We start from the raw sequence: 57,671 nt of genomic DNA, 5'->3' as shown, positions 1-57,671 counted from the left end.
GGGCGCGGGTCCGGCGGGCGCGGGTTCGCCGGTGTGCTCGCCGGCGGCGGAAGGGCGCGGTGCGAGCGGGAGCCGTATCCCCGGGGCGCCGCGCGGCGCCCCGGGGCGGGGGACTAGAGCGCGGCCGCGCCGCCGACGGCCCTGGTGGTCGCGGTCCGGGGTGCCGTGGCCGCTCGGGTGTCGGCCGAGTGCGGTGTCCGCTGCGCGGACTTCGCGGCGGCCAGGGTGGGGGACAGCCGCGGGCCCAGGGCGCGGTTGGTGTCCGCGGTCTTGACGGCCGGCAGGTTGTTCCGGGTGTCCCAGACGACGCCGGCGTCGATGTGCTCCCTGGTGGGGAACAGGTTCGCCGCGGCCTGCAACCTCTCCAGCGCGGCCCGGCCGGCCGGGCGGGCGGCGTCCGTCGCGGGGAAGTCCTTGGCCGCGCCCATGGGCGCCTTCACGCGGTCGGCGGAGTCGTGGAGGAAGGCGCCGAACCGTTCCAGGGTGGCGTCGTCCGGGTTCTTGGGGTGACGTGGTCGCCGCCCTTCGCCTTGTACGCGCCCTTGGTGTAGGCCTGCACGTCCAGTTCCGCGGTGGTGAGCGCGCGGTTGATCTCGACCGCGCGTTCGCCGAGGCGTCCCGACCTGATGTAGAAGAGTTCGGTGGCGGAGTTACCCGGTGCTGTTGATCCTGCTGTTGTTGAGGCCGGGGTCCTGGCCTTCGTGGCGGCCGGGGGCCTGTGCCGCGTTCCTCCGCACCCAGAACGAGGTCTGCCGGTCGGCGGGGAGCGTGTCGATGAACTCCCGGAGCGAGCCGCTGACGTCCCGGGCCGATTGCGCCGCCTAAGCGTAGGCGACGCGAAGTTCGGACTTGGGCGGCGGAAGGTCCGATCCGTCGTTGAGGGCGACGCCCGCGCCGAGGGCGACCGCGGCCGCACCCGCGGCCAGAGCCCCTCGCTGGGCGCCGTGGCGGATGTTCTCGCTTCTCCGCCTGGCGGCTTCCGGGTCGCGTTTTTCCGTCATGGCACCGCTTTCCACTGCGGGGGGAGGGCGGGGGTGGGGGAGACCGGCTCACGATAGCCCGCCAAGATCGCGAGGTCCATATCCCCACGCACCGGGATGAACCACCGCCTCCGTGTCCGCCCGCCGCCGGCGGGCCCTGCGCTCTCGCGCGCCGGTCACCCCTCGCCGTGCTCCTGCCCCGCCGGCAGCCCCCGCCCCGGTGTCTCCGCCCTCTGCGCGTCCGCACGGGGCTCGTGCGCGTCGAGCGGCGGCAGCGGCTCGGCCACCAGGTCCAGGTCGGTTTCCCCCTCGGGGGCGTGGGCGGCCTCCGCGCCGGCCGCGCCGCCGGCCGAGCTCGCCGCGCCCACCCGCACCGGGGCGTAGTCGGTGCTCAGCGCGATCGGCGCCGCCCCCTCGGGGGTGAAGCCGAAGACCTCCCCGTAGAAGGCCAGTTCCGCCTCCAGTGCCCTGCGCCGGTTGTCGGCGGCGCGCAGGCCGTGGCCCTCGCCCTCGAACTCGATGAGCGCGTGCCGGATGCCCCGCTCGGACAGGCTCGCCGCCAGCGCGTGGGCCTGGTTGGCGGGCACCACCGGGTCGGCCGATCCCTGCAGGAGCAGCACCGGCCGGACCAGTTCGTCGGCGCGGTCGATGGGCGAGCGCTCGCGGTAGGTGGCCGCGTACCCCGGCAGCGGCCCGACCAGGCCGTCGAGGTAGCGCGACTCGAAGTCGTGGGTCTCCCCCGCCAGCCGCAGCAGGTCGGTCACGCCCCAGGCCGAGGTGCCGCAGGCGAAGGTGTCGCCGGTGAGCGCCAGCAGGGTGGTCAGGCCGCCGGCGCTGTTGCCGCGCACGGCCAGCCGCTCGGGGTCGGCGGCGCCCTGCTCCACCAGGGCCCGCGCGGCCGCGGTGACGTCCTCGACGTCCACCACGCCCCACTGGCCGTGCAGCCGTTCGCGGTAGGTGCGGCCGAATCCGACCGACCCGCCGTAGTTGACGTCGAGGATCCCGATCCCGCGGCTGGTGTAGAACGCCTTGGCGAGGTCGAGCAGCCCCAGGGCCTTGCCGACCGGGCCGCCGTGCGCCCACACCACGTACGGCGCGGGGCCCTCGCCCTCGACGCCGGGGTGGGTGGGCGGGTACACGGTGGCGTGCACGGCCGCGCCGTAGCGCCCGCTGACGGTGATGGCGCGCGGCTCGGGCAGGTAGCCGGGGTCGGGCAGGTTTTCGGCGGCTCGGCGCAGCACCTCGGTGCGCCCGGTGCGGGGGTCGAGCCGCACCAGGCTCAGCGGCGTGCGCGGCCCGCCGGCCAGTCCCACCACGGTGTCGCCGTCGCTCTCCAGCGTCAGCCAGCTGGTCAGGCCCTCGCGGCCGGTGTCCAGCGGGGTGAGTTCGGCGGTGGCGGGGTCGTAGACGCCGGGGGTGAGGTCGGCGTGGCCCGACAGGGCGACCAGGCGGCCGTCGGCGAGGCGGGTGTAGGGCCGGTCGCCCAGGCGGGTGAACCCGTGGGCGAACTCCTCCTCGGCCGGGTAGAGCGCGATGGCCGGCCCGGTGAGCCCGATCTCGTAGAGGTTCCACCAGCCCGGCCAGTCCGACACGAACGAGACGGTGCTGTCGTCGCGCCAGACGGGCGCCAGCACCGACTCGTTGATGCCGCCCTTGAGCGTGTAGACGTTGCTGACGGCGCCGTCGGCGAGCGTGCCGACCCGCAGTTCGGTGCCGTCCCAGGGCATGCGCGGGTGGTTCCACGACACCCACACCAGGTGCCGCCCGTCGGGGGAGGGCGTGGGCCAGGCGTAGAAGTCGGCGCCGGAGACGAGTTCGGTGACGGCGCCGGGGTCCTCGGCGGCGCGCCCCGACAGCGGCAGCGACACGATGGCGCGCCGGGGCCGGGCCGCCGCGCCTCCGGCGGCGGGCTCGGGGTGGCTTTCGCGCACGCAGATCACCCGCTTGCCGTCGGGGCTGAGCGCGAAGTCGGCGTAGCGCAGCGCGGCGGGGGCGTGCGGCTCGGGGCTGATGGGCCGGGGGGCGGCCGCCCCGGGCTCCAGGAGGTAGAGCCGCTGGTCGTCGAGGTTGCTGAAGACGACCCCGTAGCGGGTGATGGCCTTGTCGTCGCGCCGGGGCACGGGCAGGTAGGACCGCCCGCCGTACTCGTGGACGCGGGTGTGGGCGTCCCAGGGGGCGGCGAGGAGTTCGGCGACGGTGCCGTCGGCGCCCCGGTGCATGACGGTGGTGCGCCCGCCCTCCTCGGGTCGGGACTCCTCCCACCAGGTGTGCGCGCCGATGACGCTGGGGGAGCCCAGCAGCCGCTCACCTCGGGAGACGTCGCTGGCAGCGATCGGCGATGGCCAGGCGCCGTAGGGGGCCGTCACGCGGTCGGTCATGAGGAAACTTTGCACTCTGTGGGCTTATGGAACGACATGTCGACCTTAGTGGTATGTGCGGCTGCGCGCAGTAGCGCCGGAGCGCTCTTCCGGCCCCCCACGACCGCAATAGCGCCGAAAGTAGGCGTTGTGTGGCACATCGCGACCACGGCTTATTCGTTCCCTACTTGTAATGCGCGCGGAGCGCCGCAGTACCGACACGCTGTCTATAGTCCAGCCAATGTTCCGGGCCGGAATCCGCCTTAGGCACTTCAGTGGGCCTCGCCGGGCAACCCCCGGCGCGGCGCCCTTGCGGAAAGGACGCGCAATGAGGACCAGACCCACGAGCAGGCGACTTACCGCCGTTTCGGCGGCAGCGGCGGCGGGTGTGATCGCGCTCGGCGGCTGCGGTGTCGGCGACGCGGGCGCCGGAGGCGAGCTGAGCATGGCCACGGGCAGCACCGGGGGCACCTACTACCCGCTGGGCGGCGAAATCGCCGAGATCTGGTCGCAGAACATCGAGGGCGTCAACGTCAGCACCCAGGCCAGCGGCGCCTCGGTGGAGAACATGCGGCTTCTGGACCAGGGCGAGAACGAATTGGTGATGGCCATCAACGGCGTCGCCGCCAGCGCCGTCGAAGGCGGCGCGGAATTCGCCGACGACCCGCTGTCCAACCCCGACAACGTGCGTTTCCTCGGCAATGTCTACCCCGAGGTGCTGCAGATCGTCACCACCGCCGACTCCGGAATCGAGACCATCGAGGACCTGGAGGGCAAGCGCGTCGACATCGGCCCGCCCGGCAGCGGCACCGCCGTCGCCGCCGAGCAGATCCTCGACGCCTACGGCATGAGCCTGGACGACATCGAGGCGTTCGACAGCACCTTCGAGGAGGCCGCCACCAAGCTCGGCGACGGCCAGACCGACGCCGCCTTCGCCATCCTGGCGCTGCCGGCCGGCTCCATCGAGCAGGTTGCCACCCAGACCGACATCCGGCTGGTCGACATCACCGGCGACGGCCTGGACCAGCTCATGGAGGACAACCCCAGCTACAGCGCCATGACGATCGAGGCCGACACCTACAACGGCCAGACCGAGGCCGCCGAGACCGTCACCAACTGGGCCGCGCTCTACACCACCGCCGACCTCGACGAGGAGACGGCCTACAACCTGGTCAAGGAGCTGTACGAGGGTGCCGGCGACATCGGGCACGACGTCGGCAACCAGATCCAGCTCGACACCGCCGTGGAGAGCCAGGGCCCGGTCCAGCTCCACCCCGGCGCGGAGCGCTACTACGAGGAAGAGGGCGTCCTCGGCGAGTAAGGCGTACGGCGCGGCCGGCGCCCAGGCGGCGGCGCGCGGGCGGGGTCCCGGGCGCCGCCGCGTCCTGCGCGCGCTCGCGGGGGCCGCTGTCGCCGCCGCGGTGGCGGCGGCCCCCGGCGCCGCCGCGCCCGGCCGCCGGCTGCGCTTCGTGGTGACCGACATGGACGCGGGCCGGGTGGTCCACGCCCACCCCGTGGCGGTGGGCGAGCACGTGGTGCTGCGCCACACCCACTCGGTGAGCAAGCGGCCGGTGGAGGAGGTGTTCGCCGTCGCGCCGCCGGGCCGCCTGGCCATGGCCGAGATGCGCTTCGACACCTTCGGCGCGAACCTGCCCGCCGGCCCCGAGCGCATCGGCTCGGTCACCACGACCTTCCTGCGCACCGACGAGGGCTACCGGGTGCTGCACCACAACCGGCCGCTGGACCGGGTGCAGCAGATGGTGGGCGGCCCCCGGGTCGACCACGTCCTCACCTTCCCCGACGGGCGGCGGCTGCGGCTGCTGGACGTGGTGGAGCGCGGCACGCGGGTGGAGTGGAGCGTCCAGGGCGCCCCGGGTTCCTGGCCGTGAACAGCGGGCGCGGGCCGCGACGCGGTCCGCGGCGACAAGAAAGGGATGGGCGATGACGACGGATCCGCCGTCGACGGCGCCGCCGGAGAAGGGCGCCGACGACTTCAGCGACATCGAGCTGCAGAAGGAGGTCGCCGAACTCGAGGGCCACAACCTGGCCGAGGAGACCGCCGGCACCCGCCGCGACATCCGCGCCGTGTGGCGCTGGACGATCTTCGCCGTGGGCCTGGTGCTCTCCCTGTTCCACCTCTACACCGGCTACTTCGGCACCCTGCCCGGCCTCCAGCAGCGCTCCTTCCACCTGGCGCTGGGCCTGGGCCTGGTGTTCCTGCTCTACCCCTCGTCCCCCCAGGACACGCGGCGGCAGCGCTGGTACGGCTGGGGGCTGATCGCCGCGGGGATCGGGCTGATCGTCTACGTGCAGGTCGAAGGCATCGCCGACTGGTACGTGTGGGCGCCCGGCGCGGGGATCCTGGCCCTGGTGCAGGCCGCGCGGTACGTGCCCTGGCAGCCGATGGGCATGCCCGCCGCCGACGTGCTGCTGGCCCTGCTGGGGGCCGGCTCGGGCCTGTTCCTGTTCTTCGCCTACGAGGACATCGTCAGCTCGGTGGGCGTGATCAACCCCGTGTACGTGGCGGTGGGCACGGTGGGCCTGCTGCTGGTGCTGGTGGCGGCCCAGCGCACCCTGGGCGCGGCGCTGGTGATCCTGGCCGGGCTGATGCTGGCCTACGCGTTCTTCGGCCCGTTCCTGCCCGGGTTCCTGCACCACAGCGGCTACAGCATCGACCGGATCGTCTCCACGCTGTTCCTGGGCACCGAGGGCGTGTTCGGCACCCCCCTGGCGATCTCCTCGACGTTCATCTTCCTGTTCCTGATCTTCTCGGCGATGCTGGCCCGCACCGGCATGGAGCGGTTCTTCACCGACCTCGCGCTGGGCCTGACCGGCGGCACCACGGGCGGCACGGCCAAGGTCGCGGTGGTGACGAGCGCGTTCTCGGGCACCATCACCGGAAGCTCGGTGGCCAACACCGTCAGCAACGGCGCGTTCACCATCCCGATGATGAAGCGCTCGGGCTACCACGCCAACTACGCGGGCGCGGTGGAGGCGGCCTCCTCCACCGGCGGGCAGATCGCGCCTCCGGTGATGGGCGCGGCGGCGTTCATCATGATCGAGTTCACCGGCGTGCCCTACCTGCAGATCATGCAGGCGGCGATCGTTCCGGCGGCGCTGTTCTTCATCGCCCAGTTCGTGGTGGTGCACTACGACGCCAAGAAACTGGGCATTCGGGGCGTCCCACGCGAGCTGCTGCCCAACGTGCGGATGCTGATGGCCACCAAGGGCTACCTGCTGGTGCCGATCATCGGCCTGTTCGTCCTGCTCTCGCTGGGCTTCTCGCCGATCCGCTCGGCGATGGGCGCCATCGCGCTGACCGTCGGCGTGAACCTGCTGGCCCAGCTGGTCGCCCTGGCCCTGCGCCGCTGGCGCGGCATGGACGACAGGCTGACGCTGTGGACGCTGCTGGACGGCCTGGTCGACGCCACGCGCGTGGCCCTGCCGATCATCATCGCGTGCGCGGCGGCCGGCATCATCGCGGGCGTCATCACCCTGACCGGGCTGGGCCTGCGGCTGAGCGGCGGCCTGGTGAACCTGGCCGAAAACGTGCTCTCGCCGGGACTCCAGCTCATCACCTTCGGGCTGCTCGACCCCACCCAGAGCCTGCTGTTCTGCACGCTGCTGCTGTCGATGCTGGCCTGCCTGATCCTGGGCATCGGCGTGCCGACCACCGCCAACTACGTCATCACCGCCACCCTGGCGGCGCCGGCGATCATCGCGATCCTGCAGGCCGACCTGGCCGAGCCGACCGTGGCGATGCTGCTGATGGCGCACATGTTCGTCTACTACTTCGGGGTGATGGCCGACATCACCCCGCCGGTGTGCCTGGCGGCCTACGCCGCCGCGGGCATCTCCGGCGGCAACCCGATCATGACGGGCGTGTACTCGGTGCGGATCGCGGTGTCGGGCTTCGTGGTGCCCTACATGTTCGTGTTCTCCCCGCAGCTGCTGCTGCAGGAGACCGGCTGGGTCGAGGGCACGTGGGTCTTCCTCACGGCGGTGCTGGGCATCGTCCTGGTCGGTGTCGCGGTCGTGGGCCACCTGAACACCGACATCAACTGGGTGCTGCGGATCGTGGCGGCCCTGGGCGGCCTGGCGCTGCTGCACGCCAGCTGGCAGGGCGACCTCGCCGGGTTCGTGATCGGCGCCGCGCTGTTCGCCTGGCAGTACTGGGCCGGCCGCGGCGGCCGCGCGCAGGCCGCGCCCGCGGCGGCCCCGGCGGCCCCCGCGGCGAACTGATCCGGCCCCGGGGCGTGCGGCGCGGCGCGGGCCGCACCGCGCGCCCCGGGCGGTCGGTGGCAGCCACTAGCCTGGAACGGTGAGCCAGAGCCGTACCTACGAAGTCCGCACCTACGGCTGCCAGATGAACGTCCACGACTCCGAGCGGCTGTCCGGCCTGCTGGAGGACGCGGGCTACGCGCGCGCAGCCGAGGGCACCACCGCCGACGTCGTCGTGTTCAACACCTGCGCGGTGCGCGAGAACGCCGACAACCGCCTGTATGGCAACCTCGGGCACCTGCGCCCGGTCAAGGACTCCCATCCGGGCATGCAGATCGCCGTGGGCGGCTGCCTGGCGCAGAAGGACCGCGGCGAGATCGTGCGCCGCGCCCCCTGGGTCGACGTCGTGTTCGGCACCCACAACATCGGCTCGCTGCCGGTGCTGCTGGAGCGCGCCCGCGTCCAGCGCGAGGCCCAGGTCGAGATCGAGGAGTCGCTCTCGGCGTTCCCCTCCACCCTGCCCAGCCGCCGCGAGTCCGCCTACGCCGCGTGGGTGGCCATCTCGGTGGGCTGCAACAACACCTGCACGTTCTGCATCGTGCCCTCGCTGCGCGGCAAGGAGAAGGACCGCCGCCCCGGCGACATCCTGGCCGAGGTGCGGGCGCTGGTGGCCGAGGGCGTCGCCGAGGTCACGCTGCTGGGCCAGAACGTCAACGCCTACGGCAGCGAGTTCGGCGACCGGCAGGCGTTCTCCAAGCTGCTGCGCGCCTGCGGCGAGGTCGAGGGGCTGGAGCGCGTGCGGTTCACCTCGCCCCACCCGCGCGACTTCACCGACGACGTCATCGAGGCCATGGCCGAGACCCCCAACGTCATGCCGCAGCTGCACATGCCGCTCCAGTCGGGCTCCAGCCGGGTGCTCAAGGCCATGCGCCGCTCCTACCGGCGCGAACGCTACCTCGGCATCCTGGCCAAGGTCCGCGAGGCCATGCCCGAGGCCGCCATCACCACCGACATCATCGTCGGGTTCCCCGGCGAGACCGAGGCCGACTTCACCGAGACCCTGGAGGTCGTGCGCGAGGCCCGCTTCGCGGCGGCGTTCACCTTCCAGTACTCCAAGCGGCCGGGCACCCCCGCCGCCGACATGCCCGACCAGCTGCCCAAGGAGGTCGTGCAGGAGCGCTACGAGCGGCTGCTGGAACTCCAGGAGCGCATTTCCTGGGAGGAGAACCAGAAGCTGGTGGGCCGCGAGGTCGAGCTGCTGGTGGCCGAGGGCGAGGGCCGCAAGGACGGCGAGCGCCGGCGGCTGTCGGGGCGCGCCCCCGACAACCGGCTGGTGCACTTCGCCGTCGACGACTCCGCGGCACAGCGGCTGCGGCCCGGCGACCTCGCCACGGTCGAGGTCACCTACGCCGCCCCGCACCACCTGGTGGCCGACTCCGGGGTGCGCGCGGTTCGGCCCACCCGGGCCGGCGACGCCTGGGCCGCGCGCAACGGCCGCGCGCCGCAGGCGCCGGGGGTGCTGCTGGGCATGCCCAAGGTAGGTGTGCCCGAGCCGCTGCCCGCGGCGGCCGACGGCTGCGCGATCGACTAGCGGCGGGCGCTCACCGGCGCCTGCGGTGCGTGCCGCCCGGCCGCAGCCGGCAGCGCGCACCGGTCCGGGTGGCCGGCGGCGGGGCCCCGACCTGCGGGTGGGGTGTCTCCCATCGGCAGCGGCGGCCCACACGGGTCCGGGGAACGGAGAGCGGCGCTGGGCAGGACTCCATGCCTTCGACCTTACTCCGCGCGAGCGGTCCGGGGCGCCCGCTCCGGGCCGCGGGTGCGGGCCGGGGGCGCCGCGCGCACCGGTGATCGGGGAAGGGCCGCCGGCCCCGCCGCGCCGGGCGTGCCCGCGTCCGGTGGGCGGTTCCGGCGGCCCGGCCGGTGTCAGCCCAGGCGCACCGGCAGCTCCACCAGGCGGCGCAGCCCCGGGCGCGGCATCCAGCGCGCCTGGTCCTCGGGCACGGCCAGCGCCAGCCCGGGGAAGCGGCCCAGCAGCTGGGTGAACGCCACCTCGCCCTCCTGGCGGGCCAGTGCCGCGCCCAGGCAGTAGTGCAGGCCGTGGCCGAACCCCAGGTGGTGCTCGCCGCGCGTGTCGTAGGTGCGGGTGATGTCCAGCCGCTCGGGCTCGGTGTAGTGGCGGGGGTCGTGGTTGGCCGAGACCAGCACCGCCTCGACCCCCTGGCCCTTGCGGATCAGGGTGCCGCCGAGGTCGACGTCCTCGGCGGCCCAGCGGGGCCGGGTGAACAGCACCGGGCCGCACCAGCGCATCAGCTCGTGCACGGCGCGCGGCGCCAGGCCGGGGTCCTCGCGCAGCAGGCGGGCCTGCTCGGGGTGGGTCAGCAGCGCGTGCGTGCCGTTGCCGATGAGGTGGGCGGTGGTCTCGTGCCCGGCGATGACCAGGGTGAGCACCATGGTGACCAGCTCGGTCTCGGTGAGCCGGTCGCCGTCGTCGTCGCGCACGGCGATGAGCGCGTCGAGCAGGGCGTCGGCCGGCCGGGCGCGGCGCTCGGCCACCATGGCGTGGATGTGGTCGATCATCTCGCGGAAGGCCGAGGCCATTCTCGCGGGGTCCAGGCCCATCATCCGGGTGCCCCAGTCGCGCCACAGCGGGCGGTCGGCCTCGGGCACGCCGACCATCTCGCAGATGACGGTGATGGGCAGCGGGTAGGCGAAGTGCTCGATCAGGTCCACGGCGCCGTCGTCGCCGGCGGCCCCGGGCAGCCGGTCGAGCAGGTCGGCGGTGATCTCCTCGACGCGGGGGCGCAGTTCGTTGACGCGGCGCACGGTGAAGGCGCGTGAGACCAGCTTGCGCAGCCGGGTGTGGTCGGGCGGGTCGGAGTCCAGGATCGTGTCGGCGATGTAGGGGATGTAGTCCTCGGGGATCCCGACCGAGGCGAGCATGGTGGCGCGCATGTCGCCGGGGCCGTTCTCGATGCGGGCGGGGTCGTTGACGAACCGGGGGTCGTCCAGCACCGTGCGGACGTCGTCCTGCCGGGTCACCAGCCACATCGTGCTGCCGTCGAGGTGGCGCACGCGCTCGACGGGGGCCTCCTCGCGAAGCCGGCCGAACCCGGTGTAGGGGTCGGTGAGGAGTTCGGGGTCGAGCAGGCTCACGGCGGGGGAGTCCGCGGGGGTGTCGGCGGGGTTGTGCTGGGCCGGTGCGGTCATGGGGCCCTCCTCGGGCGGTGTCAGGTGAGCTTCTGGTTGGCGAGTTCGGTGCGCAGCGCGGCCAGCACCCGGTCGAACACGGCGACGACGTGGGGCGCGGCCGCGCGGGCGGGGCCGGGGTCGTCCGGGGCGGCCTCCAGCGAGGTGCGCAGGGCGTGGGCGAGGAGGTCGGCCCGCTCGGCTACGGGCCCGGGGTCGGGGAAGAACACCGTGGTGAGCGGCTCGGCCAGGAAGTATCCGGTGAAGACGTGCAGGTAGAGCATGAGTTGGGAGTCCAGCGGCAGGTCGCCGCGCAGGACGCCGTGGTCGCTCAGCACCGCGAAGTAGTCCCGCATGGTGTCGCGGCGCAGGTCCATCAGCCCTCGCAGGTGCCTGGCGCCGCCGCGGGCCAGGGAGCCCAGGGTGTCGGGGTCGCCCAGCAGCACGGCGCGCAGCACGGGGTCCTCGTGGACCAGCAGGTAGGAGGTGCGGGCCAGGTGGGAGGGCCGCACCTGCAGCGGGTCGGCGCGGACGCCGTCGACGATGCGCCGGACCATGTCCGCCTGCGCCCGCATGACCACCGAGAGGAACAGCAGTTCCTTGGTGCGGAAGTGCAGGTAGACGGTGCCTTTGCCGATGTCGGCGCGGCGGGCGACGTCCTCGACCGTGACGCGGCGGTAGCCCAGGGAGACGAGGAGTTCCCCGGCGGCGGCGAGGATGCGCTCGGCGCGGGCCTCGCGTTCGTCGACGGCCGCCTCGGGGGCGGGGCGGTCCGGGCTGTCCTGGGCGTGCCATGTCACGGGCGGATGGCTCCTGTCTCGGGTTCGGATGCTGACGGGGTCCGGTGCGACCGGACGCGGTGACTGTTTGACCGGATTTCAAATCCGGTCATGAAGTCACGGTAGATCCGCAGCGCGGGCGGCGGCAGGGCACCCGGTGTTAGGAAGCCGTCAAGGGCCGGCGGGTAGCCTGCCGGTGTGCTGATCGCCGCCGCCGTGTGCCCCCACCCGCCGCTGCTCGTGCCCCAGGTCGCGGCCGGTGCCGCCGGCGAACTCGCCGTGCTGCGGGCCGCCTGCGACCGCGCCGTGGCCGCCCTGGCCGCGTCCGGCCCCGACGTGCTCGCGGTCGTGGGCGCGGGCGGGCGCGACCGCGACCACCCGGCCGCGGCCGGCGGCGGGTTCGCCGACTACGGGGTGGACCTGCGGGTGGGGGAGGGGGAGCCGGTGCTGCCGCTGTCGCTGACGGTGGGGCGGTGGCTGGCCGAGCGCGCGGGCGTGCGCCCCGACCGGTACGCGGAGGTGGACGCCGCCGCCGGCCCCGGGCGCTGCCTGGCCCGCGGCGCCGCACTGGCCGAGGCCGGGCGGCGGGTGGCGCTACTGGTGATGGGGGACGGCAGCGCGCGCAACGGCGATGCGGCCCCGGCGCCCGCCGACCCCGAGGCGCCCGCCTTCGACGGCGCGGTCGCCGCGGCGCTGGCGGCGGCCGACGCCGACGCGCTGGCGCGGCTGGAGCCGCGCACGGCCGAGCGGCTGCTGGCCCAGGGGCGGCCCGCCTGGCAGGTGCTGGCGGGCGCCGCCCGCGCCCTGCCCGCGGGGTACGGCGCGCGCGGCGAACTGCTGGCGCACGAGGCGCCTTATGGGGTGGGCTACTTCGTGGCGGTGTGGACCGTGGCCGGGCGCGCGGCGCCCCCGGCCGCCGACGGCGCGGTGGGCGGGGACCGGCCGTAGGGGGTTCCCCGTCCTCCGGGGAGCCTCCGCATGTCCGTGCGGACAACACACGCGTGTGAACCGAGGACGCCCTCCCGTCGACCACAGGGCAGCGAGAGCCCGGTGCCGCTCCCGCACGGCCCAGGAGCGGGCTGGGGCGGCTCCCCACGGCCGGTCCCGGCGACCCGGCCTCGCGAGGTCCGCCCGCTGTGGGCGCGTGGAACGCGGCGGAAGGGGGACTCCCCGGCCGGGTCCGCCCACGAGGGCGCGTATCGGCCGAACGCGCCCTCGGCAGGGCCGCGCTCCCGCCCGGAGGCGGCCCGGGCGCCAGGATGCCCGCCGCGGTCCGTGCCGGGACGCCCGGCCGGACGCTCGGCGGGGCGGCCCCACGGCGGCGGGCCGGTCGGCAGCCCCGGAGACCGCCCGCGCCGGGCGCGGTCAGCGGGCTTGGCCCGGCCCGGACCGCTCAACGGGCTCGACGGCCGCGAAGCGGGCGCCGAAGGGGTCGGCCAGCAGGCACCAGCGGCCGTAGGGGGAGTCGGCGGGCGGGGCCACCACCGTGCCGCCGGAGCCGTGGGCCAGCGCGGCGGCGTCGTCGGCGCTGCGCACCGCGAAGTAGGTGAGCCACGCGGCAAGGCCCTGGCTGGGGCGGCGGTCGCCCCCGCCGTAGACCCCGCACACCGGAGTGCCGCCGCTGTAGAGGGTCACGAAGTCGTAGCCGGGCAGCCGCTCGGGCTCGTAGCCGAACACGCGCACCAGGAAGGCGCTGGCGGCGTCCAGGTCGTCGCTGGTGACCTCCGACCACACCGGTGCCCCGGGCTCGCCGAACGCCTCGGCCCCGCGCAGGGTGCCGGGCTCCCATAACCCGAACGCGGTGCCCGTGGGGTCGCGGGCGAGGGCCATGGCGCCGAGGTCGCCGATGTCCTGCGGCACTCCCAGCGCCCTGCCGCCGGCCTCGGTGATGGCGCGGAGCGTGCCCTCCAGGCCGTGGGTGGCCAGGTAGACGGTCCACGCTGCGGAGCGCGCGGTCTCGGGGTCGGGGCCCCAGCGCTGGGAGAGCCCCGCGACGCGGCGGCCGTCCAGGGCGGCCACGGAGTAGGGGAGGTCGTCGAACTCCCAGCCGAGGACCCCGCCGTAGAACCGCCGGGCGCGGTCCAGGTCGGGCACGGACAGGTCCATCCAGCACGGGGCGCCGGCCGGGTACTCCTCCGCAGTCGTCATGGCGGCGTCGTACCCGTGTTCTACTCGGCGCATTCGGCACGTCGGCAAAGTGGATGCAAACAGGCCGAAACACGTGGCAGCCGTCGGTGGGGCGAGCGCGGACGGCGCCGCCGACGGGCCTTTGCACCCGGCCGCTCACCTGGCACCGGCCGTGCCGTGCCGCGACGGCGGCGCCTGCCCGGCACGGCCGGCCGGCCGCCGCCCGAGGACCGGACCGGCGCCCAGGGCGCTCAGCGGAGACGCGCACGGCCGAACGCGGCCCGGCCAGCCGGGCGGTTCCACTCCCGCTGGAACGCGCGCGGCGCGAGCGCGGCGGTGGCCGCGCCCCGAGCGGGGTGCCCACGCGTGCGCCGCCTGCTGCGGGCGGGCGCGGTTGCGCCCTGGTCTGGCGGCCTAGCCGCGTGCGCCGCCCGCCCCTGCGCGGTCGGACCAGGCCGCGCGCACCAGGTCCATCGAGTGCTCGATGAGGCCGGGGCCGTCGTGGTCGAGCCAGTGGACACGGGGGTCGCGGCGGAACCAGGACTCCTGGCGGCGGGCGAAGCGGCGGGTGGCCCGGACGGTGTCCTCGCGGGCCTCGTCCTCGGTGCACTCCCCGGCCAGGAACCGCAGCACCTGGGCGTAGCCCAGCGCGCGCGAGGCGGTGCGCCCCTCGGCGAGGCCGCCGCCGCGCAGCGCGCGGACCTCCTCCACCAGCCCGGCCCGCCACATCCGCGCCACGCGCTCCTCGATGCGCTCGTCCAGCAGCGGGCGCGGCACGCGCAGGCCGATCTGCACGCAGGGGTAGTGCGAGGTGTGCTCGGGCAGGGTGGCCGTGAACGGCCGCCCGGTCAGCTCGATCACCTCCAGCGCGCGCACGATGCGCCGCCCGTTGCCGGGCAGGATCGCGCGGGCGGCCTCGGGGTCGCGCTCGGCCAGCCGGGCGTGCAGGGGCGCGGGCCCGCCGCGCGCCAGCTCCTCCTCCAGCCGCGCCCGCACGGCGGGGTCGGTGCCGGGGAAGTCCAGCTCGTCCAGCGCGGCGCGCACGTACAGCCCCGACCCGCCGACCAGGACGGGCACGGCGCCGCGCCCGCGCAGGTCGTCGATGAGGGCGCGCGCCAGCTCCTGGTACTCGGCGACGTTGGCGGCGCGGGTGACGTCCCAGATGTCGAGGAGGTGGTGGGGCACGCCCCGCCGCTCCCGGAGGGTGAGCTTGGCGGTGCCGATGTCCATGCCCCGGTAGAGCTGCATGGAGTCGGCGTTGATGATCTCGGCGGCGCCCTCGCGGGCGCCCAGCCGCAGTGCCAGTTCGACGGCGAGGTCGGACTTCCCGGCCGCGGTGGGCCCCACGACGGCGACCACCGGGGGGCCGCCCGCCGCGCTCGCGGATCGCGCTGCCATGTCGCGGACCTCCTCACGCGTCGTCCTCGCCCGCCCCTCCAGTGTGGCAGCGGTCCGGCGGTGGCCGTGATCGGGCCCGGCTGCTCCTAAGATGATCTCCATGCGATTCGCCAAGGGCCATGGCACCGAGAACGACTTCGTGATCATCCCCGATCCCGAGGGCGCCCTCGACCTGCGGCCCGCCCAGGTGGCCGCGCTGTGCGACCGCCGCGCCGGCATCGGCGGCGACGGCGTGCTGCGCGTGGTGCGCACCGCCGCCCTGGGCGAGGCGCTGACCGGCCCGGCCGCGTCCTCCCAGGCCTGCGAGTGGTTCATGGACTACCGCAACGCCGACGGCAGCGTCGCCGAGATGTGCGGCAACGGCGTGCGGGTCTTCGCGCGCTACCTGCTCGACCGCGGCCTGGCCGAGGGCCCCGAGATTTCGGTGGGCACGCGGGCGGGCGCTCGGCGCGTCACCGTTGAGGACGACGGCGACCTCACCGTCGACATGGGCCGCCCCGAACTGCGCGGCGAGTCCGCCGCCGACCTCGCCGACGGCACCGTGCGCGGGCGGCGGGTGTTCGTGGGCAACCCCCACCTGGCCTGCCGGGTCGACCGCGACCCCGACGACGTCGACCTCACCGCCGCCCCCCGGCTCAACGAGGCCGACTTCCCCGAGGGCGCCAACGTCGAGGTCTTCGCCGTGGCCGCGCCGGGCACCCTGCGCATGCGCGTCTACGAGCGCGGCGCGGGCGAGACCCGCTCCTGCGGCACCGGCATCGTCGCGGTGGCCGCCGCCGCCACGCCGCCCGGCGAGGGCGCCACCTGGCGGGTGCGCGTGCCCGGCGGCGAGTGCGTCGTGTTCCTCGACGCCGACGGCGCCCGCCTGCGCGGCCCGGCCGTCATCGTCGCCGAGGGCGAGACCACCCTGCTCGACTCCGCCGCCGCACCCGCCTGAGCCCTCCCGCCCCGGCGCCCCGCGCGCGGACCGCGCCTCAGCGGCTAAGCAGGGCCGAGGGCGACAGCCCCCGCAGCGACGCGTCGAGCACCTGCGCGGTGTGGGCGAGCGCCATCGGGGTCCCGGCCCGCTCCAGGGCCGCGGCGATCTGCAGCGAGCACCCCGGGTTGCCCGCCACCAGGAGTTCGGCCCCGGTGGACGCCACGTCGGCGGCCTTGCGGTCGCCCAGTTCGGTGGCCGCCTCGGGCCGCAGCAGGTTGTAGACCCCCGCCGACCCGCAGCAGATCTCCGGGTTGGGCAGGTCGGCCACCTCCAGTTCGGGGATCTGGGCCAGCAGCGCGCGCGGCTGGGCGGTGACGCCCTGGCCGTGGGAGAGGTGGCAGGCGTCGTGGTAGGCGGCGCGCACGGGCAGCGGGTGGCGGCGGGCGCGGGGGCCCAGGTCGGCCAGGAACTCGGTGAGGTCCACCACGCGCTCCGACAGCGCCTGGGCGCCGCGCACCTCGGCGTCGCCGGCGCCGGCCTCCGCGAGCACCCGCCCGTAGTGCTTCATGGTGCCGCCGCACCCGGCGGAGTTGACCACCACGGCCTCCACCCCCGCCCGGGTGAACGCCGCCACCGTGGCGCGGGCGAAGGCGGCGGCCTCCTCGGCCCGGCCGGTGTGGGCCGACAGCGCGCCGCAGCAGCCCTGCTCGGGCGGGACCACCACGTCGCAGCCCTCGGCGGCCAGCACGCGCGCGGTGGCGGTGTTGACCTGGGGGAAGAACGCGCCCTGCACGCACCCGGTGAGCATGCCCACCACGGCGCGGCGGCGTCCGCGCGCCGGCACCAGCGCGGGCAGGCGCGGCACCCCGCCCCTGACGGGCGGGGCGATGCGCTCCATGGCCGCCAGGGGCGGCGCCAGGCGCTCCAGGATGCGCGTGCGGCGCACCAGCCGGGACAGCCCGCTGGCCTGGTAGGCCCGCAGGGGCGCGCGCAGCGGTTCCAGCCGCCGCCGGTGGGGGAACAGCGCGAAGACCGCCGCCCGCAGCAGCCGGTCGCCGGGCGCGCGCTCGTGCTCGGACTCCACCCGGGCGCGGGTGGACTCGATGAGCGCGTCGTAGGCAACCCCGGAGGGGCAGGCGCTGACGCAGGACAGGCAGCCCAGGCAGTTGTCGAAGTGCTCCACGGCGGCGGAGGTGAGGACGTCGTCCTCGCGCGCCTGGCCCATGAGGTGGATGCGGCCGCGGGGGGAGTCCATCTCCTGGCCCCACAGCACGTAGGTGGGGCAGGTGGGCAGGCAGAACCCGCAGTGCACGCAGTCGCCGAGCAGGTCGTCGAAGGAGCGGTCGGGCCGGGCGGCCCCGGCCGCGGTGTCGCTGTCGGTCACGGCGTCCTCCTTGTGATGCGGATGTGCCGGTGGTGGCGGGCGGCGTCCTAGATCCCGCCGGGGCCGCGCCCGGGGGACAGGAGGCGGTGCGGGTCGAACCGGTCCTTGACCGCGCGCATCAGGCCCAGGCCGCCGACCGGGCCCCAGCGGTCGAGGTCGGCCCCGGCCAGGCCGGGCGCGGTGCGGGCGACGGTGACCGAGCCCCCGGCCCCGGCGAGGGCGTCGCGGGCGCGGGCGACCACGCCCGCGACCGCCGCCGGGTCGGCGGCCGCCGGCACGGCGGCGTAGAGGACCCCCGCTCCGGCCGAGCCGCCGACGGCGGCCTCGGTGTGCTCGGCGCGGGCGGCCGCGCGCACGTCGCGGGCCGCCTGGGCGGCGTTGGCGACCGGTGCGGTGATCTTGAGCAGGGTGTCCCGGTCGGCGCCGGGCAGGGCGCCCCAGCCCGGCGGCGGGGTGTCGGCGGTCTCCGGTGCGGTCAGCAGCGCGGCGACCTCGGCGGCGCGGGCGTCGATCCCGCCCTCGGAGCCCTCCAGGAGCACCTCCAGCCGGGGCGGGCCGCCGGCGGGCCAGCGCAGTTCGACGGCCGCGGGCACCGCCGCCGAGCGCAGCACCCGCGCCGTCCACTCCTGGAGGACGGCCGCGTCGGGCGCCTCGGCGCTGACGAGCCGCAGCGCCGGGGGGACCGGGTGCAGCCGGAAGGTGACCGAGGTGATCAGCCCCAGGGTGCCCAGCGCGCCGGTGTGCAGTTTGCCCAGGTCATACCCTGCGACGTTCTTCACCACCCGCCCGCCGGAGGACGCGGCGACCCCGTCGGCGCGCACCACGGTCATGCCGATGACGAGGTCGCGCAGCGGGCCGTGCGCCATGCGGCGCGGTCCCGACAGCCCGGTGGCCACGGCGCCGCCCACGGTGCCGCCGGGCACCAGGGGGTCCAGGGTGAGCCGCTGCCCGGCCCGTGCCAGGTGCTCGCGCAGCTCGGCCAGCGGGGTGCCCGCGCCGGCCCGCACCACCAGGTCGCCGGCCGCGTGCTCGATCCCGGTGAGGGCGGTGGTGTCGACCACCAGGTCGCAGCGCAGGGGCGGGGCGCCCCACCCGATGGCGGTGCCGTTGCCCCGCGCGACCGAGGCCAGGCGGTGGTGGTGGGCGGCGGCCAGCAGCGCCGCGGCGGCGGCGGTGTCGGGCGGGGCCGCGACCAGGCGCGGCACGCGGCCGTGGACGGAGTCGGCGGCGGTGCCCTCGCGCACCGCCGCGCCGCCCGCGCCGAGCCGCTCGGACAGGGTGGTCGTGGTCGCCTCACGCATCACGCGCCCGCCTCCTCGGCCGCCGCCGATGGGGTCGAAGGCGCCGGGCCGGCGGCCGTGCACGCCCGGATGCCTCGCTGCTGGGGCGCCCGCCTCAGAACTGCTCCGCCGCGCCCCGCTCCACCAGCGGGTGGACGCCCTTGCGCACGCCGGGGCGCTCGCCGCACAGCCGCGGGGTGGGCAGCAGCTTCTCGGGGTTGGCGATGCCCGCGGGGTCGAACGCGCCGCGGAAGAGGTCCATGGTCTCCAGGTCGGCGGGGGTGAACATCTCGGGCATGTGGCACGCCTTGTCCACCCCCACGCCGTGCTCGCCGGTGATGGAGCCGCCGTGCTCGATGCACAGGTCCAGGATCGCCCCGGAGACCTCGGCGGCGCGCTCGGGGGCGCCGGGCTCGGCGTCGTCGAACAGCACCAGCGGGTGCAGGTTGCCGTCGCCGGCGTGGAAGACGTTGGCCACCCGGATGCCCGACTCCGCCGAGAGTTCGGCGATGCGCCGCAGCACCTCGGGCAGCGCGGTGCGCGGCACCACGCCGTCCTGCACGATGTAGGCGGGGCTGATGCGGCCCACGGCGGCGAACGCCGATTTGCGGCCCTTCCAGATGCGGGCGCGCTCGGCGGCGTCGGAGGCGGTGCGGATCTCGAACGCGCCCTCGGCCCGGCACAGCGCCGCGACCTCCTCGAACTGGGCGTCGACGTCGGCGGCCGGGCCGTCCAGCTCCACGATGAGCACGGCCCCGGCGCCGGAGGGGTAGCCGCAGGCCACGGCCGCCTCGGCGGCCTCGATGGACAGCGCGTCCATCATCTCCACGGCGGCGGGCAGCACCCCGGCCGCGATGATCGCCGACACCGCCGCCCCGCCCGCGTCCATGGTCTCGAAGGCGGCGAGCAGGGTGCGGACCTTCTGCGGTGCCCGCATCAGCCGCACGGTGATCTCGGTGGCGACGCCCAGGGTGCCCTCGGAGCCGATGAAGGCGCCGAGCAGGTCGTAGCCGGGCGCGTCGGCGGCCTTGCCGCCCAGCCGCACCACCTCGCCGGCGGGGGTGACGACCTCCAGGCCTAGCACGTGGTTGACGGTGAACCCGTACTTCAGGCAGTGCGCGCCGCCGGAGTTCTCGGCGATGTTGCCGCCCACCGAGCACACCTGCTGGCTGGAGGGGTCGGGCGCGTAGTAGTAGCCGTGCGGCGCCGCGGCGCGGGTGATGTCGAGGTTGGCCACGCCGGGCTGGACCACGGCCCGCTCGTTGGCGATGTCGATCTCCAGGATGGAGCGCATCCGGGAGGTGACGACCAGGACCCCCTCGGTGTGGGGCAGCGCGCCCGCCGACAGCCCGGTGCCCGCGCCGCGCGGCACGAACGGCACGCCGTGCTCGGCGCACAGGCCCAGCACGGCGGCGACCTGGGCGGTGCTGGTGGGCAGGACGACCACGCCGGGCAGGGCCGCGTGGTAGGTGATGCCGTCGCTCTCATAGGTGCGGCGGCGGGCGGTGTCGGTGATGACGCCGTCCTCGCCGCAGATGGCGCGCAGGCGCGGCAGCAGCGTGTGGAGCGGTTCGGGCACGGAGATCGCCTCCCCAGCTCGTCGTAGCCGTACTTTCCCGCACCCGTCCGCCGCGGGCAAGGGGGAGCGCCGGGGCTCCCGCGCGCCGCCGGGGCGCGCGGGGGCGCCCCGGCGGCGCGGGCCGGGCGGAGGCGGGTCAGGGCATCCGCTCGTAGGCCGGCAGGGTGAGGAACTCGACGTAGTCGTCGGCGAGCGCGACCTCGGTGAACAGCTCCATGGCGCGCTCGTAGAGCCCGGCGTCGAAGGCGGCGCCGCTCTGTTCGCGGATGGCGGCCAGCTCCTCGTCGATGAGGCGGGTCACGAGGTCGCGGGTGACCTGGGGGCCGTCGTCGAGGGTGACGCCGTTGTGCAGCCACTGCCAGATCTGGGAGCGGGAGATCTCGGCGGTGGCGGCGTCCTCCATCAGGTTGTGGATGGCCACCGCGCCGTTGCCGCCCAGCCAGGCGGCGAGGTACTGCAGGGCGACGTTGATGTTGCCGCGCAGCCCGGCCTCGGTGACACCGCCCTCGGCGGAGTCCACGGCCAGCAGGTCGCCGGCCTTGACGGCGACGTCGTCGCGCTGCCGGTCGAGCTGGTTGGGGCGGTCGCCCAGGACGCCGTCGAAGACCTCGCGGCACACCGGGACGAGGTCGGGGTGGGCCACCCAGGAGCCGTCGAAGCCGTCGCCGGACTCCCGCGCCTTGTCGTCGCGGACCTTGGCCAGGGCGCGCTCGTTGACCTCGGGGTCGCGGCGGCTGGGGATGAACGCGGCCATGCCGCCGATGGCGAAGGCGCCGCGCCGGTGGCAGGTGCTCACCAGCAGTTCGGTGTAGGCGCGCATGAACGGCGCGGTCATGGTGACGGCGTTGCGCTCGGGCAGCAGGAACCGCCGGCCGCGGGTGCGGTGCACCTTGATGATGCTGAAGAGGTAGTCCCAGCGCCCGGCGTTGAGGCCCGCGGAGTGCTCGCGCAGCTCGTAGAGGATCTCCTCCATCTCGAAGGCGGCCGGGATCGTCTCGATCAGCACGGTGGCGCGGATGGTGCCGCGCGGGATGCCCAGGCGCTCCTGGGCGGCGACGAAGATGTCGTTCCACAGCCGCGCCTCAAGGTGGCTCTCCATCTTGGGCAGGTAGTAGTAGGGGCCCTTGCCCTTGTCGAGCTGGCGCTGGGCGCAGTGGAACAGGTAGAGCGCGAAGTCCACGACGGCGCCGGAGGTCCGCTGCCCGTCGACCAGGATGTGCTTCTCGTCCAGGTGCCAGCCGCGCGGGCGCACGACGACGGTGGCCAGTTCGGAGTCGTCCTTGAGCGCGTAGGTCTTGCCCTCGGGCGTGGTGAAGTCGATGGTGCGGTCCAGCGCGTCGCGCAGGTTGAGCTGGCCGCCGATCATGTTCTCCCACAGCGGGGTGTTGGCGTCCTCGAAGTCGGCCAGCCACACCTTTGCGCCGGAGTTGAGCGCGTTGACCGTCATCTTGCGGTCGGTGGGCCCGGTGATCTCGACGCGGCGGTCGGTGATGCCGGGCGCGGGCGGGGCGACGCGCCAGGAGGGGTCCTCGCGGATGTGGCGGGTCTCGGGCAGGAAGTCGAGGTCGGCGCCCGCCGCGATCTCCCGCTGCCGGCGGGCGCGGGCCGCCAGCAGCTCCTGGCGCCGGCCCTCGAACCGGCGGTGCAGGTCGGCGATCAGGGCCAGCGCGTCGTCGGTGAGGATCTGGTCGAACCGGTCGTGCATGGGGCCGGTGATCTCGACCCCAGGGGTGGCGCCCATAGGAGTACCTTCCACGAAGCGAAATTTACTTCTGGTATGTGGAATTGACGCTACTCGCCGGTCGCGGCAGGGTCAACGGCGGCCCCCCGCCGCAGCGCCGCACTCTTTGCCCAGGTGGAAAGGTCGCCGGCTTTTTCCGCGGCACGCCACCGGGAAAAACGCGTGCCCCGGTCAACCCCCGCATGCGACCATCAAGGGGACGGACGGGGCGGGAACAAGTCACCGCGGTCCCGGCGTTCTCCCAACCGGAGGGATATGAATACTTTCTTTGACCACGGTCCCATCGACCCCGCCGCCCGCGGCGCCTGGGCCGACGACCGTGAGCACACCGCCGAGGACCGCGCCCAGACTCTGGCCGACGTCCCCGAGCAGGGCGAACTCGACCTCGCCGAGCGCCACGCGCTGCGCCGCGTCGAGGGCCTGTCCACCGAACTCACCGACGTCACCGAGGTCGAGTACCGCTCGCTGCGGCTGGAGCGCGTCGTCCTCATGGGCGTGTGGACCAGCGGCACCCAGCTCGACGCCGACAACTCCCTGTACGAGCTGAAGCAGCTCGCCGAGACCGCCGGAGCGCTGGTCCTGGAGGGCGTGACCCAGCGGCGCCGCAAGCCCGACCCCGCCACCTACATCGGCCGCGGCAAGGCCGACGAGCTGCGCGAGATCGTCGAGAGCACCGGCGCCGACACCGTCATCTGCGACGGCGAGCTCGCGCCCAGCCAGCTCCGCCAGCTCGAGGACGTCGTCAAGGTCAAGGTCATCGACCGCACCGCGCTGATCCTCGACATCTTCGCCCAGCACGCGCGCAGCCGCGAGGGCAAGGCCCAGGTCGAGCTCGCCCAGCTCAGCTACCTGCTGCCGCGCCTGCGCGGGTGGGGTTCGGCGCTGTCCCGGCAGGCCGGCGGCCGCGCCGGCGGCGGCAACGGCGGTGTGGGTCTGCGCGGCCCCGGTGAGACCAAGATCGAGACCGACCGGCGACGCATCAACGCCCGCATGGCCAAGCTCCGCCGCCAGCTCGCGCACATGGCCACCACGCGCGAGGTCCAGCGCGACCAGCGCCAGGTCCGCCAGGTGCCTGCGGTGTCGATCGCCGGCTACACCAACGCCGGCAAGTCCAGCCTGCTCAACCGGCTGACCAACGCCGGGGTGCTCGTGGAGAACGCGCTGTTCGCCACCCTGGACCCCACGATCCGCCAGGCGCGCACGCCCGACGGCCGGTCGTTCACGCTCAGCGACACGGTCGGGTTCGTGCGGCACCTGCCGCACCAGCTCGTCGAGGCGTTCCGGTCCACCCTTGAGGAGGTCGCCGACTCCGACCTCATCCTGCACGTGGTCGACGCCTCGCACCCCGACCCCGAGCAGCAGCTCAGCGCGGTGCGCGAGGTCTTCGCCGAGATCGGCGCGCAGGACGTGCCCGAACTCGTCGTGCTGAACAAGACCGACGCCGCCGACCCGCTGGTGCTCAAGCAGCTCAAGGCCAAGGAGCCGCAGGCGGTCGAGGTCTCGGCCCGCACCGGCGAGGGCATCGACGACCTCGTCGCGGCGGTGGCCGGGGCGCTGCCCACCCTGGACCGCGAGGTCCGCGTGGTGCTGCCCTACGATCGCGGCGACCTGGTGTCCCGGGTGCACGCCGAGGGCCGGATCATCGACCAGGACCACACCGGCGACGGCACGCGGCTGCACGCCTGGGTGCCCGAACTCCTGGCCGGAAAGCTGGAGGAGTACGCGGTCGTCGGCTAGCGTTGCGGCGGCCGGGCGGTAACGAACCGGTCACCCGCCGGATATGCTACGGCGGAACCCCGAACGGGGTTCCGCCGTTGTCGTGTGCAGAGCCTGAATTGGAGAGGGATTGCGGAGGGGAGAGGTGTACACGGCGTCGGAGGATGAACTACGGTTTTGAACCACTGGTTCGAGACCCGTGAGTCGCTCGCCTCCCCGGCCGCACCACCCTCCCCCCAGCCAGACCCAGTCGAGATCGAGGTCGCCTATGTCTACTCGCGTGTTCCGCCCCGCATCCGCGATCCGGCGGCCATGACTACCGGAGCGGGCCGGTGAGACGATGACCGTACGACTGCTGACGAACATCGGGCGGCTGTGGACCGGCACCGATCTCCTCAGTAACGCCGCCATGCTGGTGCACCACGACCGCATCGCGTGGGTCGGGCCGGCGGCCGACCTCCCCCAGAGCCTGCCCGGTGTCATCAACGACATCGTGGACGTGGACGAGGTCGACAACATCGGCGGCGGCCTGGTCACCCCCGGGCTGATCGACGCCCACTGCCACCCGGTCTACGCGGGCAACCGCTACGCCGAGATCGCCATGCGCGCCGGCGGCGCCTCCAAGTCCGAGATCACCGGGGCGGGCGGCGGCGTGGCCTCCACCGTCACCGTGACCCGCGGCACCGATCCCTGGACCCTGTGCAACGCGGTGCGCGAGCGCCTGCGGCACTGGGTGCTGTCGGGCTGCACCACGGTCGAGGCCAAGACCGGCTACCACCTCACCCGCGACGGCGAACTCGCCGACGTCCGGCTGCTGCGCGCCCTGGAGGAGGAGCCCGGCATGCCGCGGCTGCAGGTCACCTTCTTCGCCGCGCACGCGGTGCCGCCGGAGTACTTCGGCCGCCCGCACGACTACGTCGACGCGGTGTGCTCCTGGCTCAGCGACGCCGCGCAGGCGGGCGCCCACGGGGTGGACGTCTACTGCGACAACCAGCAGTTCACCACCGACGACGCCGCCCGGCTGCTGTCGGCGGCGCGGGCGGCCGGGCTGCGCACCCACATGCACGCCTGCGCGAAGCCCCGGCACGGCGCGGTGCGCATGGCCGCCGACATGCAGTGCTCCTCGGTGGACCTGCTCCACGACACCGACGAGGACGACGTCCTGGCGCTGGCCAAGACCTCCACGCCGGTGGTGGTGTGCCCCACCACCTCGCTGCACGAGCGCCGCACCCCGCCGGTGCGCGCGCTGCTGGACCACGGCGTGCCGGTCGGCCTGGGCACCGACCACAACCCGGGGCAGTCGGGCACCATGTCCCTGCCGCTGGCGATCTCCATGGCGGTGTCCATGTTCAACATGAGCGTCCTTGAGGCGCTGCGGGCCGCCACGGTCGGCGGCGCGTTCGCGCTGGGGCTGACCGACCGCGGCCTGCTGGCGCCCGGCCACTACGCCGACATCGTGCAGTGGGACGCCGACCACGAGGGCGCGTTCGCCTGGTCCTACGGGCTCAACACGCTGCGCGTGTGGCGCGGCGGCGAGACCATCCGCTGAGGCCGTCCGGTCGGCCTGCGGCGGCCGGCCGGACGGGGCCGACCGGCCGACCGCGCGCGGTCGGACCGGGCGGAAGCGGAGGCGCGCGGGCGTATCAGGCGTCGGCGCCCAGCAGCACCACCTTGCCCACGACCGTCTTGGACTCCGCCAGTTCCATCGCCGCCGCGGCCTCGGTCAGCGGGAACCGGGCGGCGACCCGCGCGCTGAGCGTGCCGTCGGCCAGCAGGGCGAACACGGCGCCGAGGTCCTCGCGCAGCCGCGCGCGGAACCGGGCGCGGTCGCGGCGGCCCGCCCAGACGTTGAAGAAGTGCGTTCGGCGCCCGTTGGGCAGCGCGTTCCAGACGGCCAGCCGCGCCAGCAGTTTGAGCACGGGCAGGTACGAGGACCCGGCGACGTCCCGGGTGGCGGCGGTGCCGTAGGCGACGAGTGTCCCGCCCCGGTTCAGCAGGCGGAAGGAGTCCACGATCCCCGGCCCGCCGACGTGGTCGAAGACGGCGTCGACCCCCTCGGGGGCGAGCGCGCGGACGCGGGCGGGCAGGCCGGGGGCGGTGTAGTCCACCGGCTCGGCGCCCAGGGCCCGGACGGTGTCATGGTGGCGCGGCGAGGCGGTGCCGATCACCCGGGCCCCGGCGTGGCGGGCGAGTTGGACGAGGACGGTGCCCACACCGCCGTTGGCGCCGTGCACCAGCACGGTCTGGCCGCGGCGGACCGGGCGACGTGGTGCAGCATGCGCCAGGCGGTGACGCCGCTGACGACCAGGGTCTCGGCCTCGGCGGCGTCGAGGCCCTCGGGCACCGGCACCAGGTCGGCGGCGGCGAGGACGGCGTGGCTGGCCCAGCCGCCGGTCTTGGTGAGGGCGGCGTAGCGGCGCCCGGCCATGGCGGGGTCCACACCGGCACCGACCCCGGTGACCGTGCCGATGAGGTCGTAGCCCGGCACGAAGGGGAACGGCGGCTGGTCGAAGTACTTGCCGCGGCGCATCTGCTGCTCGGCGAAGGAGACGCCGGTGGCCTCCACGCGCACCAGCACCTCGCCGGCGCCGGGCGGGGGGAGTTCCCGGCGGCGGACCTGGAGCCCGGCGGGTCCGACGGCGCCGGGCAGGACGATCTCAACGGCGCGGGTGCCGGGGGTGCGGTCGTCGGCGGAGTGGGCGTGGGCGGCGCGGGTGCCGGCGTCGGCTCCGGCGGTGGGGCGGGTGCGGTCGGTGCGCTCCATGGCGTGCTCCCGTGGGGTGTGGTGTGTCGGTACGAAAGTAAGTGATTGGTCAGTCACTTGTTGGGGCGAAAAAAGTCCGCCGTTGCGGCGGAGGGGCGGACGGACGTCAGCCCCGGGCGGCCGTGCCCGCGCCCGGTGCCGGCGGTGCGCGGTGGCTCAGGTGTCGCCCTGGCCCGAGGCCCGCGTACTCCTCGGCGGGGCGGGAACGTGGCGCATGCCCTTGGTGAGGGTGCGCGCCCAGGTCGCGTCCACCGAGTCGAGGTCCAGTGCCGCGATCAGGTGGCACAGCTGCCCCATGGCCATGAAGTGCTGGACCTGGTCGCGGTTGGCGCCCGAAAGGGTGTAGGTCAGCGACACCACCGCCGCGTAGCCGCGCCGCATCGCCGCCAGGACTTCGGGGATGTCGGCCACGCTCTGGGCGTGGACCTGCATCATCAGCAGGTCGCGATCGGCGATGAGGTCGGCGTAGGCGTCGCCCATGGCCTCCAGCACCTCGGCCGGCGAACCGCCGCCCGCCTTGTCGGCGCCCTTGCGCAGCGCGTCCGCGATCCGCGCGTAGCAGTGCTCCAGCGCCGCGGTGAACAAACCGAGCTTGCCGTCGAACAGGCGGAAGACGTATGCCTGGGAGATTCCGGCGGCGGCCGCGACGTCGGCGACCGGCGTGGCGTGGTACCCGTTCCGGGCGAAGACGGCCACGGCGCGCTCGATGACGGCGGCCCGCCGGGCCTCGGCGGTCGAGCGGGCGGGTTCGATGCGTTCCATGTATGTGAGTACACACTCACAACCCTAGGTTTGTCAACCCGGCTGCGCCCGCTTCGGCGGAACCGGCTGGAGCAGCACCAGGGCTCCTCCCCGTCCGGGCGCCCGGGCCCTCCACGTGTACCGGCGGTTCCACCCCGTACGGCGCGAGGCCGCCGAGCGGCCCGGCACCTGACGGTCGCTCGCTCTCAGCGTGGCCCCGTCGGCAAGAACCCCACGGCCGCCCGCCGATCCGTGGGGCTCTCCCAGATCGTTGAGGGGAGAGCAGGTGCCCCGGTCAGCGGCCGTCAGCGGCCAACGGCCGCGTGACCGGGCGCCGATCAGCGGATGTGCCGCAGCGGTGAGCGGGGGGCCGACCGTGGCCGGGACCCGGGTGTGGAGGTCCGGGCCGCCCCGGCCGGGCGGGTCCCGGTCCCCCGACTCGTCCCGGTTCGGGCGGGGAGTACCGGGGCGGCCGGGGGGCGAAGCGCCCCTCGCGCGCGGGCGGCGGTGGCGGCGTGCCTTCCGATGCGCTCGGCCACCGGGTCGGGAGGGCCGCGCCGTCCTCGACCACCGGGGCACCCGTGTCAGCGCTGGTTGCGGGCTCCGGCGATCTCGATGACGGCGCGTTCGAGGGCGTAGGCGGGGTCGCGGCCGGCGCCCTTGATCAGGGCGTCGGTCTCGGCGACGACGGCCAGGGCGCGGGCGACGCCCGTGGGCGACCAGCCGCGCGCCTGCTGGCGGAGGGTCTTCAGCTTCCACGGCGGGACCTTGGCCGCCTTGGCGAGTTCGGTGTCGGGCACGCCGCGCTGGGGTTGCGCCACCACGGCCAAGCCGCGCACCGCGCCCGCCAGGGCGCTGTTGATCAGCACCGGGGCCGTGCCCACGGCCAGGCACCAGCGCAGCTGCTCCAGCGCCTCGGGGATCCGGCCCTCGACCGCGCGGTCGGCGACGGTGAACCCGCTGACCTCCGCCTTTCCGGTGTGGTAGCGCGCCACGGCGGCGGCGTCGACGCGGCCCTCGGTGTCGGCGGCGAGCTGGGTGCACGCGGCGGCGAGTTCGCGCAGGTCGGTGCCGACGGCGTCGAGCAGGGCCTGGGCGGCGTCGGCCGTGATCTGGCGGCCCGCGCGCGCGAACTCGCCCTTGACGAACTGGAGGCGTTCGCTCGCCTTGGTGGGCTTGGCGCAGGTGATCCGGGTGGCGCCCGCCTTGACGGCGGCGTCCAGCAGCGCCTTGCCCTTGGCGCCGCCCGCGTGCACCAGCACCAGCATGACGTCCTCGGCCGGGGCGGTGAGGTAGCGGGTGACCTCGGCGGCGAGGTCCTTGCCGAGGTCCTGGACGGCCCGCAGCACCACCACCCGGCGCTCGCCGAACAGCGAGGGCGAGGTGACCTCGACCAGCTTGCCCGCCGTGACCTGCCCGGGCATGAGGTCGTGGACGTCCACGCCCGGCTCCTCGGCGCGGGCCGCCGCGACCAGTTCGGCCACGGCGCGGTCGACCAGGAGCTCCTCGTCGCCGACCACGACGGAGAGCGGGGGCGGGGCGGATGTGGAGGCCATACCTGCAGCATGCCACGCCCCGGCGACCGTTCGGTGCCGAGCGCCCGAGAGGCGCCGCGCCGTGCGCCGGGCCCTCCGCCGGGCCGTGCGCGCGGCCGTCCTCCCCGCCCCCCGCCGGGGGCCGGGGTCGCGGCACACGGCGGCGGGCCGCTCGGCCGGGCGCCCGCCCGCGCCGCGCGGCTCGGGCACCACGGCGATGTCGCCGTGGCGGTCGGTGCGGTAGTCGGCCGAGGGCAGCCGCCGCAGCTGCGCCCACGTGGCCGGATCGGGGTGGCCGTAGGGGTTGCCGGCCCCCACCGAGGTGAGGGTGATGTCGGGGCGGGTGGCCGCGATGAAGGTGGGCTCCTGGGATCCCGCCCCGTGGTGGGGCACCTTGAGCACGTCGACGCCGCGCACCGCGTGCGACCCCAGCAGCGCCCGCTGCGCGGGCTCCTCGATGTCGCCGGTGAGCAGCGCGGTCATCGCCCCGCCCGACGCCAGCGGCCACCGGGCGAGCAGGACCACGCTGCCGTCGTTGCCGACGGGGGCCGCGCCGCCCGCGCGCGGCCACAGCACGTCCAGCGTCCACGGCGCGACGCGCCAGCGCTGCCCGGCGGTGCCCACGTGCACCGGAATGCGCTCCGACCGCAGGGTGCGCAGGGTCTGGGGGTGGTCGAACGCGGGCGGCACCAGGGCGGCGCGCACGCTGCGGCCCCCGATCGCGCCGCGCGTCCCGCCGACGTGGTCGAGGTCGCCGTGGGTCAGCACCAGCAGCGCGACCTCGCTGACGCGGAGGTCGGCGAGGCAGGAGTCGATTGCGGCGGGGTCGGGGCCGGTGTCCACGACGACCGCGCGGCCGCCCCCCTCGGCGGTGAGGACCAGGGCGTCGCCCTGGCCGATCCGGCAGGCCACCAGCGCCCAGCCGGGCGGCGGCCACCCCGGCGCGACCCAGGTCAGGGCGAGGGCGGTGAGGGCCGCGGCGAGCCCGGCCGCCCCGACGGCGCGGGCGGTCCGGCCGCGCAGGGCCAGCGCGGCGGCGACCAGCAGGGCCAGCAGCACCGCGCCCAGGGCGGTCGCGGGCCAGGGCACCGCACGCCCGGGCAGCCGGGCGGCGGTCGAGGCCACCGCGTCGATCCACAGCACGGCCGCGCCCGGCAGCCACACCACGGTCTGCGCGGCCCACGGCCAGACCAGCGCCAGGCCCGCCACCGCGAACCCGCCGACCGAGGCGAGCGGCACCGCCGGGGCCGCCAGGACGTTGGCGGGCACGGCCACCCAGCTCACCTCGGCCGAGAGCACGGCCAGCAGCGGCAGGCACGCCACGTGCGCGGCGAGGGCCACCGCCACCGCCTCGGCCAACCAGGTGGGCAGGCGCGCCGACCAGCGGTCGCGCCAGCGCGGCGCCAGCACCAGGATCCCGGCGGTGGCCAGCACCGACAGCGCGAAGCCGAAGGAGCGGGCCAGCCCCGGATCGAACAGCAGCAGGCCCAGCGTGGCGGCGGCGAGCGCGGCCACGCCCGTGCGCCGCCGGCCCAGCGCCACCGCCAGCAGCGCGATCGACGCCATGAACGCCGCCCGCAGCACGCTCGGCTCGGGCCGGGCGACCAGCACGAACACCGCGACGGTCGCGGCCCCGACCACGGCGGCGGGCACCCCGGTGCGGCCCAGCCACCGCATGGCGCCCAGGGCCGCCCCGGTCATGATGGCGAGGTTGGAGCCGCTGACGGTCAGCAGGTGGGTCATGCCGCTGTCGCGGAAGGCGGCGGCGGTCTCGGGCGGTACCCGGCTGGTGTCGCCGACGACCAGGGCGGGCAGCAGGCCGTCCGCCGGTTCGGGCAGCCCCGACGCGGCCGCGCGCAGCCGTGCCCGCGTGTGCCCGGCCCACGCCTGGGCGGGAGAGGGCGGGTCGAGGCGCTCGGGGGGTCCGCGCACCACGAACACGCCGCCGACGAGGGGGTCGCCCTCGGCGGGCAGGACGGTGCCTTCGGCACGGACCCGCTGACTGGGCAGCAGGTCCCGCCATGCCTCGCCGGACGCGAGTACGACAACGGGAACCCGAGTACGAACCGCTCCCGCCTCGGCGGCCGGTGAGACATCGGACGTGCCGAAGACCGCCGTGCCCGCAGTGCCCGCAGCGCCTTCCGCGCTGGCCGGGGTGGGGACGTTCGCCGGGTCGGCGGCGGGCATGGCGGCGTCCGCGAGGACGGCTTCGGCACGGGCCTCGATGATGAGGCGGGGGCGTCCGGGGGCCGGTGGGTCGGCGCGGGGGCGGGGGTCGTCCGTGATGGCGAGGTCGAGGGTCACCGACGCCTCCTCGTTGGCCAGGTGGGTGATCGGACTGGACTCCACCGCCGCCAACCGCCCGGCGGTGGCGAGAGCGCCCGCCGCCATGCACACCGCGACGGCGGCGAGCGGAAGTCGCGGAAACCGCTCCCGGCGGCCCAGCGCCCACACGCCCACGGCGACCACCGCCAGTGCGGCGGCCGCCGCGCAGGCCGCGCGTGCCGTACCGCCGAGCAGGACGGCCGTGCACGCCCAGGTCGCCAGCGCCGGGAGCACCAGCCGCAGGTCGGGAAGTTCGGCACCGCCGGGGGAGTCGGTGCCCAGGTACATCACGGCCCACTGCCGGGCGCGTGGCGGCGGCACGTGCCCGGCAAAGCCGTCGGCCGGGCGGGCGGAGCCGGCGAGGACGGCGCCGACACGGCCATCAGCCCGCCCCCGCCCCTGCGACCCGCACCAGCGGGCGGAGTTCGGCGTAGCGCTTCTCGCCGATGCCGCTGACGTCCTGGAGCTGCTCGACGGCGGTGAAGCCGCCGTTCCGGGTGCGGAAGGCGATGATGCGCTCGGCCAGGACCGGACCGACGCCGGGAAGCTGCTGGAGGTGGTCGGCTGTGGCGGTGTTGAGGTCGATCGGGCCCGCCGCCGCTCCGGCCCCCGGTGCGGGTGCGCCGCCCGCCCCCGGCGGCGCACCCGAGGCTCCGGCCGCCGGGGGCACGGGTGCCGGGGTCTCGCCGACGAGCAGCTGCTCGCCGTCGACCAGGACCCGCGCGAGGTTCAGCGTGCCGGTGTCGGCGCCGTCGGCGGTGCCGCCGGCCTTGTCGATGGCGTCGGCCACCCGCGACCCCGCGGGCAGGCGGTAGACGCCGGGCTCGGCCACGTCGCCGCCGACGTGGACGGTGACCGTTCCGGAGGGGGCCGACGGGGCGGCCTGCGAGGGCGCCGGTGCGGGTCCGCCGTCGGCGGACGCCCCGGCCGGGGAGGCCCCCGCCTGGAGTTGGGGCTCCGCATCGGGCTGGGGGGTGGGCCGGGCCTGGAGCAGGAACCAGCCCGTGACCCCCACGGCGACGACGCACACGCAGACCAGCACCCGCAGCCCGGCGGCCCCCAGCGCGGGCTGGTCGGCCAGCCCGGGGGCGAACCGCTCGACCAGCGCCGCCCACCGGGACCCGCGCACCAGGTCGGGTCCGACCTCGACGTACCCCCGGGGCGGCGCGGTGCGCGGACGCGGCCCCGGGGCACGGGAGCGCGTGTCGGTCCGGTCCGCGCCGCCGCCCGGCCCCGGCGTGGCGTGGTAGCGGTCGGGGATCCGCGCACCCCACGCGGCGGGTGGGCGGTCCTCGGCTTCGCGGCCCGGGGGAGGGGTGCGCCACGGCGTGCCGCGCGCCTCGGTGGTCGGATCGGCGGTGTCGGGCGGGATGTCGGGCGATCGGGCGCCGCCGGAGCGGTGGCGCCGCTCGGGGGCGAGGCCGGCATCCGGCACGGGGGGACCGGAGCTTTCCCCGCGGTGGGGCCGCGCCGGGGCATACCGCGCGGCCGGCTCCCCGGCGGCGGCCGAGCGCGCGGTGGCGGCGTCCCGCCGGCTGCGGAAGGCCCGCCGCCGCTGCGCGAGGGTGGGCGCACCGGAGCGGGGCGCGGAGGCGGTCGGCGGGACGCCGGGGGCCCCGGCCGCGCCGGGCGGCGGGTGGAGGCCGGTGCCGGGCGCGGTGCCCGCGGTGGCCGTGGGGAGGGGTGTGGCCGTGGCGGCGCGGCGGCGGCGCTCGGCGAGGGTGAACGCGTCCGCCGGGGCGGGCGCGGCCGAAGGGCGGGGGGCGGTGCCGTGGCCGGGCTCTTGGTCGGCGGCGCGGCCCGCGCGAGGGCCGGGGGTGTCAAGAGCGGTGGGCGCGGGGGAGAGGATCTCGACCGAGGTGGGGACGGGGGTGTCACCGGGTCGCGGAACGGCGGCCGGGGCCGTGGCACCGGGGTGAGGGGGTGCGGAGGGTCCCGGATCGGGCGGGGCCACCGGGCCGCGCCCGGCGGGCGGGGAATCCGAACCGGGCGCCGCCGCGCCGGTGCCGTGCCGATCGGAGGCGGCGGGCCGCGGGGCGGCCGCCCGCCGGTGCCGTGCGACCCGCGCACCGGCACCGGCGTTCACGGCCGGGTCGGGCGCAGGACGCGGATCGGCGGGTGCCGCAGCGGCCGGGGACCCGGCGGAGGGCGGCGCGGAACGGGGGCGCTCGGCCGCGATGCCGCCAAGGAGCGGCCGGGGATCGGCGCGCCCGCTCGCGGTGGCGGCGTAGGGCGGGCTGGGCACCAGGTCGAGGGCGGAGCGCTCCGGGTGTTCCGTGACGGTGGCGGGCGCCCGCCGAGGCTCACGGAGGGCGGCGCGGTCGGGCGTGCCGGGGGAGGCGGGAACGACCGGGTCGGTCCTCGGGGGCCGAGCGGCGGATCCGGCGGCCCGCGACCGCCGCCCGCCCCGCAGCCCGGCGGCCGCCCGCAGCCGCCGGGCCCGCCGCGCGGTGCCGGGCGGCCCCGCGTACGGCGGGGGAGGGACGGATCCGGCTCCGCGTGCGGCGCCGCCCGCCCCCGCCGCCGGATGGAACAGGTCGCCGGCCGGCGCGGAACGACGGGGTGCCGGTTCGGCTGGGGCGGGGGCGGCAGCGGAGACGGACCGGTTCGGCGCCGGTGCGGGACCGGTGGAGAGCGCGCGCAGGAGCCGGAGGGCCGCTGCCGTGGATTCGGGGTCGGAGGAGGCGGGCGGGCGGCGGGAGCGGGGTGCAGGCGTCATGCCAAAGACGCTAGGAACCGCACCCCCACCGCCGCCGCCCCAATTCGCCGCCTGTGGACAACCACCCCCACCCGCCCCGCGGCGCGGCCCGGACCGCACCGCCGACCGGGCACGCCCGCCGCAGCGGGACAGAGGGCGCCGCGAGGGTGCCCACCGCCGTCGGCTGGTCGCCTCGGACGCGGGCCGGTCCGTGCCGTCATCGGTCGTCAGGGGCTGGGGCGCGGTCCGGCGGGGGGCGCGGGGGTGGGTGCGGCGGAGCGGCGGAGGCGGTGTGCGGCCCAGGTGAGGACGAGGACCACGCCCAGGGTGATCGCCGCGTTGGAGATGTACTTCAGGGTGTAGTCGGGTTCGCCCAGCGGTTCGACCAGGAAGGACAGGCCCGCGCGGACCAGGAGCGCGCCGCCGGCCACGGCCAGGGTGTGGGCTCGGGACCAGCCCTGGCGGCGCGCGCCCCACAGGACCAGGGCGCCGAGCAGGGCCAGCAGCGCGATGTCGGCGGCGACCGCCCGCCAACTCCAGGACGTCGGCAGGCTCTGCTCGGCCAGCAGGAGCAGCCACGCCGCGACGCCGAACACCCACGGGGAGGGGGCGCGGCCCACCGTGCCGGCCCGCCCCGCCGCGCCTCCGCGCCCCGGCGCCGGACCCGCGGCGGCCGCCGGACGCCTGCGGGGGAGCAGGAAGGCCGCGGCGGCCAGGGCCAGCACGGCCGCCGCCGTTGCCACCAACTCCACCGGGGCGGCGGCGCGGCCTCCGGCGGCCGCGTCCCCCGCGATCAGGGCGGCCGCCCCCAGGTACAGCACCGCCATCACCACCGTCCCGATCCGTCCCAGCCAGTGGCGGTCGGCGATGCGCGGCGCGCACGCCTCGACCACGGCGATGGGTGCGGCGAAGCTCCAGATCACGTGCCCGCCCACCCAGTTCAGCAGGTGGCGGGCGTCGATCCCCAGGCCCGGGACGACCGTGGGCGGCTGCTCGCTCGCCCAGTCCGGATCGTCCTGGTCGAACTCCAGCGTGAACAGGCTCTGGTCGATCAGCCCCGCCTGGGCCAGCCCGAACGCCGTGCTCAGCAGCAGGATCGCCGGCCATCCCCGGCCCGTGCGCCGCACCGCCTCGCGGATGAGGACGGCCGCCGCCCCGTACAGCGGCGCGAGGACGAGCAGCCCCGCCAGCAGGGCCGGCGGGCTGCCGATCGAGGAGTCGTAGCCGATCAGGTACTCCGCGCAGACCGGCGACAGCAGCAGGAGCCCGATGACGGGCACCAGGCGGACCAGGCCGCGCGGCCTGGTCCGGGGCGGGGCGGGATCGGGCGTCATGGGACCTCCCAGCGGGTCGGCGGCACCGCCCCCGGTGCGCGGGCGCGGTCGGCGGGCGGTCCGGCGTGGTCGCGGCGGCCCGTCCGTGGCATAATCATAAACCGAGTACTCGGTCTACTAATGACCGGATGCGGACGCGGCCCCGAGCCGGAAAGGAATCCGTGTGAGAACCGTCGACCCGGCCAGGCACGAGGCGCGCCGCCGCCAGATCCTGGGCGCGGCCGCCCGGCTGTTCGCGGCCAAGGGCTTCGAGCGCACCACCACCGCCGAGATCTGCAAGGCGGCCGGGATGAGCGCGGGCAACCTCTTCCACTACTTCCCGAGCAAGCGCGCCATCTTCGCCGCCATCCTCACCGGCGACGACGGCGACAGGACCGAGCGCCTGGAGGCGCTGCGCGCCGCCGCCGACCCCGTGGCGGCCCTGTTCGGCACCGTCGACCTGCTGGCCGAGGCCGCGCTGGACCCGCTGACCCCGCCGCTGGTCATGGAGGCGATGGTCCAGGCCTACCGCGACGCGGAGCTGGAGGAGCGGCTCAGCGCCGACAACGACCGGGAGCACGCCGTCCTCACCGAGCTGCTGACCCGGGCCGCCGAGGCCGGCCGGATCGATCCCGAGCTGGACCCGCGCAACACCGCCACCTGGATCCAGACCCTCATCGGCGCCCTCTACACCAGCGCCGCCACCGACCCGGCGTTCGCCCCGGCCGAGCAGCTGCCCACGCTGCGCCTGATCCTGCGCCGCTACCTGCGGGCCGAGGCCGACACCCCCGGCGGCGGCTGAGCGGCCTTCCGCGCCGGGCCCGGCCCCGCGCGTCCGCCACGGCCGGGCCGCCTGGCGCGGCCCCTAGCCGCCCCCGTCGCGGGGCCCCGGCTCGTCCTCCAGCAGGCCGCGCAGCAGGTGGGCGGTCTGGGCGGCGCGCGCCTGCGCCAGCGGGGCGCGGACCTCGGGGAACGACCGGCTCCAGGCCAGGCAGCGGCTGAGCGCGGCCAGCCGGGTGGCCCGGGGGACCGCCGCGCGGAGTTCGGCCGCCGGCCACACGGCCGTCCACGGCTCCAGGAACGCGTCGCGCAGCCGCCGCCGCGTGCGCGCGTCGGCGTTCAACTGGTCGCGCGCGATGGCCAGCGGCACCATGAGGCTGGCCATCGGGTGCGCCACGACCGAGTCACCCCAGTCGGCGAAGCGGTAGCGGCCCTCCAGCACGAACACGTTGCCCAGGTGGAGGTCGACGTGGTCGAGCGAGGCGGGGATACCGGTGTCGTCCAGCGCCTTGCAGTCGGCGTCGAAGACCGACCGGTTGCGCAGCAGCAGGTCCAGGCCCTCGCCCAGCGCCTGCGCCACGTCGGCGTCGGCCAAAAGGTTGTCCAGGTGGCGGCCCAGCGCCGTGGGGCGCATGTCGGGCACGTCCAGCGCCAGCAGGTCGCGCACCCGCGGCACCAGGGCGCGCTGGAGTTCGGCGTAGGCGCCGAGCATGGCCTCCCAGACGGTGAAGTCGTCCACCGCAGTCTGCTCCCGCAGCATGGTCCCGGCCTCGGGCATCAGGGTCCAGCCGCGGGTGACGTCCACGGCCAGCGGCGGCACGACCCGCCCCGGCACCCAGGCGTGCAGCGCGCCGTGGAGGGCGGCCTCGAACTCGCCGCCGGGCGCGTTGGCCTTGAACCACACCGGGCCCAGGGTCGAGGTGAACCGCGCGGTGGCCGACCACGGGCGCATGCGCACCCGCGGGGGGTCGGCCAGCAGGCGCGCGCCGCGCTCGGCGAGGCGGTCGCGCACCCAGGACAGCAGTTCCTCGCGGAGGGCGGGGTCCTCCCACAGCCGAAGGCGCACATCGGTGAAGTCCACCCGACCCACGCTAGTGTTCCCGCGCGGCACAGGGGGAGCGGATATCGGCCGGGCGCCCGCGCGGGCCGCCGTTCGGATCGGCCGCCGCGGCGGCCCCATGATCGGGTTGCCCGGTCGTGTGTCCGCGCGGACCGACGCGGTGCGGGACCGGCCGGTGGCGGCCGCCGCTGCGGGCGCCCGCGCCGGGAAACGGCGGAGCCGCCCCCGCGGCGCGGGAGCGGCTCCGCCCGGGACCTGGTCCCGGAAAACCGTTGCCTGGCCTGGGTGTCAGGCCTTCTGCAGCTTGTCCAGCCGCTTGGCGATGGCGCTCTTGCGGTTGGCGGCCTGGTTCTTGTGGATGACGCCCTTGCTCGCGGCGACGTCCAGCTGACGCGCGGCGGCGCGCTGCAGGGTGGTGGCCTGCTCGACGTCCCCGGCCTCGGCAGCCTCGCGGAACTTGCGGACGGCCGTCTTCAGCGACGAGCGCACCGACTGGTTGCGCAGGCGCCGACGCTCGTTCTGCTTGATGCGCTTCTTCTGCGACTTGATGTTCGCCATGCGAAAACGTGCTCCAGTAACTACTTGGGCGCGTCGGCGGCAGGGGCCCCGTCTGCGGGCAGCCGTTCCGCGAATGGGGCCGGTCCTCGCCCGCCGACGCCAGGTGTGTGAGTCCGAAGGGCTCAAAACCGAACGTGGAACGTCCGAGACACGGGACTACCATTATGCCCCGCCGCCCCGAGTGCTCGGGCCGCTACCCCGCCTCGGCCTCCTGCGGCCGCGCCCAGCCCTCCAGGTAGGCCCGCCACTGGTCGTCGGTCGCCGTGAAGTCGACGTAGAGCGCCGTGCCGAACCGCTCGCGCCGCTGCGCCGCGTCCGACAGCCCCACGCGGATCGCCCGCACCGAGGTCTGCGTGGTCTCGGCCTCGGGGTTGCGCGTGGAGTGGTCGTCGGGGTAGGCGGGCACCCCCATCAGCAGGTGGACGTCCTCGGGCACCGCGTCCACCGCCAGGCGGGTCTGGCGCGCGACCATCCCGCCGTAGAGGCCCTCGGTGGGCATGCCCGTGTCGTAGGCCATCACCGCCACCTGGTCCAGGTGCTCGGCCACCCGCTCCAGGTACCCGCTCGACCAGAACGGGTCCTTGCTCAGGAACAGCCCCAGCGTGAAGGCCAGCCCGCCCAGCGGCTCGATCTTGGGCACCGAGCTCGACAGCAGCACGTCCTCGGGCAGCGCCGCGCGGGTCTCCTCCAGCAGCGAGACGAACCCGGGGTCGTTGTTGGGCACCGGCTCGAAGTTGTAGTGCACGCCGTCGAACCCGGCCGCCACCATCGCGTCGGCCGCCTCGACCACCCGCGCCCGCGTGGCGTCGTCGAGCAGGTCCAGCTGCCCCTCCTCGACGCGCTGGCCCACCCACGCCGACACCCGGACGTCGGGCAGGCGCTCGGCCATCAGGTCCAGGAAGGAGTCCAGTTCGGGGTGCTTGGCGGGGTCGAGCCGGCCGTCGTAGTCGAGCGGGCCGACGTGGACGTAGACGTCGCGGATCCCGCCCCGGGTGATGCGCGGCGCCAGCTCGGCCAGCTCGTCGGCGCCCTTGCGGCCGTCGACCCAGGCGTGGCCCATCCACAGCGCGTTGGTGCCGTCGGAGACCGCCCACTCCTCGGGTTCGCCGGAGTACTGCATGCGGAGCACCACCGCGCCGCCGGCCGCCACCACCGCCACGGCCGCCACCGCCGCGAGCACCCGCTGCAGAAACCACTTCACGAGCGTCTCCCGATCTCACATAACCTGATACTGCCGCCGGACCCATTGTGGCCCGCCGACCGCGCCCGCGCACCGGCGCGATCCGGCTCCCCACGACAAGTGGGATCATGGCGGCACCCCCACGCTCGGCCGCGCCGCCGCGGCCGGCGTCCACGCCCCGCCGGCCTTTTTCCGCGAGCAAGGAGCACGGTGCCACAGCCGAACCGGACCGATCCCGCGCTGATCCGCAACTTCTGCATCATCGCGCACATCGACCATGGCAAGTCGACGCTGGCCGACCGGATGCTCCAGCTGACCGGGGTGGTCGAGGACCGCCAGATGCGCGCCCAGTACCTCGACCGCATGGACATCGAGCGCGAACGCGGCATCACCATCAAGTCCCAGGCGGTGCGGCTGCCCTACACCGCCCTGGACGACGTCACCTACGTCCTCAACCTCATCGACACCCCCGGCCACGTCGACTTCAGCTACGAGGTGTCGCGCTCCCTGGCCGCCTGCGAGGGCGCCATCCTGCTCGTCGACGCCGCCCAGGGCATCGAGGCCCAGACCCTGGCCAACCTGTACATGGCGCTGGAGCACGACCTCGCCATCATCCCGGTGCTCAACAAGATCGACCTGCCGGCCGCCCAGCCCGAGAAGTACGCCGCCGAACTGGCCGGGATCATCGGCTGCGAGCCCTCCGACGTGCTCAAGGTCAGCGCCAAGACCGGCGTGGGGGTCGAGGAGCTGCTCAACGAGATCGTGCGGCAGGTGCCCCCGCCCCAGGGCGACGCCGACGCCCCCGCCCGCGCGCTGATCTTCGACTCCGTCTACGACACCTACCGGGGCGTGGTCACCTACGTCCGGGTGGTCGACGGCCGGCTCGACACCCGCGAGCGCATCCAGATGATGTCCACCCGCGCCACCCACGAGATGCTGGAGGTCGGGGTCATCTCGCCCGAGCCCACCAAGGTCGAGGGGCTGGGCGTGGGCGAGGTCGGCTACATCATCACCGGCGTCAAGGACGTCCGCCAGTCCAAGGTCGGCGACACCATCACCTCGGCCGGGCGCACGGCCAGCGACATGCTGCCGGGCTACCAGGACCCCAAGCCGATGGTGTTCTCGGGGCTGTACCCGATCGAGGGCACCGACTACCCGGTGCTGCGCGACGCCCTGGAGAAGCTGCAGCTCAACGACGCCGCCCTGGTGTTCGAGCCCGAGACCTCCGCCGCCCTGGGGTTCGGCTTCCGCTGCGGGTTCCTGGGCCTGCTGCACCTGGAGATCACCCGCGCCCGCCTGGAGCGCGAGTTCGACCTCGATCTGATCTCCACCGCGCCCAACGTGGTCTACCGCGTGGTCATGGAGGACGGCACCGAGCACCGGGTCACCAACCCCAGCGAGTTCCCCGAGGGCAAGATCGCCGAGGTGCACGAGCCGGTCGTCAAGGGCACGCTGCTGGCCCCCGCCGACTACGTCGGCCAGATCATGGAGCTGTGCCAGGCGCGGCGCGGCTCGCTGCAGGGCATGGACTACCTGTCCGAGGACCGCGTCGAGATGCGCTACACCCTGCCGCTGGCCGAGATCGTCTTCGACTTCTTCGACCAGCTCAAGTCGCGCACCAAGGGCTACGCCTCCCTGGACTACGAGCCCTCCGGCGAGCAGGCCGCCGACCTCGTCAAGGTCGACATCCTGCTCCAGGGCGAGACCGTCGACGCGTTCTCGGCGATCGTGCACCGCGACAAGGCCTACTCCTACGGTGTCGAGATGACCAAGAAGCTGCGCGAGCTGATCCCGCGCCAGCAGTTCGAGGTCCCGGTGCAGGCCGCCATCGGCTCGCGGGTGATCGCCCGCGAGAACATCCGCGCCATCCGCAAGGACGTGCTCTCCAAGTGCTACGGCGGCGACATCAGCCGCAAGCGCAAGCTGCTGGAGAAGCAGAAGGAGGGCAAGAAGCGGATGAAGATGGTGGGCCGGGTCGAGGTCCCGCAGGAGGCGTTCATCTCGGCGCTGTCCACCGACGACTCCGACAAGGACGCCAAGAAGCGCTGAGGCGCCGCGCCGGGCGGGCGGCCCCCGCCCGGCGCGGCCGCGGCGGTCAGAACCCCGCTGGTCAGACCGCCGCCGCGCGCCGCCCGGCCAGCCCCGCCACCAGCGCGGCGCCGGCCACCGCCAGCACCGCGCTGCCCAGGACCGCGTAGTGCAGCCCGGCCGCCATGCCGACCGGTCCGGCGCCGCCCAGCCCCACCACCACGATCGTCAGCGGCAGGCCGGCGGTGCTGCCCAGGTAGCGGGCGGTGTTGGAGACCCCCGACCCCAGCGCGCTGCGGCCCTCCGGAGCGGTCTCCACGGCCAGCCGGCCCAGGTTGGGCCCGCCCAGCCCGGTGCCGATCCCCGCCACCACCAGGCCCGGCAGCACCCACAGGGGCGAGGCGCCCGGGGCCAGCAGCACCAGCAGGCCCTGGCCCACGGCGCTCATCACCAGGCTCACGGCGACCTGGCGCGCGGGCGCCACACCGCCCAGCAGCCGCGGCGTGGCCACCGCGACGACGGCCGAGGTCCCCGACCACGCCAGGAAGTACAGCGCGGTCTCCAGCACGCCCATGCCCAGCACGCCCTGCAAGACGGCGGGAGTGTAGCTGAGCAGGCCCACGGAGGCGAACCCGGTGATCCCGGCGGCCGACACCGAGGCGAGGAACGGCGGGCGGCGGAAGGCCTCCAGCGGCAGCAGCGGGTCCGGGGAGCGCCGCTCGGCGACCACGAACAGCACCGCGCCCGCCACCGACGCCACCCCCAGCACCACGGGCAGCGCCGAGGACCACGAGGCGCCGCGCAGCGACAGCAGCGCCATCAGCGCGCCGGTGGCGACCATGGCCAGCACCGCGCCGGGCACGTCCAGCGGGCGGGGGCGGGCGGCCCGCGACTCGGTCAGCCACACGGCGCCGAGCACGGCCACGACGGCCGCGGCGAGGGCGATGACCACGTAGGCGGCCCGCCAGGGGCCCAGGAGGTCGTTGACGCCCACGACCAGGGGGCCCAGCGCGAGTCCGCAGCTCATGGCCGCGCCCCACGCGGCGGCACCGCGCACGCGCTCGCGCGGGGTGGGACTGGCGTGGGCGACGATGGCCAGGGCCGTGGCCAGCACCGCGGCCCCGCCCACGCCCTGCACCACCCGCCCGGCGATGAAGACGCCCGCGCCCGCGGCCAGGCCGGCGGCCAGGGTCCCCGCGGCGACGAGGGCCATGCCGCCGGTGAACACGGCCTTGCGCCCGCGGTTGTCGGCCAGCGAGCCGGCCGGGAGCAGCGCCACGCCCAGGCCGAGGCTGATCGCGCTGATCAGCCAGGTGGTGGCGCTGGGACCGGCCCCCAGGTCGCCCGCCAGTTCGGCCAGGTTCAGCATCGGCATGGGGTAGCACATCATGATCAGCAGCGTGCCCAGGCAGGCCACGGCCAGGGCGCGCACGGCCTCGGCCCGCGCGGGCGCCGGCGGGGCGGCCGCGGCGGCGGTCGGTGGAGCGGTCTCGGACACCACGTCTCCCGTTGGGTTCATTGATTGAACCGATTGATCGCCGCGAAGCCTAGCAGGATTGGTTCATTCACTGAACTCTGGGTAGGGTGGGGCCGTGCTGCCCAAGGACTACGCCGACCAGAACTGCTCCATCGCCCGCGTGCTGGAGCTGATCGGCGAGCGCTGGACGGTGCTGATCCTGCGCGACGCCTTCTTCGGCGTCCGCCGGTTCGCCGACTTCGCCGAGCACCTGGGGGTCCCGCGCGCCGTCCTCACCGACCGGCTGCGCACCCTGGTGGAGCGCGGCATCCTCCGGCGCCGCCGCTACAGCGAGCAGCCCCCCCGCGACGAGTACGTCCTCACCGACCTGGGCGTGACCCTGTGGCCGATGCTGTACGCGATGTCGCAGTGGGGCGAGGCGCACCTGTCGGAGGGCGGGCCGCGCCGGGTCTTCCGGCACGCCGCCTGCGGCACCGGCCTGGACCCCCACGGCCTGTGCCCGCAGTGCGGCACGCCTGTCGCGGCGCCCGACGTCGAGATGGACAACGGCCCCGCCGCACCCGCCAGCGACAACCGGGTCAGCCGCCGCCTCACCGTCCCGCGGCGCCTGCTCACGCCCCTGGCCGATTGAGGGCGGCCGGGCCGCCGGAGCGTCCCCGGCCGCGCCCGGCGCCGGCTCAGCCCTTGACCGCGCCCGTGGTCAGGCCCGACACGATGTAGCGCTGGAGGTACCAGAACACCGCCAGCACGGGCACCGCGAGCAGCAGGGTGCCCGCCGAGAACATCCCGAAGTTGGCGTCGCGCTGGTCGGCCACCATCCCGTACAGCCCCACCGCCACCGTCTTGGCGCCCGGGTCGCGCAGGAACACGCTGGCGATCAGGAACTCGTTGACCGTGGAGATGAACACCAGCAGGCCCACCACCGCCAGCACCGGCGTGACCAGCGGCAGCAGGACCCGGAAGAACGTCTGGGCGTGCGAGGCGCCGTCCACCTGCGCCGACTCGTCCAGCTCCCGGGGCACCGTGTCGAAGAACCCCTTCATCAGCCAGGTGTTCACGCTGAGCGCCCCGCCCAGGTAGACCAGCAGGAGCCCGGTGCGGGTGTTGAACCCGACCTGCGGCCAGTGGTCGCCGACGAAGCTGAACATCAGGTAGATCGCCACGATCGCCAGGAACTGCGGGAACATCTGCACCAGGAGCAGCCCGTACAGGCCTGGCCGCCGCCCGGCGAAGCGGAACCGGCTGAACACGTAGGCCGCCATCGCCGACAGCAGCACCGTGGCCGCGGCGTTGGCCAGCGCGATCAGCAGCGAGTTGGCGTACCAGGCGCCGAACCGTGTTTGGGTGAGCAGTTCGACCAGGTTGTCCGCGCTCACCGACCGCGGCACCAGGTGCGAGCTGCTCAGCGTTCCCAACGGGTTGAGCGCCGCCGAGACCACGAACAGGATCGGGAACAGCGCGAAGACCAGCACCACCGCCATGACCAGGTGGCGCCAGCCGTCGCGGCCCACCCACGCCGCGGCGCGCCGGGCGGGGGAGGGGCGGGGGGTTGTGCGGGCCATCAGCGGTGCACCTCTTCCAGGGCGGCGCTCCTGCGCAGGCTGACCAGGGAGATGAGCGTGACGATCAGGAAGATGAACACCGACAGCGCCGCCGCGTACCCGTACTGCGCGCCGCCCACCCCGAACGCCAGCCGGTAGGTGTAGGTGATGAGCAGGTCGGTGGCCCCCGCCATCGGGTTGTCCGGCGGGAACGGCCCGCCCGCGGTCGTCAGCCACACCGCGTTGAAGTTGTTGAAGTTGTAGGCGAAGGTCGCCACCAGGATCGGCGCCATGGCCACCATGAGCAGCGGCAGCGTGATCGCGCGGAACGCCTGCCAGGCGCCCGCGCCGTCGATCCGGGCGGCCTGCACCAGTTCGCGCGGGATCGACTGCAGCGCGCCGGTGGCCACCAGGAACATGTAGGGGAAGCCGATCCAGACGTTGATCAGCAGCACCGCCGCCCGGGCCGCCCACGGCTCGCCGAACCAGTCGACGTCGGTGCCCAGCAGCCGGTTGACCAGCCCGAAGTCGGTGTTGAACATGGACCGCCACAGCAGGAACATCGCGAACGCCGGCATGGCGTAGGGCAGCACCACCAGCAGCCGGTAGGCGGTGCGCCCGGCGAGCCGGCGCGGGGTGTGCAGGGTCAGCGCCACGCCCAGCCCCACCGCGAACACCCCGGCGGTGCTCACCGCCGCGAAGGCGATGTTCCACGCCAGGATCCCGAAGAACGAGGCCCCGGTGACCGGGTCGGTGAGGAAGCGCGCGAAGTTGGCGGCGCCCACGTTGACCTGCCAGCCCTGCGCCAGCCGGTCGCCGTTGCCGGCCACGAACGCGCCGCGCTCGTCGTCGGCGGCGTAGACCCGGCCGGTCTCGGTGTCGGTCACGCAGTCGCAGCCGGAGTCGTAGACGCGGGTGGAGCGCCCCTCGTAGGCCGAGGTGAACCCGCTGGAGCGGATTCCGGTGCCCGCGCCGGTGGGCACCGCGAACTCGGTGATCTCCGCGCTGCGGGCGTTGGCCTCGCCCGCCGGTATCACCGTGTAGCCCGGCGCGGCGGTGACGCGTCCCGTGGGCCCCACCTCGGCGCCCTCCAGGGGGGTCAGCCCCTCGGCGTCGCCGGCGTAGGCGGTGCCGTCGGGGGCCGTCAGCAGGAACACCAGCTCACCCGTTGCCGCGGACCCGCGTGCGGCCACCGTCAGGGTGTACTCCTCGGCGTCCTCGGTGCGCACCACCGAGGACGCCTCGATCTGGTCGATCGCCTGCTCCTTGGTGCCCCGGTGGCCGTCGCTGTAGTTGGTCACCGAGGTGCTCAGCGTGTAGACGACCGGCACGATCTGGAACGCGATCAGCAGCAGGGTGCCGGGCAGCAGGTACTTGGCGGGGACGGTGCGCCGGGACAGGTAGACGTAGAAGATCAGCGCCGTCGCGGCCGCGACCACGCCCACGCCCAGCCACTGTCCGGCGGCGTAGAGGGGGAACACCGCCCACAGTGCCAGGGCGGCGGCCAGTCCGAGCAGGCCGATCTTGGCGGCCGGCCCGGCCATGGACCCCGACGGGGCCAGGGCGCCGCCGGGCAGCGGAGGGCGCGCGGGCGCCCGCGAGGGGCCGCCCGCGCCGGAGGGTGCCTGTACCACGGATCAGCCGATCTCGTCTCGGATGGCCTCGGCCGCGGTCTCGACGGCCTGCTCGGGGTCCTCGCCGCCGATCACCGCGGCCTGGGCCTTGCCGAAGGGGTCCCAGATCGCGTTCATCTCGGGGATGGCGGGCATGGGTTGGCCGTTCTCGCCGGCGTCGATGAACTTGCCGACATCGGGGTCGTCCTCGCTGACCTGCTCCAGGACCTCGGTGAGCGCGGGCGGGCGGGGGTCGGCCTCATACAGCGCGGTGGCCAGTTCGGGGTCGGCGACGTAGTTGGCGACGAACTCCTCGGCCAGGACCTTGTTGGAGCTGCCCGAGGCCACGAAGAACGCCTGCACGGTGATGAAGGGGCTGGCCTCCTCGCCGTCCTCGAACCCGGGCACCGGCGAGATGTCGTAGGGCACCCCCGCCTCCTGGACGGCGCCCAGCGACCACGGCCCGGTGATGAAGTAGGGGGTCTCGCCGCGCTCGAACAGCCCGGCGACGTTCTCGGAGTCGATGGAGCGCTTGAGGACGCCCTGGCCCTCCTCGCCCAGTTCGGCCAGCCGCTCGAACGCCTCCACCGACTCCGGCGTGCCCACGCCGAGGTCGGAGGGGTCGTAGCCGCCCTCGTCGTCGGCGCCGAACAGGTAGCCGCCGCCGGAGGTGTAGAAGGGCTGCATGTGGTAGGGGTCGCCGACCTGCCCGACCTGCAGGCCCAGCGCCTCCTCGACCTCGCCGTCGGCCTTGAGCCGGGTGCCGGTCTCGACCATGTCCTCGATGGACTCCGGCGCCTCGGGGGCGAGGTCGGTGTTGCGGATCAGCGCCAGGTTCTCCATGGCGTAGGGCACGCCGTAGAGCCGGCCGTCGTAGGTGACGGCCTCCACCGCCGCCTCGTCGAAGGCCGCGATCCGGTCCTCGGGCAGCTCAACGGGGTCGATGGCGCCGTTCCGCACGAGGTTGCCGATCCAGTCGTGGGCCCCCACGAGCACGTCGGGGCCGGTGCCCGACTCGTGCGCGGTGACGAAGTCGGCCTGGATGGTGTCGACGGCGACCTCGCGCACCTCGACCCGGATGCCGTTGGCCGACCCGAACTCCTCGGCGAAGGGCTGCAGGACCTCCGTGCGCTCGGGGTCGGCCCAGATGACCATCGTCGCCTCGTCCTGGCCGGCGCCGTCCGCGCCGCCGCCGCAGGCCGTGGCGGCGAGGGCGAGGGCGGCCGTGCCGGCGAGGGCGCCGGCTCTGCGGATTCTCATGTCACTCCCTTGTTGGACCGAGCCGCAGGACGCCCCCGTTGTAGTCCCGGCTGTCGGAAGGTGAAGGTGCAGCGACGTTAGCAAGAGTTTGCAGGAACTGAAAGGCCTTGCAGAAATTCGCCGTCACGATGTGGAAACACGGCGGAAACCCGGGGCCCGCCCAACACGCCAAGGGCGGCCCGGCGCACCCGCCGGACCGCCCTCACCCGCGAGGACCGGCCGCTACCCGGCCACCACCCACGCGGCGGTGTCGGCGGGCAGCCGCACCCGCCCGCCGGCGGCCTCCTCCACCGGCCCGCTGGACAGCAGCACCCGCGCGCCGGCCAGCCCGGTGTCCACCTCCGCCGGCTCGGGGCCGAGGTTGACCGCGCAGGCGAACCCCGCGCCCCGGCGGAACGCCAGCACCTGCTCGGGCCCCGGGACCCACGCCAGCCCCGCAGTCGGGTCGACGGCGGTGCGGCGGTGCCGCAGCGCCGCCGCGTACAGCGCCAGCATCGACCCGGCGTCGGCGCGCTGGGCCTCGCGCGTGTAGCGGCCCCACCACGCGGGCATCGGCAGCCAGGGGGTCGACCCGGGCGGCCCGAACCCGTAGGGCGGCTCGCCGCCCGACCACGGCAGCGGCACCCGGCAGCCGTCGCGCCCGCGCTCGGTGCGCCCCGACCGCTCCCAGGTGGGGTCCTGCAGCGCCTCCTCGGGCAGGTCGGTGACCTCGGGCAGGCCCAGCTCCTCGCCCTGGTACAGGTAGGCCGAGCCCGGCAGCGCCAGGGTGAGCAGCGCCGCCGCCCGCGCCCGGCGCCGCCCCTGCTCGCCCCCGCCGAAGCGGGTGACGTGCCGGGTGACGTCGTGGTTGGACAGCACCCAGGTGGTCGGCGCCCCCACCGCGTCGTTGGCCGCCAGCGAGCCCTCGATCACCCGCCGCAGCACCGCCGGGTCCCAGCCCGCCGAGAGGTACTCGAAGTTGAACGCCTGGTGCAGCTCGTCGGGCCGCAGGTAGCGCGACACCCGGTCGGCGTCGTGCACCCACGCCTCGGCCACCAGCGCGCGGTCGCCGGGGTAGGAGTCCACGATGCTGCGCCACTGCCGGTAGATCTCGTGCACGCCGTCCTGGTCGAAGTAGGGCAGCCGGCTGCCGCCGTCGAGCAGTTCGGGGCTCTGGCCGTCGTCGACGTCGGGGAACGCCGGGTCCTTGACCATGCCGTGGGCGACGTCGATGCGGAAGCCGTCGACCCCCCGGTCCAGCCAGAACCGCAGCACGTCGGCGAACTCGTCGCGCACCTCCTTGGACGTCCAGTCCAGGTCGGGCTGCTCGGGGTCGAACAGGTGCAGGTACCACTCCTCGGGCGTGCCGTCGGGCCGCTTCAGCCGGGTCCAGGCCGGCCCGCCGAAGATCGACCGCCAGTTGGTCGGCGGCTGGTCGCCGCCCGGGCCCCGGCCGGGCCGGAACACGTAGCGGGAGCGGGCCGCGTCGCCCGGCTCGGCGGCCACCGCCGCGCGGAACCACGCGTGCGCCGAGGAGGTGTGGTTGGGCACGATGTCGATGATCAGCCGCAGGCCCAGCGCGTGCGCCGCGGCGACGAGGTCGTCGAAGTCGGCCAGGGTGCCGAACCGCGGGTCGACCCGCCGGTAGTCGGCCACGTCGTAGCCGCCGTCGGCCAGCGGCGAGACGTAGAACGGGGTCAGCCACACGGCGTCGACGCCCAGCTCGGCCAGTTCGGGCAGCCGGGCGCGGATGCCGCGCAGGTCGCCCTCGCCGTCGCCGTCGGAGTCGGCGAAGCTGCGCACGTACACCTGGTAGATCACCGCGTGGCGCCACCACTCCCCGCGCTGGGCGTGGGGCTGCGGGGTCCCGGGCTCCGGGGGGTTCGGCATGGGTACTCGGTCCTCCAACCGCCGTTGTGGGATGCGCAGGCCGGTGCGGTGCCGGCGCTGCCTCGGACCGCCGCACGGCCGCCTCCGGCCGTGCCGCGCGCACGGGTACTCGCTGAAAGTTCTTGCGCAAGGTTACCGGTGCATTGCGCAAAAGACGGCGCGCGGCTCCATTAGAGTGCACGCATGGGTCCACGCTTGTCCGATGTAGCCCGCCATGCGGAGGTGAGCGAGGCGACCGTCTCCCGGGTCCTCAACAACAAACCCGGGGTCGGCGCCGAGACGCGCTCCGCCGTGCTCACGGCGCTCGACGTCCTGGGCTACGAGCGCCCCGAACGCCTGCGCCGGCGCTCCGCCGGCCTGGTGGGCATGGTCGTGCCCGAGTTGGAGAACCCGGTGTTCCCCATGTTCGCCCAGGCGGCCGAGGGCGCCCTGGCCCGGCAGGGCTACACCCCGGTGCTGTGCACCCGGCCCCTCGGCGGCATCGTCGAGGACGAGTACGTCGAACTCCTGCTGGAGCGCAACGTCTCGGGCATCATCTTCGTCTCGGGCCTGCACGCCGACACCACCGCCGACCACGGCCGCTACCACCGGCTGATCTCCCAGAAGCTGCCCATCGTGCTGGTCAACGGCTACGCCGAGGAGGTCCCCGCCGCGTTCGTCTCCTGCGACGACCGCGAGGCCGGCCGCCTGGCGGTCAACCACCTCGCCGAACTCGGCCACACCCGCATCGGGTTCGCCAGCGGCCCCGAGCGCTACGTCCCGGTGCAGCGCAAGCTGGCCGGCTACCGCGAGGCCATGGCCGCGCACGGGCTCGACGGCGAGGCACTGGTGGAGCTGTCGCAGTTCGGTGTCGAGGGCGGGCACGCCGCGGCCCAGCTCCTGCTGCGGCGCGGGGTCACCGCGATCGTCTGCGGCTCCGACCTCATGGCGCTGGGCGCGGTGCGCGCCGCGCGCCAGCAGGGGCTGTCGGTGCCCGGCGACTTCTCGGTGGTGGGCTACGACGACTCCCAGCTCATCGCCTTCACCGACCCCCCGCTGACCACCGTGCGCCAGCCCGTGCACGCCATGGCCGTCGCCGCCGTGCGCAGCCTGTGCGACGAGATCGCCGGCCACCCGGTGGCCCGCACCGAGTACCTGTTCGACCCCGAACTGGTGGTGCGTGGCTCCACGGCCGCGGCCCCGCGCAAGGCACCCCTCGGCCACGCCACCGCGTCCTGACCCCGCGTCCCCGCGCCCCGCCCGGGGCGCGGCCCCGGGCGGGCCGGCTCCGCTGGGCTATCCTTCGCCCATGCCCACCAGCGTCGTGCGATCCGTCAACACCGGCCGCGCCGTCTCCGCCGACTGGGCCGGACGCCTCAAGCGCACCGCCATCGACAAGCGCCCCGCCGAGGGCCCCGTCGCGGCCGGCCGGCTGGGCCTGGCCGGCGACCAGCAGGCCGACACCGAGCACCACGGCGGCGCCGACCAGGCCGTCTACGCCTACTCCCGCGAGGACCTCGACCGCTGGCAGGAGCGGCTGGGCCGCCCGCTGCGCGACGGCGTCTTCGGCGAGAACCTCACCACCGAGGGCGTCGACCTGCACTCCGTCCTCATCGGCGAGCGCTGGGCCGTGGGCACCGCCGAGTTCGAGGCCGTCCTGCCCCGCACCCCCTGCGGCGTGTTCCAGGCCTGGATGGCGGAGTCCGGCTGGGTGCGCACCTTCACCCAGGAGGGCCGCACCGGCGTCTACCTGCGCGTGACCGTCGAGGGCACCCTGGCCGCCGGCGACGAGGTCCGGGTGCTGCACCGCCCCGACCACGGCATCACCATCGCCGCCGGGTTCGCCGCCAAGCGCGACCGCGACCTCGGCACGGTCCGCCGCATCGCCGCCCTGCCCGGCCGGGCCGCCGAATGGGGCAACATCGCCGCCCACCTGGAGCGCGCCCTGGCCCGCTGAGGCGCCGGCCCGCCGAGGCCATAGGCGCGTCCACCCGGCGCCATCACCGACACTGGGTACATGCCTTCCGTGCCTCTCGACGGCGAGCCCGTCCCCGCCGACGGCGCCCTGCCGCGCACCGCCACCGAGGGCGTCGGCACCCGCCCGTTCGGCTTCTACGTGCACGTGCCCTTCTGCGCCACCCGCTGCGGCTACTGCGACTTCAACACCTACACCGCTGCCGAGCTGCGCTCCCGCGACGGCGCGGCCGCCGTCACCCGCGAGGGCTACGCCGACCTCGCCGTGGCCGAGGTCCGCCTGGCCCGCCGCGTCCTGGGCACCGCCGACATCCCCGTCGACACCGTCTTCTTCGGCGGCGGCACCCCCACCCTCCTGCCGCCCGAGGACCTGGGCCGCGTCCTGGCCGCCATCGACGCCGAGTTCGGGCTGCGCCCCGGCGCCGAGGTCACCACCGAGGCCAACCCCGAGACCGTCGACCCCGGCGTCCTGGCCCGGCTGCGCGAGCAGGGCCTCACCCGCGTCTCCTTCGGCATGCAGAGCGCCCGCCGGCACGTCCTGGCGGTGCTGGACCGCGCCCACACCCCCGGCCGCCCCCAGCAGTGCGCCGCATGGGCGCGCGCGGCCGGGTTCGAGCACGTCAACCTGGACCTCATCTACGGCACGCCGGGGGAGTCCGACGCCGACTGGAAGGAGTCCCTGCACGCCGCCGTCGACGCCGGGGTCGACCACGTCTCGGCCTACTCCCTGATCGTGGAGGAGGGCACCCGGCTGGCCGCGCGCGTGCGCCGCGGCGAGCTTCCCGCGCCCGACGACGACGTGCTCGCCGACCGCTACCTCATGGCCGACGACATCCTCACCGCCGCCGGGCTCAGTGCCTACGAGGTGTCCAACTGGGCGCGCGGCGCGGCGGCGCGCAGCCGACACAACCGGCTCTACTGGACCGGCGGCGACTGGTGGGGCGTTGGGCCGGGCGCCCACAGCCACGTCGGCGGCACCCGGTGGTGGAACGTCAAGCACCCCGCCGCCTACGCCGCCCGGCTGGCCGAGGGCGCCTCGCCCGGCCAGGCCCGCGAGGTGCTGGACGACGCCGACCGGCGGTTCGAGCGGATACTGCTGGAACTGCGCATCGCCGAGGGGTGCCCGCTGGACCTGCTCGACGCCGACGGCCGCGCGGCCGCGGCCCGCGCGGTCGCCGACGGCCTGCTCGAACCCGCCGCACACGCCGACGGCCGCGCCGTTCTCACCCGGCGCGGCCGCCTGCTGGCCGATGCCGTGGTGCGCGACCTCACCTGAGCGGCGCGCCCCCGGCCCCGGCTCCCTCCCGTTCGGCGAGGCGGCCGGCTACTTCAGCATCGGGATGGTCATCGGGTACTTGTACCACTCGCCCTGGTTGGCCTTCATGGCGGCGATGATGCCGAAGACGATGACCAGGATCGGGATGATGAAGATGGTCACGAACCCGATGATGACGAACATCAGCACGCATGAGACGACGACGCCGATGAACATGGTCATCTGGAAGTTGAACGCCTGCGCGGAGTGGTGCCGCACGAACGCCGACTCGTCCTTCTTCACGAAGTAGAGCACCAGCGGCAGCAGGAATCCGGTGAAGACGCCGCCGAGGTGGGCCACCAGGGCCATCGTGCGGTCCTCCGACGAGACGGGCCCGTACTGGCCCATCGGCGCCGGGAGGTGCCGGCCGTAGCCGCCCTGCTGGCCGGCCCCGTAGCCGCCCTGCGCGCCCGGGCCGTAGCCCTGCTGGTGACCGGCGCCGTAGCCCTGCTGGGGCCCCGACTGGTAGCCGTAGTTGGGGTCGACGCCGGGAGGGGGCCCGTAGCCGCCGGGGTAGTTCTGGTGTCCGCCGCCCTGCCCGTCGTACGGGGGGTTCGGCTGAGGTGGGTAGCTCATGATCTCCTCTGTCGGATCGGCCCCCGGGGCTGGGCCCGGGGGAGCGCCCTGCCGCGGGCGCCGGGGACCGCGCCCGCGCGGCAGGGGCCCTGCGTCGGCGGGGGAGCGCCGGCCGCCGACAGGCCCCTGCGGGTGAGACGGCGCCCCGGCCCCCGGGGTTCCGGCCGGCGGCGGGGCGGATCGCGGTCCGACCCGCCGGGGCCGGTCACGCCCCCGTACTCACTGTGTCACTTCACCATGCGGATGGACACCGGGTAGCGGTACCAGGTGCCGCGGTTGGCGGCCAGCGCCGCCAGGGCCCCCAGGACGATGGAGGCGACCCAGATCAGGGCGATCAGCACCGAGCCGATCCAGGAGAGGTCGGGGCTGAAGATCCCCAGCCCGAGGAACACCGCCCATGCCACGAAGTAGGGGATGAGCAGGCTGAGCTGGAAGTTCAGCGCCTCGCCGGCGTGGTGGCGGACGAAGGAGGAGTGGGTGCGCTTCACCGCGTACACCACGAGGGCGGGCACCCAGCCGAAGCACGACAGGATCACGCCCGACAGGTGGGCGATCATCGCCCAGGTGGGGTCGTCGGCGGCCGCGGGCCCGCCGGGCTGGCCGTAGCCCTGCTGGGGGTAGGGCTGCCCCGGCTGCTGCACCGGGTGGCCGGGCGGACCGGGGAACGGCTGCTGCGCCTGCTGGGCGTCCTGCGGCGCGGCGGCGTAGCCCTGCTGGGGCTGCTGCGCGCCCGGCTGCTGCCCGTAGGCGGGCTGGCCCCCGGTGGGCTGGCCGTAGCCCGGCTGCCCGCCGCTCGGCTGGCCGTAGGCGGGCTGGCCGCCGCTCGGCTGGCCGTAGCCCGGCTGCTCCCCGGTGGGCTGTCCGTATCCGGGCTGGGGCTGCTGCCCGTAGCCCTGCTGCGGCGGCTGCTGGTAGGGGTCCTGGCCGTATCCGGGCTGCCCGCCCGACGGCCGGCCGTAGCCCGGCTGCTCCCCGGTGGGCTGTCCGTATCCGGGCTGGCCGTACCCCGGCTGGGGCTGCTGGTAGGGCTGCCCGCCGTAGGCGGGCCGGCCCCCGGTGGGCTGTCCGTATCCGGGCTGGGGCTGCTGGTAGGGCTGCTGCTGCGGTTGCTGCTGGTAGGGGTCCTGGCCGTATCCGGGCCGGCCGCCCGACGGCCGGCCGTATCCGGGCTGCCCGCCGCTCGGCTGGCCGTAGGCCGGCTGCCCGCCCGAGGGCTGGCCGTATCCGGGCTGGGCGTACCCCGGCTCACCGCCGCCGGGCCGGCCGTCAGAGGGCGCGCGGCCCGAGGCCGGCTGGTCAGCGGAGGGCCCCTCCTGGTCCTGGGGCTGGGGTCGGTTGGGCGGGGTCTCGCTCATCATGTCCCTTGGCTGTGCCGATTGCGTTGGGCCGATTGCCGTCCGGCATCCGGCGGGTCGCCGCGCGTCGCCGCGGCGGGCACCCTGTCCTTCCGGACGAGCCTAGTCTTGCACCCCCTGCGGCGCGGTGACGAAGTCGATGATCTCCTCGACGCGTCCCAGCAGCTCCGGCTCCAGGTCGGCGTAGGAGCGCACCGAGGCGAGGATGCGCCGCCAGGCCTCGCCGGGCTCCTCCGAGCTGCCCAGCGCCCGGAGCACCCCCTCCTTCCACGGCACGCCCCTGGGGACCTCCGGCCAGGCGGCGAACCCCAGCACCGAGGGCTTGACGGCCTGCCAGATGTCGACGAACGGGTGCCCGGTGACCAGCACGTGCGGCGAGCGCACCCGCTCGGCGATGCGGCTCTCCTTGGATCCCGGCACCAGGTGGTCGACCAGCACGCCCAGCCGCCGCTCCGGCCCCGGGCCGAACTCCGCGACGATGTCGGGCAGGTGGTCCACGCCCTCCAGGTACTCCACCACCACGCCCTCGACCCGCAGGTCGTGGCCCCAGATCCTCTCGACCAGTTCGGCGTCGTGCACGCCCTCCACGTAGATCCGGCTCTCCCGGGCCACCTTGGAGCGCGCGCCGCGCACCGCCACCGAACCCGAGGCGCTGCGCAGCGGCCCCGCGGGCGCCGCCGCGGGCCGCACCGCCGTGACGGGGGTACCGTCGACCAGGAACGCCGCCGGCTCCAGGTCGAACACCCGGTGCCGGCCGTTGCGGTCCTCCAGCGTGACGGTGCGCTTGTCCCAGCCCACCACCGCGCCGCAGAACCCCTCGTCGGCGGACTCCAGCACCAGGCCGTGCTCCAGGGGGACCTCGCGCACGGCGCCCTTGCGGGGCCGGCGCCAGTCACCGGCCAGGACGTCGCGGCCGTACCTCTTGCCCGAGTCGGTATGCACGGCGGGGATTGTAGCGGCGCGGTGCGTTCCCACCCGGGTCCGCGCCGCGGCCGCGCGGCACGCGGCGGGGCCGCGCGCCGGTCCCCGGCCTGGTCAGGACCCCGTGTGCGGGGAAAGAGGGGCTGCGCTGGCCCGGCTCCCGCGCCCGGGCGCGTCGCGCGGTGCGCCCGGGCGCCCGCCCTCGCGGTGCCCGTTCCGCGCCGACCTTGCGCAACGGCATAGAATTAGCACTTAGGACCATGGAGTGCCAGGAGGTGAGCGCGTGCTTGACGACCGCAAGCTCGCGGTGCTTCGTGCCATCGTCGAGGACTACGTGGCGACCAAGGAGCCCGTGGGCTCCAAGGCCCTCGCCGACCGCCATACCCTTGGCGTCTCTCCCGCGACCATCCGCAACGACATGGTGGCGCTGGAGGAGGAGGGCTACATCACCCAGCCGCACACCAGCGCCGGGCGGGTGCCCACCGACAAGGGCTACCGCCTCTTCGTCGACCGGCTGTCCACCGTCAAGCCGCTGTCGAGCGCCGAGCGCCGCGCCATCGAGACCTTCCTCGGCGGCGCCGTCGACCTCGACGAGATCGTGGCCCGCACGGTGCGGCTGCTGGCGCAGCTCACCCGGCAGGTCGCCGTGGTCCAGTACCCCTCCCTCACCCGTTCCGCCGTGCAGCACGTCGAACTCGTGCCGCTGGCGGCCCAGCGTGTGATGATGGTGCTGATCACCGACACCGGCCGGGTGGAGCAGCGGGTGATCGACGGCCTCGACCGCGTCGGCGGCGACGCGGTCGAGACCCTGCGCCAGATGCTCAACCGGGCGCTGGTCGGCAAGTGGCTCACCGACGTCCCCGTGGCCGTCGAGGACCTCCCCGCCCAGCTCCCGCCCGACGACCGCCCGCTGGCGGCGGCCGTGCTGTCGGTGCTGCTGGAGAGCCTGGTCGAACGCCACGACGAGAAGATCGTCCTCGGGGGCACGGCCAACCTCGCCGCGATGGACTTCTCGGCCAGCCTGCGCGACGTGCTGGAGGCCCTGGAAGAAAACGTCGTCCTGCTCCGTTTGCTGGGGGAGATGGGCGACGCCCCCATGCTGACGGTGCGCATCGGCGCTGAGAACTCGCACGAGGGCTTCAAGTCCACATCGATCGTGTCGGCGGGCTACGGCATCGGCGACCAGCCGCTCGCCAAGCTCGGTGTGGTGGGTCCGACCCGGATGGATTACCCAGGAACGATGGGAGCGGTACGCGCTGTGGCTCGGTACCTCGGACAGATACTTGCGGGGCGGTAAGTGGCGAGAGACTACTACGCGATCCTTGGCGTGCGGCGCGACGCCTCCAAGGACGAGATCAAGAAGGCGTACCGGCGGCTCGCCCGCGAACTGCACCCCGACGTCAACCCGGACCCCGCCACCCAGGAGCGCTTCAAGGAAGTGACCCAGGCCTACGAGGTCCTCTCCGACGAGAACAAGCGCCGCATGTTCGACATGGGCGCCGACCCGTTCGCCCCCGGCGGCGGCGGTGCGGGCGGCCCGGGCGGCTTCGGCGCGGCGGGCTTCCCCTTCGACGACCTGATGAGCGCGTTCTTCGGCGGCCAGGCCGGCGGCGGGCGGGGCGCGCGCGACCGCGTGCGGCGCGGGCGCAGCATCAAGGTCCGCATCGAACTCGACCTCGCCGAGACCGCGTTCGGCGTGACCAAGGACGTCACCTTCCCCACGGCGGTGCTGTGCACCACCTGCCAGGGCGAGGGCACGGCCAAGGGCACCCACCGCAAGATTTGCGACATGTGCCAGGGCCGCGGCGAGGTCTCCCAGGTCACCCGGTCGTTCCTCGGCCAGGTCATGACCACCCGGCCCTGTCCGCAGTGCTCGGGCCAGGGCACCGTCATCACCGACCCCTGCCCCGACTGCGCCGGCGAGGGCCGCGTGCGCGAGAAGGTCACCCGCAAGGTGCAGATCCCGGCGGGGGTCGAGGACGGCACCCAGATCCAGCTGGCCGGCGAGGGCGAGGTCGGACCCAACGGCGGCCCGCGCGGCGACATCTTCCTGGAGATCGTGCAGCGCCCGCACCCGATCTTCGAGCGGCGCGGCGACGACCTGCACTGCACCATCACCGTGCCGATGACCGCCGCCGCGCTGGGGGCGTCGTTCACCTTCGAGACCCTTGACGGCACCGAGGAGATCGACCTCCGCCCCGGCACCAACTCCGGGCACGTCATCACGCTGCCGGGCCGGGGCACCCGCCACCTCGACCACCACGGGCGCGGCGACCTCATGATCCAGGTCGACGTCGAGACCCCCGCCAAGCTCGACGAGGAGCAGGAGAACCTGCTGCGCAAGTTCGCCGAGCTGCGCGGCGAGGACCAGCCCCCGGGCAAGTTCAGCCCCGGCCGCGGCGGCCTGTTCTCGCGGCTGCGCGACACCTTCACCCGCTGACGGCCCCCGGCCACCGGCCCGCCCGCACCGCGGGCGGGCCGTTTATTGGTTCCCGCGCCGAGCCCCCCGGGCCGGCGCCCGTTGAGAAGGGCGCGCACGTGACCCCACCGGTGTTCCTCGCCGAGGCGGGCGACCTCGCCGCCGACACCGTCGTGCTGTCGGGGCCCGAGGGCCGGCACGCGGCGGCGGTGCGGCGGCTGGAGCCCGGCGAGACCGTCCACCTGGTCGACGGCGCCGGCACGCGCGCCCGCTGCCGGGTGACCGAGGTCGGCCGGGACACGGTCGTGTGCGCGGTCGAGGAGCGCGGCACCGACCCCCTGCCGCGCCCGGAGCTGACCGTGGTGCAGGCGCTGCCCAAGGGCGACCGCGGCGAGCTGGCCGTGGAGGTCATGACCGAGGCCGGGGTGGACCGCGTGGTGCCGTGGGCCGCCGAGCGGTGCGTGACCCGCTGGAAGCCCGAGCGGGCGGCCAAGGCGCTGGCCAAGTGGCGCTCGGCGGCGCGCGAGGCCGCCAAGCAGGCGCGGCGCAGCCGGATCCCCGAGGTCACCGGCCTCGCGCGCACCGCCGACGTGGCCGCGCTGGCGCGGGGGGCGGACCTGGCGATCGTGCTGCACGAGTCCGCACAGGAGCGGCTGGCCGTGCTGCCCCTGCCCGCCGCCGTGGCGGCGAGCGAGCCCTCCGGCGGGATCGTGGTCGTGGTGG

Annotated in this window: 44 protein-coding genes and 1 pseudogene (1 of these 45 running past the window's edge); 17 read left to right on the top strand and 28 right to left on the bottom strand. The window is 75.1% G+C overall.

The window, feature by feature from the left end; translation table 11 throughout:
* Nucleotides 1-113: 113 nt before the first annotated feature.
* The gene (locus HNR12_RS08570) at nt 114-428 is read right to left on the bottom strand and encodes a hypothetical protein (protein WP_179766978.1); all 315 of its coding nucleotides are present in this window, start codon (nt 426-428) and stop codon (nt 114-116) included.
* Between the two features lie 728 nt (nt 429-1,156).
* Nucleotides 1,157-3,358, bottom strand: a complete 2,202-nt coding sequence (locus HNR12_RS08565; protein ID WP_179766977.1) for a S9 family peptidase — start codon at nt 3,356-3,358, stop codon at nt 1,157-1,159.
* A gap of 307 nt (nt 3,359-3,665) precedes the next feature.
* On the opposite strand from HNR12_RS08565, the gene HNR12_RS08560 reads away from it, so the two are divergent.
* The 4 genes from HNR12_RS08560 (at nt 3,666) to miaB (ending at nt 9,149) form a co-directional block, all read left to right on the top strand.
* Entirely contained in the window at nt 3,666-4,658 is a 993-nt protein-coding gene (locus HNR12_RS08560; protein WP_179766976.1) for a TAXI family TRAP transporter solute-binding subunit, read from the top strand.
* A 100-nt stretch (nt 4,659-4,758) separates the two neighbouring features.
* Nucleotides 4,759-5,226, top strand: a complete 468-nt coding sequence (locus HNR12_RS08555) for a DUF1850 domain-containing protein (protein ID WP_308251235.1) — start codon at nt 4,759-4,761, stop codon at nt 5,224-5,226.
* A 52-nt stretch (nt 5,227-5,278) separates the two neighbouring features.
* The gene (locus HNR12_RS08550; protein WP_179766975.1) at nt 5,279-7,579 is read left to right on the top strand and encodes a TRAP transporter permease; all 2,301 of its coding nucleotides are present in this window, start codon (nt 5,279-5,281) and stop codon (nt 7,577-7,579) included.
* Nucleotides 7,580-7,658: 79 nt separating this feature from the next.
* A complete protein-coding gene (miaB, locus tag HNR12_RS08545; RefSeq protein ID WP_179766974.1) occupies nt 7,659-9,149 on the top strand; it encodes a tRNA (N6-isopentenyl adenosine(37)-C2)-methylthiotransferase MiaB in 1,491 nt (496 codons plus the stop codon).
* Nucleotides 9,150-9,481: 332 nt separating this feature from the next.
* Here the strand turns inward: miaB and HNR12_RS08540 are convergent, their stop codons facing one another.
* Together HNR12_RS08540 and HNR12_RS08535 are read right to left on the bottom strand one after the other, a co-directional pair.
* The gene (locus HNR12_RS08540; protein WP_179766973.1) at nt 9,482-10,765 is read right to left on the bottom strand and encodes a cytochrome P450 family protein; all 1,284 of its coding nucleotides are present in this window, start codon (nt 10,763-10,765) and stop codon (nt 9,482-9,484) included.
* A 20-nt stretch (nt 10,766-10,785) separates the two neighbouring features.
* Complete coding sequence (locus tag HNR12_RS08535; protein ID WP_179766972.1) at nt 10,786-11,544, bottom strand: TetR/AcrR family transcriptional regulator; 759 nt, start codon at nt 11,542-11,544, stop codon at nt 10,786-10,788.
* 177 nt (nt 11,545-11,721) lie between these two features.
* Between HNR12_RS08535 and HNR12_RS08530 the strand changes: the two genes are divergently transcribed.
* The gene (locus tag HNR12_RS08530) at nt 11,722-12,471 is read left to right on the top strand and encodes a hypothetical protein (RefSeq protein WP_179766971.1); all 750 of its coding nucleotides are present in this window, start codon (nt 11,722-11,724) and stop codon (nt 12,469-12,471) included.
* Between the two features lie 417 nt (nt 12,472-12,888).
* Here the strand turns inward: HNR12_RS08530 and HNR12_RS08525 are convergent, their stop codons facing one another.
* Together HNR12_RS08525 and miaA are read right to left on the bottom strand one after the other, a co-directional pair.
* Nucleotides 12,889-13,671, bottom strand: coding sequence for a VOC family protein (locus HNR12_RS08525; protein ID WP_179766970.1), 783 nt, complete (start codon nt 13,669-13,671; stop codon nt 12,889-12,891).
* A gap of 393 nt (nt 13,672-14,064) precedes the next feature.
* Nucleotides 14,065-15,048 carry a tRNA (adenosine(37)-N6)-dimethylallyltransferase MiaA gene (miaA, locus tag HNR12_RS08520; protein WP_179766969.1) on the bottom strand — a complete coding sequence of 328 codons (984 nt, stop codon included), beginning with the start codon at nt 15,046-15,048 and terminating at the stop codon, nt 14,065-14,067.
* Between the two features lie 100 nt (nt 15,049-15,148).
* On the opposite strand from miaA, the gene dapF reads away from it, so the two are divergent.
* Nucleotides 15,149-15,985, top strand: coding sequence for a diaminopimelate epimerase (dapF, locus tag HNR12_RS08515; protein WP_179766968.1), 837 nt, complete (start codon nt 15,149-15,151; stop codon nt 15,983-15,985).
* A gap of 37 nt (nt 15,986-16,022) precedes the next feature.
* Here the strand turns inward: dapF and HNR12_RS08510 are convergent, their stop codons facing one another.
* The 4 genes from HNR12_RS08510 to aceB all read right to left on the bottom strand — a co-directional run bounded on the left by HNR12_RS08510 (nt 16,023) and on the right by aceB (nt 21,951).
* The gene (locus HNR12_RS08510) at nt 16,023-17,351 is read right to left on the bottom strand and encodes a heterodisulfide reductase-related iron-sulfur binding cluster (RefSeq protein WP_179766967.1); all 1,329 of its coding nucleotides are present in this window, start codon (nt 17,349-17,351) and stop codon (nt 16,023-16,025) included.
* Nucleotides 17,352-17,398: 47 nt separating this feature from the next.
* A complete protein-coding gene (locus HNR12_RS08505; protein WP_179766966.1) occupies nt 17,399-18,652 on the bottom strand; it encodes an FAD-binding oxidoreductase in 1,254 nt (417 codons plus the stop codon).
* Between the two features lie 94 nt (nt 18,653-18,746).
* Nucleotides 18,747-20,210 (bottom strand): FAD-linked oxidase C-terminal domain-containing protein, encoded by a 1,464-nt coding sequence (locus HNR12_RS08500; protein WP_179766965.1) that lies wholly within the window; start codon nt 20,208-20,210, stop codon nt 18,747-18,749.
* A gap of 136 nt (nt 20,211-20,346) precedes the next feature.
* Nucleotides 20,347-21,951, bottom strand: a complete 1,605-nt coding sequence (aceB, locus tag HNR12_RS08495) for a malate synthase A (RefSeq protein ID WP_179766964.1) — start codon at nt 21,949-21,951, stop codon at nt 20,347-20,349.
* A 255-nt stretch (nt 21,952-22,206) separates the two neighbouring features.
* Here aceB and hflX point away from each other — a divergent pair, with 255 nt between their 5' ends.
* Both hflX and hutI read left to right on the top strand, forming a co-directional pair.
* Entirely contained in the window at nt 22,207-23,688 is a 1,482-nt protein-coding gene (gene hflX, locus HNR12_RS08490) for a GTPase HflX (RefSeq protein ID WP_179766963.1), read from the top strand.
* Between the two features lie 319 nt (nt 23,689-24,007).
* Complete coding sequence (gene hutI, locus HNR12_RS08485) at nt 24,008-25,216, top strand: imidazolonepropionase (protein ID WP_179766962.1); 1,209 nt, start codon at nt 24,008-24,010, stop codon at nt 25,214-25,216.
* A gap of 94 nt (nt 25,217-25,310) precedes the next feature.
* On the opposite strand, the gene HNR12_RS28335 is transcribed toward hutI, so the two are convergent.
* The 7 genes and pseudogenes from HNR12_RS28335 to HNR12_RS08455 all read right to left on the bottom strand — a co-directional run bounded on the left by HNR12_RS28335 (nt 25,311) and on the right by HNR12_RS08455 (nt 35,064).
* Complete coding sequence (locus tag HNR12_RS28335) at nt 25,311-25,880, bottom strand: zinc-binding dehydrogenase (protein WP_308251234.1); 570 nt, start codon at nt 25,878-25,880, stop codon at nt 25,311-25,313.
* The gene (locus HNR12_RS28330; RefSeq protein WP_246425036.1) at nt 25,832-26,431 is read right to left on the bottom strand and encodes an alcohol dehydrogenase catalytic domain-containing protein; all 600 of its coding nucleotides are present in this window, start codon (nt 26,429-26,431) and stop codon (nt 25,832-25,834) included. The genes HNR12_RS28335 and HNR12_RS28330 overlap by 49 nt, the downstream gene beginning before the upstream one ends.
* Nucleotides 26,432-26,587: 156 nt before the next feature.
* Entirely contained in the window at nt 26,588-27,193 is a 606-nt protein-coding gene (locus HNR12_RS08475; protein WP_179766961.1) for a TetR/AcrR family transcriptional regulator, read from the bottom strand.
* Between the two features lie 563 nt (nt 27,194-27,756).
* The gene (holA, locus tag HNR12_RS08470; protein ID WP_179770498.1) at nt 27,757-28,728 is read right to left on the bottom strand and encodes a DNA polymerase III subunit delta; all 972 of its coding nucleotides are present in this window, start codon (nt 28,726-28,728) and stop codon (nt 27,757-27,759) included.
* Nucleotides 28,729-29,382: 654 nt separating this feature from the next.
* Nucleotides 29,383-30,894, bottom strand: a pseudogene (locus tag HNR12_RS28325) (ComEC/Rec2 family competence protein); the annotation flags it as partial.
* A gap of 520 nt (nt 30,895-31,414) precedes the next feature.
* Nucleotides 31,415-32,467 (bottom strand): helix-hairpin-helix domain-containing protein, encoded by a 1,053-nt coding sequence (locus HNR12_RS29485; protein WP_308118651.1) that lies wholly within the window; start codon nt 32,465-32,467, stop codon nt 31,415-31,417.
* A gap of 1,490 nt (nt 32,468-33,957) precedes the next feature.
* Nucleotides 33,958-35,064 (bottom strand): hypothetical protein, encoded by a 1,107-nt coding sequence (locus tag HNR12_RS08455; protein WP_218901893.1) that lies wholly within the window; start codon nt 35,062-35,064, stop codon nt 33,958-33,960.
* A 163-nt stretch (nt 35,065-35,227) separates the two neighbouring features.
* Between HNR12_RS08455 and HNR12_RS08450 the strand changes: the two genes are divergently transcribed.
* Nucleotides 35,228-35,845 carry a TetR/AcrR family transcriptional regulator gene (locus HNR12_RS08450; RefSeq protein ID WP_179766960.1) on the top strand — a complete coding sequence of 206 codons (618 nt, stop codon included), beginning with the start codon at nt 35,228-35,230 and terminating at the stop codon, nt 35,843-35,845.
* Between the two features lie 63 nt (nt 35,846-35,908).
* On the opposite strand, the gene HNR12_RS08445 is transcribed toward HNR12_RS08450, so the two are convergent.
* From HNR12_RS08445 to HNR12_RS08435, 3 genes are all read right to left on the bottom strand, one after another.
* Entirely contained in the window at nt 35,909-36,904 is a 996-nt protein-coding gene (locus HNR12_RS08445; RefSeq protein WP_179766959.1) for a hypothetical protein, read from the bottom strand.
* Between the two features lie 267 nt (nt 36,905-37,171).
* Nucleotides 37,172-37,441, bottom strand: coding sequence for a 30S ribosomal protein S20 (rpsT, locus tag HNR12_RS08440; protein WP_179766958.1), 270 nt, complete (start codon nt 37,439-37,441; stop codon nt 37,172-37,174).
* Between the two features lie 193 nt (nt 37,442-37,634).
* Entirely contained in the window at nt 37,635-38,642 is a 1,008-nt protein-coding gene (locus tag HNR12_RS08435) for a glycoside hydrolase family 18 protein (protein WP_308118561.1), read from the bottom strand.
* Between the two features lie 189 nt (nt 38,643-38,831).
* On the opposite strand from HNR12_RS08435, the gene lepA reads away from it, so the two are divergent.
* Nucleotides 38,832-40,670 (top strand): translation elongation factor 4, encoded by a 1,839-nt coding sequence (gene lepA, locus HNR12_RS08430; protein WP_179766957.1) that lies wholly within the window; start codon nt 38,832-38,834, stop codon nt 40,668-40,670.
* 61 nt (nt 40,671-40,731) lie between these two features.
* On the opposite strand, the gene HNR12_RS08425 is transcribed toward lepA, so the two are convergent.
* Complete coding sequence (locus tag HNR12_RS08425) at nt 40,732-42,168, bottom strand: MFS transporter (protein WP_179766956.1); 1,437 nt, start codon at nt 42,166-42,168, stop codon at nt 40,732-40,734.
* Between the two features lie 73 nt (nt 42,169-42,241).
* Here HNR12_RS08425 and HNR12_RS08420 point away from each other — a divergent pair, with 73 nt between their 5' ends.
* Nucleotides 42,242-42,757 (top strand): winged helix-turn-helix transcriptional regulator, encoded by a 516-nt coding sequence (locus tag HNR12_RS08420; RefSeq protein ID WP_179766955.1) that lies wholly within the window; start codon nt 42,242-42,244, stop codon nt 42,755-42,757.
* Nucleotides 42,758-42,803: 46 nt separating this feature from the next.
* Here the strand turns inward: HNR12_RS08420 and HNR12_RS08415 are convergent, their stop codons facing one another.
* From HNR12_RS08415 to HNR12_RS08400, 4 genes are all read right to left on the bottom strand, one after another.
* Entirely contained in the window at nt 42,804-43,688 is an 885-nt protein-coding gene (locus HNR12_RS08415) for a sugar ABC transporter permease (protein ID WP_179766954.1), read from the bottom strand.
* Complete coding sequence (locus tag HNR12_RS08410; protein ID WP_308118562.1) at nt 43,688-45,301, bottom strand: ABC transporter permease subunit; 1,614 nt, start codon at nt 45,299-45,301, stop codon at nt 43,688-43,690. The genes HNR12_RS08415 and HNR12_RS08410 overlap by 1 nt, the downstream gene beginning before the upstream one ends.
* Nucleotides 45,302-45,304: 3 nt before the next feature.
* The gene (locus tag HNR12_RS08405) at nt 45,305-46,540 is read right to left on the bottom strand and encodes a sugar ABC transporter substrate-binding protein (RefSeq protein ID WP_179766953.1); all 1,236 of its coding nucleotides are present in this window, start codon (nt 46,538-46,540) and stop codon (nt 45,305-45,307) included.
* A 222-nt stretch (nt 46,541-46,762) separates the two neighbouring features.
* Nucleotides 46,763-48,409: a glycoside hydrolase family 13 protein gene (locus HNR12_RS08400; protein WP_179766952.1), complete on the bottom strand. Its 1,647-nt coding sequence runs from the start codon at nt 48,407-48,409 to the stop codon at nt 46,763-46,765.
* A gap of 183 nt (nt 48,410-48,592) precedes the next feature.
* Between HNR12_RS08400 and HNR12_RS08395 the strand changes: the two genes are divergently transcribed.
* From HNR12_RS08395 to hemW, 3 genes are all read left to right on the top strand, one after another.
* The gene (locus tag HNR12_RS08395) at nt 48,593-49,627 is read left to right on the top strand and encodes a LacI family DNA-binding transcriptional regulator (RefSeq protein WP_179766951.1); all 1,035 of its coding nucleotides are present in this window, start codon (nt 48,593-48,595) and stop codon (nt 49,625-49,627) included.
* A gap of 70 nt (nt 49,628-49,697) precedes the next feature.
* Entirely contained in the window at nt 49,698-50,345 is a 648-nt protein-coding gene (locus HNR12_RS08390) for an MOSC domain-containing protein (protein ID WP_179766950.1), read from the top strand.
* A gap of 60 nt (nt 50,346-50,405) precedes the next feature.
* Nucleotides 50,406-51,638: a radical SAM family heme chaperone HemW gene (hemW, locus tag HNR12_RS08385; RefSeq protein ID WP_179766949.1), complete on the top strand. Its 1,233-nt coding sequence runs from the start codon at nt 50,406-50,408 to the stop codon at nt 51,636-51,638.
* A 48-nt stretch (nt 51,639-51,686) separates the two neighbouring features.
* Here the strand turns inward: hemW and HNR12_RS08380 are convergent, their stop codons facing one another.
* From HNR12_RS08380 to HNR12_RS08370, 3 genes are all read right to left on the bottom strand, one after another.
* On the bottom strand, nt 51,687-52,253 hold the full coding sequence (locus HNR12_RS08380) for a DUF4870 domain-containing protein (protein ID WP_179766948.1): 567 nt from the start codon (nt 52,251-52,253) through the stop codon (nt 51,687-51,689).
* Between the two features lie 227 nt (nt 52,254-52,480).
* Nucleotides 52,481-53,608, bottom strand: a complete 1,128-nt coding sequence (locus HNR12_RS28315) for a DUF4870 domain-containing protein (RefSeq protein WP_246425034.1) — start codon at nt 53,606-53,608, stop codon at nt 52,481-52,483.
* A gap of 102 nt (nt 53,609-53,710) precedes the next feature.
* Nucleotides 53,711-54,550, bottom strand: coding sequence for a DUF3097 family protein (locus tag HNR12_RS08370; protein WP_179766947.1), 840 nt, complete (start codon nt 54,548-54,550; stop codon nt 53,711-53,713).
* Nucleotides 54,551-54,812: 262 nt separating this feature from the next.
* On the opposite strand from HNR12_RS08370, the gene hrcA reads away from it, so the two are divergent.
* From hrcA to HNR12_RS08355, 3 genes are all read left to right on the top strand, one after another.
* Nucleotides 54,813-55,826, top strand: coding sequence for a heat-inducible transcriptional repressor HrcA (hrcA, locus tag HNR12_RS08365; protein WP_179766946.1), 1,014 nt, complete (start codon nt 54,813-54,815; stop codon nt 55,824-55,826).
* Complete coding sequence (gene dnaJ / locus HNR12_RS08360; protein WP_179766945.1) at nt 55,827-56,969, top strand: molecular chaperone DnaJ; 1,143 nt, start codon at nt 55,827-55,829, stop codon at nt 56,967-56,969.
* A gap of 98 nt (nt 56,970-57,067) precedes the next feature.
* Nucleotides 57,068-57,671: the 5' portion of a 16S rRNA (uracil(1498)-N(3))-methyltransferase gene (locus tag HNR12_RS08355; protein WP_179766944.1), read on the top strand. 149 nt of this gene lie beyond the right edge of the window; only the first 604 of its 753 coding nucleotides appear in the window; the start codon lies at nt 57,068-57,070; its stop codon lies beyond the right edge, outside the window.

Source organism: Streptomonospora nanhaiensis (assembly GCF_013410565.1).
Lineage (GTDB): Bacteria > Actinomycetota > Actinomycetes > Streptosporangiales > Streptosporangiaceae > Streptomonospora > Streptomonospora nanhaiensis.
Note: the sequence above shows the minus strand (reverse complement) of the source record. Positions and strands in the feature narration are given on the sequence as shown.

Coding starts and splice junctions, on each gene's coding strand:
- HNR12_RS08570 (WP_179766978.1), bottom strand. CDS start 428: ATGGGCGCGGCCAAGGACTTCCCCGCGACGGACGCCGCCCGCCCGGCC.
- HNR12_RS08565 (WP_179766977.1), bottom strand. CDS start 3,358: ATGACCGACCGCGTGACGGCCCCCTACGGCGCCTGGCCATCGCCGATC.
- HNR12_RS08560 (WP_179766976.1), top strand. CDS start 3,666: ATGAGGACCAGACCCACGAGCAGGCGACTTACCGCCGTTTCGGCGGCA.
- HNR12_RS08550 (WP_179766975.1), top strand. CDS start 5,279: ATGACGACGGATCCGCCGTCGACGGCGCCGCCGGAGAAGGGCGCCGAC.
- HNR12_RS08540 (WP_179766973.1), bottom strand. CDS start 10,765: ATGACCGCACCGGCCCAGCACAACCCCGCCGACACCCCCGCGGACTCC.
- HNR12_RS08525 (WP_179766970.1), bottom strand. CDS start 13,671: ATGACGACTGCGGAGGAGTACCCGGCCGGCGCCCCGTGCTGGATGGAC.
- miaA (WP_179766969.1), bottom strand. CDS start 15,048: ATGGCAGCGCGATCCGCGAGCGCGGCGGGCGGCCCCCCGGTGGTCGCC.
- dapF (WP_179766968.1), top strand. CDS start 15,149: ATGCGATTCGCCAAGGGCCATGGCACCGAGAACGACTTCGTGATCATC.
- HNR12_RS08505 (WP_179766966.1), bottom strand. CDS start 18,652: ATGCGTGAGGCGACCACGACCACCCTGTCCGAGCGGCTCGGCGCGGGC.
- aceB (WP_179766964.1), bottom strand. CDS start 21,951: ATGGGCGCCACCCCTGGGGTCGAGATCACCGGCCCCATGCACGACCGG.
- hflX (WP_179766963.1), top strand. CDS start 22,207: ATGAATACTTTCTTTGACCACGGTCCCATCGACCCCGCCGCCCGCGGC.
- hutI (WP_179766962.1), top strand. CDS start 24,008: ATGACCGTACGACTGCTGACGAACATCGGGCGGCTGTGGACCGGCACC.
- HNR12_RS28330 (WP_246425036.1), bottom strand. CDS start 26,431: ATGGAGCGCACCGACCGCACCCGCCCCACCGCCGGAGCCGACGCCGGC.
- HNR12_RS08475 (WP_179766961.1), bottom strand. CDS start 27,193: ATGGAACGCATCGAACCCGCCCGCTCGACCGCCGAGGCCCGGCGGGCC.
- holA (WP_179770498.1), bottom strand. CDS start 28,728: ATGGCCTCCACATCCGCCCCGCCCCCGCTCTCCGTCGTGGTCGGCGAC.
- HNR12_RS08455 (WP_218901893.1), bottom strand. CDS start 35,064: ATGACGCCCGATCCCGCCCCGCCCCGGACCAGGCCGCGCGGCCTGGTC.
- rpsT (WP_179766958.1), bottom strand. CDS start 37,441: ATGGCGAACATCAAGTCGCAGAAGAAGCGCATCAAGCAGAACGAGCGT.
- HNR12_RS08425 (WP_179766956.1), bottom strand. CDS start 42,168: ATGAACCCAACGGGAGACGTGGTGTCCGAGACCGCTCCACCGACCGCC.
- HNR12_RS08415 (WP_179766954.1), bottom strand. CDS start 43,688: ATGGCCCGCACAACCCCCCGCCCCTCCCCCGCCCGGCGCGCCGCGGCG.
- HNR12_RS08405 (WP_179766953.1), bottom strand. CDS start 46,540: ATGAGAATCCGCAGAGCCGGCGCCCTCGCCGGCACGGCCGCCCTCGCC.
- HNR12_RS08400 (WP_179766952.1), bottom strand. CDS start 48,409: ATGCCGAACCCCCCGGAGCCCGGGACCCCGCAGCCCCACGCCCAGCGC.
- HNR12_RS08395 (WP_179766951.1), top strand. CDS start 48,593: ATGGGTCCACGCTTGTCCGATGTAGCCCGCCATGCGGAGGTGAGCGAG.
- HNR12_RS08390 (WP_179766950.1), top strand. CDS start 49,698: ATGCCCACCAGCGTCGTGCGATCCGTCAACACCGGCCGCGCCGTCTCC.
- hemW (WP_179766949.1), top strand. CDS start 50,406: ATGCCTTCCGTGCCTCTCGACGGCGAGCCCGTCCCCGCCGACGGCGCC.
- HNR12_RS08380 (WP_179766948.1), bottom strand. CDS start 52,253: ATGAGCTACCCACCTCAGCCGAACCCCCCGTACGACGGGCAGGGCGGC.
- HNR12_RS28315 (WP_246425034.1), bottom strand. CDS start 53,608: ATGAGCGAGACCCCGCCCAACCGACCCCAGCCCCAGGACCAGGAGGGG.